Raw genomic sequence first — 43,644 nt, forward strand, 5'->3', positions numbered from 1 at the left:
GCCGGGTCCGCGCATGTAGTGAAGCTCGGGGCGGTAGGGGTCGCCGGCGATCCTCATCAGTATGTGCCATTTGCTGGCGACGAAGCTCAGGGGGTGGCGGAGCAGGGTCAAGGGAGCGAGCAGCATGGCATCACCTCAATGCGGCTTGCCGAGCATGGCGGTGAAGGGGAGATCGAAAATCTCCTCGCCGTCGTCGTCGCTGACATGGATCACCCAGTCACGCCAATCCTCGTTGCTCGGCGTCAGGATCATCGATCGCATGATCTGGGCGGCGCGGTCGCGGGCCTCGGTGAGATTGGAGACGGCGGCGCCGTAGTGATCGATCAGCGTGCCCTCGGCATTGGAGCAGTGAAAATAGACCTGGACCATATACGCCTCCTGTGAGGAGCGATTGGGATGGCAAACCGATACCACCCGAGGCATTCGCGAAACATTCGGGTCGAACCCGGTAAGGGAATTTACGGAGATTGGTCGCCTCCGAGGTCGTTACAGGTTTAATCACAGGCGGGTGATGATCAGCTGGACCGCGCTTGGGCGGCATGGAACAAGTTTCGCCGGAAATCCGGGGAAGCTGCCGTGAATCACCTCATATTCTGGCGTGAACGTCGACGCCTGTGCTTGTTTGTGGCTGTTGTTACTGGGGCGCTGCTCGGTGTTGCCCCGGGAGCGTCCTCCGACCCGGTAAGGAAGAGCGGCTATACGATCGGCACGGACGTCTGCGGCAGCGGCGATCTCGCCTTTCCCAAAATCCAGATCGACATGAAGGCAGGCTTTTGCGCCGGCCTCGTCGCCAGCGAGGACGACCGCCTGAAATTCCCGCGCTCGATCATCCAGGTGCCGGGCCGTGACCTGTTCGTGGTGGCCGATATGGGCGGCTGGGGCCACACCGACGGACGCCTGCTGCTGCTCGACCCGCGGGCGCCCCAAGGCCAGCGGTTGAGGGAATTGCTGACCGGCGTCGAGTATCCGTTCGGCCTGGTGATCGGTCCCGACAGGAAGCTCTATGCCTCAACCGCAGAGACGATCTTCCGGTTCGATCCGCTTGCGGACAATCCGCGCGGCACGGTCGAGACCATCATCCGTCGCATGCCCGGCCGGCGGATCAGTCTGCCCGACGGCACCAGGCTCGACGAAAGCGCGCATCCGCTCAAGCAGTTTGTCTTTGACAGGAACGGGCGGCTGTTCGTCAATATCGGCTCGCACAGCGACGACTGCGTCACGCCGGCACCGATCACCAAGCCTTGCGCGGCCGCCGAGGGCGCGTCCGCGATGGCATCGATCTGGCTATACACGCCGCCTGCGGGTGGCGTCTTCCCGGCGCTGAAGCCGAGCGATCCCGATCCGCCGCACACCGTCTATGCGCGGGGCTTGCGCAATTCGATGGCGCTGGCGCTGCATCCGAACTTTCCCGATGCCGGCTACGCCTTCCTGCAAGGCGAGAACGGCCGCGATCTGCCAGACATTTTCAAGCCGAACGAGGAGATCAACGCGATCGAGCAGGGCAGGCATTATGGCTGGCCCTATTGTTACGATGTGTCGACGCCGAGCCCGGAATTCAGGAGCGTGCTGCAGTCCGGGATTTATAAATCGCTCTGCACCGCCAATGCGCTCTACAAGCCGCCGCTCTCGCTGATGCCGCCGCATGGTGCGCCGCTCGCGATGCTCTATTATCACGGCACAAAATTTCCGGAGCTGGAGGGTAAGCTGCTGGTCGGTCTGCACGGCTATCGTCCGACCGGCAGCCGCGTCCTCATCCATGACGTCGACGACCACGGCTTCCCAAAGCCTGCCCCGGCGCCGGTGCACTATCACGTCAGCTGCGCGGCCGACCCGACCCGCAGCTTCCTGACCGATGCCGGCGAGGTGGCCGCCGCGCCGTTCGAGGAGCTGATTTCAGGCTGGCACCGCGTCAACGGCGCGCGACCGCAAGGCGCCCCGGTCGGCATGACGGTGGCGGAAGACGGCGCGATCTGGCTGGTCGAAGACAAGAACAAGACCGTGATCCGCATCGATCGCGCCACAGGCGATGCGCCGGCGCCGCTACCCTGTGACATCCGCAGCCAGGCGATGATCGACCAACTCGCGGCCTTCGTCGCCAGGGACGCGCAGAACAGCGCCCGGCTCACGTCGCTGCGCAAGGGCCTCGTCGAGAAGCATTGCGTCGGCTGCCATTCGGATTTCGGCTTGAAGCCGGGCCAATCGGATGCGGAAAAGGACGGAGCCGTGCTCCGCTTCATGCTGTCACAGGACGGCTGGATCTATCCGGGCGATCCCGACGCCGGCCAGCTGCGCACGCGGCTGCGCGGTCTCGGTGCGGAGAAGCTGATGCCGCCGGGCGGCGAGGGCCTGCCGAAGACCGAGCCGGGTTACACGCGACTGCTCGATATCGCGGACCTGCTCGTTGCGAAAATGGTTCCGGGCACGCGGATGCGGATCAAATCTGGCCCGCCGCAGCGCAAGTTCTTTGGCAAAACCAACAAGGAATGCGGCGAAATACCGGCCGCCAAGGTCGTGGTCGTGACACAAAAGAGCGTTGTAGACAAACCCGGCTTCAGCCGATTCTTCCGGCCGGCCGATCCCTATCTGAACGGCGAGTGCACCGACGACGATGGCTATTACATCCGGCAGGAATTTCTGGTGCCTGTGCAGTAGCATTTTGCTCGTCGCGACGCTGCCGGCCGCTGCCGAGACCAAGCTGTTCGAAAGCGCACAGGTGACGCCCACAGGCGAATACACCTTCGGCATCGAAGGGCCCGCCGCCGACCTCGACGGCAACCTCTTCGTGGTCAATTTCGGCAAGCAAGGCACCATCGGCAGGCTGCCAGCCGGCGGCGCGGCGTCGGAGCCTTTCACGGCGCTGCCCGAAGGCAGCGTCGGCAATGCCATCCGCTTCGATCGGAATGGCACCATGTTCATTGCCGACTACAAGAAGCACAACGTCTTCACGATTCCGAAGGGAGCGACGGAGCCGTCCCTCTGGTTTCACTCCGACGAGATGAACCAGCCCAACGACATCACGATCGCGCGCGACGGCACGATCTATGCGAGCGATCCGAACTGGAAGGGCCGGGAAGGCCACATCTGGCGCATCGCGAAGGCAGCGGACGGATCGGTGCAGGGCCAGATCATGGCGGCGCCGCGCGCGATGGGCACCACCAACGGCATCGATCTCAGTCCTGACGGCAAGACGCTCTATGTCGGCGAATCCAGCAGCGGCCAGATCTGGTCCTATGGCATCCGGGGCAACGACCTCGTCGACGCAAAGCTCGTCAAGTCGTTCCAGCCCGACACCATCGACGGCCTGCGCACCGATGTCACCGGTCGGCTGTATGTGGCGCGCATTCTCAAGGGCACGATCGCGTTGATGAAGCCCAACGGCGCGGTCGAGCGCGAGATCGCGCTGAGGGCCAAGGAGCCGACCAACCTCGCCTTCGGCGGTGGCGACGGCAAGACCGTCTTCGTCACGCAGCGCCAAGGCGGCTTCATCGAGGCCTTCCGCACCGACCAGCAGGGCCGCGAGCACTGTCTTCAGCGCGGGCGTTGCTGAGCTTCGCGGGCGATCTGCTTTCAGCGCAGGGCAGCGCGACAGGGGCGGCATTCTTCTTGCTTGCATCTGGCCGTCGCGGAGATCAAGACTCTGCGGCACATTAAAGAGCATGCGACCCACGGAGTGTGTGAGTGAAAGCCGTCCATACCGAGCTGCATCGCAGCCATGATCCGCAATTCTTCCTGGTTCGCGGTGTCGTCAAGCGCACCACCGAGCAGCCGGAGCGCGCCGACCGCCTGCTCAAGGGATTGAAGGACGGCAAGCATCAACTGGTCGAGCCGACGAAATTCGGGCAGGGCCCCCGCGCGCGCATCCACAGTCCGGAATATCTGTCGTTCCTGAGCGAAGCCTGGGATGCCTGGACTGCACTCGGCGATTCCGGCCCGGAGATGATCGGCAACATCCATCCGGTGCGCCACGCCGCGACCTATCCCACCCATATCGTCGGCAAGCTCGGCTGGCACACCGCCGACACCGCGGCGCCGATCGGGCCGGGCACGTGGGCGGCCGCCTGTGCCGCGACCGACGTTGCAGTCACCGCGGCGCAGATGGTGATGGACGGCGAGGATGCGACCTACGCGCTCTGCCGTCCGCCGGGCCATCACGCCTATCGCGACATGGCGGGCGGCTTCTGCTTCCTCAATAACAGCGCGATCGCAGCGGCGCATCTGCGGCAGAAGCACGAGCGTGTCGTCATTCTCGACGTCGACGTCCATCACGGCAACGGCACGCAGGGCATCTTCTACGCGCGACCGGACGTCTACACGATCTCGATCCATGCCGATCCGATTGCGTATTATCCGTTCGTGTGGGGCTATGCCCATGAGCGTGGCGAGGGTCCGGGCCTCGGCACCAATCTCAACATTCCCCTTGCCATCGGCACCGGCGATGACGGCTACATCCAGGCGCTGGACGTCGCGCGCAAGGCGATCGAGTCCTTTGCGCCCGGCGCGCTCGTCGTCGCGCTCGGTCTCGATGCCTCGGAACACGACCCGCTGAAGGGATTGGCCGTCACCACGCCGGGCTTCCGCCGCATCGGCCAGGCCATTGCGAAAATGGGCCTGCCGACCGTATTCGTGCAGGAGGGCGGCTATCTCTCGGATATTTTGGGCGCGAACCTGACCTCGGTGCTGGCAGGGTTCGAAGAGGCGCGGTGATCTCCGTCTTTTACCGCCTTTGCCCGCCGAAGCCTTGGCGAAGGCGGGGGGCAGAGGCCGGAAAACACGTCATTGCCTCGACAGACGAGAAGCCGCGGTGGCGTCATTCGGCCGCTTGCTGCAGCGGCCAGGCCCGACGGCTGATCGGCAGGCCGCCGTCCGCACGTGAGCCATCGGCGATCGCGAGGCGATGCGAGGGCGATGGCGAGCACAGCGAGAAGCGCCAGCCATGCGGATCGTCGGCGATATCGGGCTTGAAGCTGATCTCGATGGCCTCGCGTGACACCTGCATGGCGAATGCATCGAGCGGTAGATTGAGCCCAAAGCCCCTGGCCTTCAGGTAGGCCTCCTTGAGCGTCCAATAGTCGAAGAAGCGCTCGATCGCGGCGGGCTCGGGCAGTCCGCGCAAGGTTTCGACTTCCTCCGGGGCAAAGAAGCGAAGCGCGGTGGACAACGGCGCGATGCGCCGGGACACGGTTTCGACGTCGACGCCGACGGCCTCATGCCGCGAGACGACGCAGGCGACGCAGCCGTCGGCATGCGACAGGCTGAAATGCAGCGCGGTCGAGGTCTTGGGCGCTGCGACAAACGGCCGCCCATAGCGACCGGCCGCAAAGGACCAGTCGGAGGGGGCAACGTTGGAGGCGACCTGCGACAGCGCCATGCGCAGCATGGCATGCGCGAAAATATACTGCCGTCGATGCCGCTCGAACATGAAACGGTCGGCCCGGATCTGTTCGTCGACGGAGAGCAGGCGTCGACACGCATCGACGACGCCTGGCGTGTCGATGGTCTCGATCAGTCCGACAAACAGTTCAATTCCGTCGTCTGCCATCAATGAGGCCTTTGGCGTCAGGCGGGAGGGAATCCCCGGCGCGGGACGCAAGAATCAATTGAGCAGACCGCTTCTAGCGGTCCACTCTGGCGAATCCTTGTCGATTGCTGGCCGGTTTACAGACGCAAGCTTGTGCGAGACCCCAACTCGACAGGCGAGCGGTCGATTTTTAAACAATCGTGCGGCGTCCCCGGCCGACGCTTACTTTTTCTTCTTCCTGGATTTCTTCTTGGCCCCGCGCAGAGCCTTAAGGCTGTCGTCGACATCCTTCAGCGCGACCTTGAGCTTGTCTTTCTCGAAGTTGAGCAGCTCTCGCAGTGCCTTGCGGTCCTCCTCGCTGAGCGAGGTCTTCTTCGTAAATTTGATGAAACCCATAACATTTCCCCGGTTGAAAATAATCGTGCAAATCAAAGCCCGCGAACAATCTTGCGCGGTGGCGCCAAATAATCAAGATGCAACTGGATCATTCACAGCTTCGACGAGCCGGCGTTTTCCTCCGGCTTGAAATCAGGCTGCTCTGCGGTCGAGCAATTTGCCGAGAGGCGCGCTGGGCTCGGCGATCGCCGCCGCCAGCAACGCGACGAGATCCTCCATCCAGGCGCCGACCATGCGGCCGTCTAACAGCTCCCGCTTGTAATTGCATGAACCGGTGATTCCGGTCGGGCGTTCCTTGAGCATCAGTGACAGCCAGGTCTGGTCGATCGGCAGCACCGGCTGGCCCTCGCGAGCGATGTTGCCGATCGATTCTGTCGCGAGATCAGGCAGATCGAGCGGCTGGCGCAGCGGATTTTGCAATGTGAAATAGACCTGGAACAGCGAGGCCGGATCTACCCCCTCCCGCTCCAGATGGTCGGCCAGGATATTGAACGGCAGCTCCTGCCGGGCATGCGCGTCCAGTACGCTCTGGCGCACCCGCGCCAAGGCTTGCACGAACGACAGCTCCGGTGTGATTTTGGTGCGGACGATCACCGTGTTCTCGAACGGGCCGACGATTCGGTCAGTATCCGGCTGGGCGCGATTGGCCATGGCGGTGGCGACCACAATGTCGGTGCGCCCCGTTCGCGCCAGCAGCAGCGCCTTCAGGCCGGTGAGAAGGCACATGAATAGCGTACCGTTGTGCCGGCCGGCGAAAGCCGTGAGCCGGCCGATCAGCTCACGCTCGAGGCTCACCGGATGATGCCCGGTGGACGCACCCGGTCTTGATTCGTCATCGAAGAGCGGGGCCGCGCCGCGCAAATTCTCGGTCCAGTCGGCGAGCTGGCGGCGGGCCGCGCCGGTGCCGCACCACCAGCGCTGCCAGCGCGCGACGTCCGAAAAGGCTGGCGCTCGTTTCGGCAGCGGCATCGACGGATATCCGGCCAGTGCCGCATAACGGTTCGACAATTCCTCGAACAGCACGCCGATCGACCATCCGTCGACGATGGCGTGATGCAGCGTCAGCAGCAGCACGTAATCGTTGTCGTGGAGCCGCAACAACCGGGTGCGCATCAGCGGCGCGCGCGTGATGTCGATCGGGGTATAGGTTTCCTGCTCGATCAGGAGATCGATCTTCCTGAGTTCGAGCGCCCTGCGCCGCTTGTTGTTATGGGAATGACCGCCGCCGACAGTCTCGACGGTCAGGACTCGGCCGAGGGTGCCGGGTGCGCCGATGTGGCTGACGGGCTCCTCGCCGTTCCAGCTGAACGTGGTTCGAAGCGCTTCGTGCCGGCGAACGATATCGTCGATCGCCTGCGCCAGAGCGGCCCGATCGAGTGGGCCCTGGAGGCGGAAGGCAAAGGGCAGGTTGAACAGCGGCAGCCCCGGCAGGTTCTGTTCGATCCGCAGCATCTGATCCTGCGCGATCGAGAGAGTCGGAGGACCGCGGTCGGCCAGCCTCGTTTCAGTTTGCCTTATCCCGCTTGCGGCAGGCTTGCGCGGCTTCGCCGCTACGGCCGCGTCGACCTGCCGTGCCAGCTCTTCGATCGTCGGGGCCTCGAAGATGGTCTTGATCGGCAGCGACACGCCGAGCGCACGGGCGACGCGCGCCATCACCTGTCCCGCGAGCAGCGAATGGCCGCCGAGATCGAAGAAATTGTCGGTGACGCCGAGACTCTCGACCTTCAGCAGGTCGATCCAGATGTCGGAGAGCGCCTTTTCGGTGAAGCGCCGCGCCGGCACGGCCGCATCCGGTCCGGACACGTCCTGCTGCGCCGGCGCCAGCAGCGCCGACCGGTCGATCTTGCCATGGGCGTTGAGCGGCAACTGATCGAGGAACAGGAAGGCGGACGGGATGGCATGGCCTGGCAGCCTGCCTTTCAGGAATTCGCGCAGCTCGCTGGCGCTGCTCGTGCAGCCGGGCCTTGCGACGATATGAGCGACCAGCCTGACATCGCCGCTCGCCTCGCGACGCGGCTCGACGATGCCGGCGCGTACACTCGGATGCTCGGCAAGTACGTTCTCGATCTCCTTGAGCTCGATCCGGTAGCCTCGGATCTTGACCTGATGGTCGGCGCGGCCGAGGCATTCGATCGTGCCGTCAGCGCGGCGGCGGGCGAGGTCGCCGGTCCGGTAAAGCCGTGCGCCCGCCCGGCGCGAGAACGGATCGGGCAGGAAGCGCTGCCGGCTCTGAGCGGGATCGTTGATGTAGCCGCGGCCGACGCCGGCGCCGCCGATGCAGAGCTCGCCGGTCACGCCGGCTGGCAGCGTTTGGAGGTTTGCATCGAGCACATAGAGCTGGGTGTTCGGCAGCGGCGCGCCGACCGGAACGTTGCCGGTCGCGATCGCCGGCGCCTTGGTCAGGCGATGCAGGGAGACGTCGTCAGAACATTCCGACGCGCCATAGGCGTTGATCAGCGGCACTTTCGGGCAGCGAGCGAACCAGGTGCGGCAGAGATCGACCGGCAGCGGCTCTCCGGTCGAGATCAGCAGCCGCAATTTGGAGAAGGCGCGTTGGACCTGTGCCTCGTTCATCCGTTCGACGACGATCCGCAAGAGCGAGGGAACGATTTCGAGCACCGTGACGCCTTCCTGCTCGATCTCCTGCGCCAGCATGATCGGGTCCTGCACGGTCGCGTTGCCGCAGATATGCACGCGCGCGCCGACCATGGGCCCGGCGAGAAACTGCCAGACCGAGATGACGAAACTCTGCGGCGCGGTCTGCGCGATCACGTCCCTGGCCGTGAGCCCGAGCTCGGAGATGAGCGAGGCCAGATGGTTCGACAGGCCGCGCTGCTCGACCATGACACCCTTCGGCGTGCCGGAGGACCCGGAGGTATAGACGAGATAAGCGAGGCTCGCGGCGGCGCGCGGCGCGGCGTGGGCCGGCTTGGTCGTCCCTGGCGCTATCGCGTCTTCGAGTTCGGCCACATGGATGCGCTCGACCAGCGGATCGAGCAGCGTCTCGACCATCGCGGAGTGGGCCCGCCCAGTCAGCAGCACGCGGGCGCAGCTCGATCCGAGGATGGTCGCGAGCCGTACCGTTGGCTGGTCGGGATCGAGATTGAGGAAGGCCGCGCCCACGCGCTGCACCGCGATCATCGCGGCGAGCAGGTCGGGTCCGCGCTCCGCCAGCAAGGCGACCACGCTCTCGGCACCAACGCCTTCGCGGACCAGCCAGCGCGCGACCGCCTGGCTGCGGCGCGCAAGCTCGCGATAGCTCAGGGACGTGCGTCCGTCCGATACCGCAATAGCGTTCGGCGTCGTTTTGGCCTGACGATCGAAACGTTCGCTCAAATTGCCGCGCGTGGTGAAATTAGCCGGCACGCCCCGGCCTTTCGCTAGCAATTGCCGGCGTTCGGCCTCGGTCAGGAGCGGCAGGCGCGAGATGCGCTCCTCGGGATTAGCGATGGCCGCCTTGAGCAGGGTCTTGAACTGGGCCGCCATGCCGTCGATCGTCGCGGCGTCGAACAGATCGGTGGCGTATTCGAAGAAGCCGGTGAAACGGCCGTCGGCCTCGACCAGTTCGAGTGTGATGTCGAAGCGCGCCACCTTGGGATCGACTTCCAGCCGCCGCGTCGAGAGGTTCGGGAAGCGCGCCGCCTCGATCGAGGCGTTCTGGAGGATGAACATGATCCGGAACAGCGGATTGCCGTCGCTGCGGCGCGCGACCTGGAGCGCGCGCAACACCTCCTCGATTGGAAGATCCTGGTTGCGGTAGGCGTCCAACGTGACCTGCCGCACCCGCCGCAGCATCTCGCCGAAGCTCGGATCGCCGCTGAAATCGTTGCGCAGGACCAGAGTGTTGGCGAACAGCCCGATCAGGCGCTCGCTTTCGATCTGGTTGCGGTTGGCGATCAGCGATCCCGTCGCGACATCCTCATGCGAGGTTTGACGGAACAGCAGGCATTGGAACACGGCGAGCAGCGTCATGAAGGGCGTGACGCCCTGGTTCTGGCTCAGCGTCCGCAGGTCGGCCGACAGAGTTCTTGAGAATTCGAGATAGCGACGGGCGCCGTGGCCGCTCCAGATCTCCGGCCTCGGCCGGTCGGTTCGCAGTGGCAGCGTGGTGACGCCGTCGAGCTGGGTCCGCCAATAGTCGAGCTGTTCCTTTGCCGCGGGCGTCTGCGCCCAGCTCTGCTGCCACAGCGCAAAGTCGCGATATTGGAAGGCGGGTGACGGCAGCGCGGCGGCGCTCCTCGTGTGCGCGGCTGCATAATGGGCGGCAAGCTCCTGCCAGAACAGCCGTTGCGACCAGCCGTCGGTGACGAGGTGATGGACATTGACCACCAACGCGTGGCTCGTCTTGTCGAACGACAGCAGCGTCACCTTCACTGGCGGCTCGTGTGCCAGGTCGAACGGATGTTGTGCGAGCTTGAGCGCCTCGCGCCGGATCACTGCGATCCGCTTGTCCGCAAGGCAGGGCCTGAGCTTGATTCGTTCGAACCGCGGTGGCGATTGCAGCACAAGCTGCGCCGGCTCGCCCTGCCGTTCGATGAAGACCGAGCGCAGCGCCTCATGGCGCGCGTAGGTCGCCGCAAGGCCCGCCTGAAGGGCCGCGACGTCGACAGGGCCCTTGAGAAGCGCGACTTCGGCGACGTTGTAATTGTAGCGGGTCGGATCGAGCCGCGAGAGCAAATACATCCGCTGCTGCTGGAACGACAGCGCTGCGTCCGCGTCTATGGCCTTGCGCCATGCCGGCAGCGCCGCCTCGCGGTGGCTTGCGGCCGTCTCGAGCCGGGCCGCAAGAGCTGTGACCGTGGCACAGTCGAAAATGTCCTCGAAGGAGAAATCGACGTTGAAGCGTTCGCGCAGGCGCGAGCGCATCTGCGTCACCGCGAGCGAATCCGCGCCGAGCGCGAAGACGTCCTGATCGGCGCCGACCTGCGGTAGCTCCAATAGACCAGCCCAGATCGCGGCGAGCTGGGTCTCCAGCGCATTGCGCGGCAGCCCGGCCTCGTCGCCGCCGCCCACGGTTGCGATCAGCGCGGCCAGCGCATTGCGCTTGAGCTTGCCGCTGGCGCCTTTCGGCAGCGCGGCGACGCTGCGGATCAGGCTCGGCACCTTGTAGGCCGCGAGCCGCTTTCGCGCGAACTGGCGCAACTGGTCCGAGGTCGCCTCGGAATTCGGTCGCAGCACCACGACAGCCGCAACGTTCTCGCCGAGCTTCTCGTGCGGGACGGCGAACACGCCGGCTTCCAGCACCGCCGGATGGCTGAGCAGGACCTCCTCCACCTCCAGCGGCGAGATCTTCTGACCGCCGCGGTTGATGACGTCCTTGATGCGGCCGACGATGAAGAGATAGCCGTCGGCGTCGAGATAGCCGAGATCGCCGGTCCGGAACCAGTCGTTGCGGAACGCGGCCTCTGTCGCCACCTCGTCATTGTAGTAGCCGCGGCTCATGTTGGGGCCGCGCAGCATGATCTCGCCATGCGTGCCGCTCGCGACTGGGCGGCCCGTCTCGTCCATGATCGCGATTTCCGGGCCAGCGGCGCGGCCGACCGATCCGGCCTTGCGCAGCTCGAACGGGTTGGCCGCGATCTGCGAGGCCGCCTCGGTCATGCCGTAGGTCTCGAGCACGGGAACGCCGAACGTCGCTTCCAGTCCTTCGAGAATCGCCGGCGCCAGCGAGGCTGAGGCCGAGCGGATCACGCGCAGCGACGATGCCCGGACGCGGTCCGGATCAGCTTCCGCCGCCGTCAGCAGCGCGCGATGAATGGTCGGCACCGCCGTGTACCAGGTTGGCTGCAGCTCCCGCATCCAACTGAAGAAGGACGACGCGTCGAAACCCTCGGTGCAGATCACGCTGGAGCCTGCGGTCAGCGCCGTCAGCAGGCCGGAGATCAGACCATGGGCATGAAACAGCGGCAGGACGTTGAGCAGGCGATCGTGGGACGTGAGCGACAGCACGCGGCCGGCGTTGTGGGCGGACAGGCACACATTGCGATGCGTCAGCGGCACCATTTTCGGCCGCGCCGCCGTGCCCGACGTCAACAGGATGAACGCATCGCCGTCGCCGCGCGAGGTGCCGCTGGCATTTGCCGGCCTGATCGTCGGCCCGATGAACGCGCAGGCGCCGAGATCGTTGACCGGCCCCGGCACGAAATCGATGACCGCGATGTCGAGCGTCCTGGCGACGTCGCGGCTCGCCGAGTTCATGTCGGCCCGGGTCACGAGCGCCGACAGCTTCAGTTCGCTGAAGTAGCGCTGCAGCTCATCCGCGGTCAGATCGGGATTGATCGGGACGCAGGCACCGCTCGAGGCGACCGCGATCAATGCCAGCGCGCCGTCGGCGCCGCGCGGCAGTGCAACGGCGATGCGGTCTGCGGGACTGATGCCGAGCCCACGCAAGGTACGGACCAGTTGCTGAATCGATTCGCCCAGTGCGGCGTAGCTGAGGGCCGGCCGGCCCGGGGCGAGGAGGGCGGGTGCCGCCGGCATCTTCCGCGCATGGAAGTCGAGAAGGTCGCCGATATGGGCAAAGGACTTGGTTTCGGCGCCTACGGCTTCCGTTCCCTGTCCCGCTCCGGATGCAATGTCCGACAACGCCATTCCCTTTTGATCTGATTGAGCTATTCTTCCCAAGAGTTAGGGAACGCGTCCAGTCTGAGGTGAAGTTCGGGCCTCAAAATCTGTGGTTGAGGGGCCTAAAGCCCTTCGACGGAGTGATGGTCGGGCGGAAATCACCATGCTGGAGAATGAGCCGGGCACGGGAACGGAGGGCGGGCTGAAGCGCTGGCTCGAGGGCATCGGTCTCGGCCACTACACCGATCTCTTCGCGCAGCACCGTCTCGATCTCGACGTCATGGCGGACTTGACCGAATCGGATCTGGTCGAGCTCGGATTGCCGCTCGGCGATCGCAAGCGGCTTCAGCGAGCCATGTCGGCGCTGTTCCAGGCTGAAACGGCGGAGCCGTCGGCGGCAGTGGCGCCTCCGCTAGCGCGCGCGGAGGTCGGCGCGGAACGGCGTCAGCTCACCAGCATGTTCTGCGACATGGTGGATTCCACCTCGCTCTCGGTTCAGTTCGATCCGGAAGACGTGCGCGACATGATCGCGGGCTTCCGCGAAATCTGCGTCCGCGTGGTCAAGCATTACGAGGGCTTTGCCGCCCGCTTCGTCGGCGACGGTATCCTGGTCTATTTCGGCTATCCGACCGCTCATGAGGACGACGCCGAGCGCGCGGTGCGCGCCGGGCTCGAGATCGTGCAGGTGCTGTCGAGCGCGCACGCGATCGAGCCGCGCGGTGCGCTCAGCCACTCGCCCGCCGTCCGCATCGGGATCGCGACCGGTCTCGTCGTGGTCGGCGATCTCGTCGGGCAGGGCACCGAAGAGCGCGATTCTGCGGTCGGAGAAACCGTCAATCTCGCCGCGCGCCTGCAAGGTCTGGCGCCGCCCAACGGCGTCGTGATCTCCGCCTCGACCCAAGCGCTGCTGAAGGGGAAGTTCGACTACCGCAATCTCGGCGTCCATGACTTGAAGGGCATCCCCGAGAAGGCACAGGCCTGGCACGTGATGCGCGCCTCGCGGGTGGAGACCCGCTTCGCCGCCGCCATGGGCACGCGGCTGACGCCGCTCGTCAACCGCGAGGAGGAGATTGCGCTGCTGATGGGGCGCTGGCAGCAGGTCAAGGACGGCGACGGCCAGGTCGTCGTCAAGTTCGGCGAGCCCGGAATCGGCAAGTCGCGCATCATCCAGGAAATCTTCGAGCGGATATCCGGCGATCGCCATGGACAAGTCTCGCTCCAGTGCTCGCCTTACTACACCTCCACGGCGTTCCATCCGTTCGTCGAGCAGCTCAAATTCTCCCTCGGTCTCGACCGCGAGGATGCGTCCGCGCAGTCGCTGGCGAGTCTGGAAACCGCGATCGCCGCCGCGCATGGCGACATCGAGCAGGTCGCGCCGCTGTTTGCCGCGCTGCTGTCGATACCGACCGGCGACCGCTATCCGCGGCTCGACCTTTCGCCGCAGCAGCAGAAGGATGCGACCGTCGCGGCGCTGGTCAATCACTTCCTGGGCCTTGCGCGCGAGATGCCGCTGGTGATCGTGTTCGAGGACCTGCATTGGATCGACCCGACCTCGCGCGAGGTGATCGACCTCCTGGTCGACCGGGTGCAGAACCGGCCGATACTGGTCATCATCACCGCGCGATCCGAATTCCAGCCGAGCTGGAACGCGCATTCGCATGTCACGACCCTGGTGCTGAACCGTCTGAGCCGGCAGCTGCGCACGACGCTGGTCGAACGCGTCGCCGGGCGAGAGCTGCCCAAGGAAGTCGTCGAGGAGATCATCGTCAAGACCGACGGCGTGCCGCTGTTCCTGGAAGAGCTGACCAAGACGGTTCTGGAATCCAACCTCCTGACCGAGCGGCACGGGCGCTACGTGCTGTCGGGCCCGTGGCGGCAACTCGCGATCCCGGCGACCCTGACGGACTCGCTGATGGCGCGGCTGGACCGGATGGGACCGTTCAAGCGGATCGCACAGATCGGCGCCACGATCGGCCGCGAGTTTTCCTATGAGACGCTGCACGCGGTCGCCAACACGCCCGCCGAGCAGATCGAAGCCGCGCTCAATCATCTGGAGGAGGCGGGCCTGATCATGCGCCGCGGCCATCCGCCGGACGCGCTCTACTCCTTCAAGCACGTGATGATCCAGAACGCCGCGCATGCGAGCCTGCTGCACAGCGAGCGCCGCAAGCTGCATTCCCGGATCGCCCAGGTGCTCGCCGAGATGTATCCGGAGAAGACCGAGCGCGAGCCGGAGCTGCTCGCCCATCACCTGACCGAATCCGGGCAGAGCGAGGGCGCCGCCAGCTTCTGGCTCAAGGCCGGCAAGCGGGCGGCCAAGAGCGGCGCCAATCTGGAAGCGATCGGTCATTTGCGGCGCGGCTTGAGCGTCGTGCAGGCCAATGCGCGCATGCAGGGCGCCGACGAGATGGAGCTCGAGCTGCGGATCGCACTTGGCAACGCGCTGATCGCCGCCAAAGGCTATGCCGTGCAGGAGGTCGAGGAGAATTACATCCGCGCGCTCGAGCTCGGCCAGCAGCTCGACGACGACGAAAAGACCTTCGCCGCCACGCGCGGGCTGTGGGTGTGCCATTTCATCCGGGCCGATCTCACGCGCGCGCACGATCTCAGCGTCGAGTTGTTGAGATTCGCCAAGCGCGAGCGGCTGAACCAGCGGGCGCAGCCGTCGCAGCAGACCGGTTATCTGATCGAGGCGCACCGCGCGATCGCGATGACCATGCTCTATCGCGGCCGCTTTGCTGCTGCCCAGCATCACCTGCACCGCTGCATCAACCTCTACAGCCCCGATCTGCACTCCGATCTGATGGAGCGCCACGGCATCGATCCCGGCGTCGTCTCGCTCTCCTACCTCGGTTATCTGCTCTGGTTCCTCGGCCGTCCGGACGCGGCGCGCCAGCACAGCGAGCAGGCGATCGCGAACGCCGAGAAGATCCGCCATCCCTTCACGCTGGCCTTCGCGCTCGTGTTCGGCGCCTATCTCTGCCAGCATCTGCGCGACGTCGAGGGCACGCGTGACCACGCCAACCGCGCCATGATCATCGCCACCGAGCACAATTTCCTGCACTGGAAGCAGCAGGCGGCGATCCTTCGTGGCTGGGCGCTGGCTCAGCTCGGCGAAGCCGATGAAGGCCTCAGCCAGATGCGCTTCGGCCTCGACGAGTACGAGGCGATGGATTCCTGGCTCGCCGGCTGCTGGTTCCGCTGCCTGCTCGCGGAGGCCTATGCCAAGGTCGGGATGCGCGATGCCGCCTTGCGCGCGCTGGATGGCGCGCTCGCGACCGCAAGACGAACCGGCGATCACTCCTACCTCGCCGAAGTCTATCGCCTGCAAGGCGAGATCACGCTGTCGGACGGCGACCCGGCATCAGTGCGGGAGGCCGAGGATATGTTCGCCCTGTCGCTGGAGACCGCGCGCAAGCAGGGCGCATTGTCCTGGGAGCTTCGTACCGCCGTCAGCCTCGCGCGGTTGTCGCACCAGGCCGGCAGGCGCGAGCACGCAAGTCTCCTGCTCGTGCCCATCGTCGGCAAGTTCAGCGAAGGTTTCTACACGCCGGACCTGAAGCAGGCGATGCAGCTGGTCAACGAGCTCGGTGCGGACGCGCTCGTCCGCGAACAGGTCGACCCATGACATGAGCGATCTTGCCGCAGCGCGTGCGCGTTACGTGGAGACAATAGCAAAGCGCGAGCGGATTGTCTCAAAGCGACTGCTCGAAGCGCTCGCTACCGTCCCGCGCGAGGATTTTCTGCCAAGGGGACCCTGGCGCATCAAGAGCGCGGCGGCGCGCAGCTATCGGCTGACGGCGGACGCCGACCCCGTGCATATCTACGACAATGTGCTGGTCGCGATCGACGCGCGCCGCAAGCTCGATACTGGGCTGCCGAGCCTGTGGGCGCATTTCATCGACGTGATCGAGGTCGGGGAGAAGGACCGGGTGGTCCAGATCGGCTGTGGGCTCGGCTATTTTTCCGCGGTGCTGTCGAGGATCGTCGGCCCAAAGGGCAGGGTGCTTGCAATCGAATGCGACGAGCGGCTTGCAAAGCGCGCTACGGGTTACCTCCGCGCTTATCGCAATGTCGAGGTGGTCCATGGCGATGGATGTGAGAAGATCAGCGAGCCCGCCGACGTCATCATCGTCCACGCCGGCTTCTCGCACCCGCACCCACTCTGGCTCGAGCAGCTCCGTCCGCGCGGCCGCCTCCTGGTGCCGCTGACGCAGCGGGACCGCGAAGGTGCCGCCCTCAAGATCACGCGCACGGGCAGGGGTTTTGAGGCCGAGGCGGTGCAGCAGATCCGGATCTTTCCCGGCCAGGGCCGAGGTGTGTCCGCGCTCGACGACCGCGTCGCCGACTGGTGGCAGCGCGCCTCCGCACTGGCGCCGCTGCGCTTTCGCAAGCTCGAACAGGGACTGCCGGCGGATGGCTAACGCTTCGTTTCATTTTACCTTGATTGCGAATGGAAGTATCCAACGCGTCTTGACGCGGCTATGACTGCGGCTTGACTGCCATTCGAGCGCGCCCATGCATTCCGTTGCCCTGCTGACCGCCAGCTACGCCAAGGATATCGAGCGCTTTTCGCTGCTCAGCGAGAGCATCGACACCTGGCTCTCGGGATACACGCGGCATTATGTTCTCGTTAACGATGAGGACGTGCCGCTGTTCGAGCGGTTCGGTTCCGACAAGCGCGTCATCGTCCCGGCCTCGCGTTACCTGCCGAAATGGCTCTTCGCGCTGCCGCCGGCCCTCCAGTTCATCAGCAGCCGGCGCGTCTGGCTCTCGCTGCTCTCGTCACCGGTGCACGGCTGGCACATCCAGCAGATCCTGAAGATCGCCGGCGTCCTCAATGCGCCGGAGCAGCGCGTCTGCATCCTGGACTCGGACAATCTGTTCATCCGCGAATTCGACGTCGGCCAATACGCCGGCGGTGAGAAGACGCCGCTCTTCGTCACGCCGAACGCCATCGCTGCCGATGCGCCGCTGCACGGCCTCTGGCTGCGCACGGTCGATCAGCTCCTCGGCGTGAAGGACCGGTCCTTCCCCGCGGACGACTATGTCGGCAACGCGCTGGTGTGGGACCGGGACACCGCACGCGCGATGACCGGTGCCATCAAGGCGGCGACGGGGCTGAACTGGGTCCTGGCGCTGTGCCGCAAGAAGAAGTTTTCCGAGTACCTGCTCTATGGCCATTTCGTCGCGAGCTCGCCCGCGCATTTGGCCACTCACCAGGTCACGGAAGACAGCATCGCGGTCTCGCACTGGGACGACACGCGTCTCGACCGTCCGGCCATCGAAGCGATGATGCGCGCCGCCTCGCCCGAACAGGTCGCGCTCTGCATCCAGTCCTATTCGTCGACCTCGATCGACGACATCCGCGACGTGTTCCGCCTCAGCTCGCGCGACCGGCGCAGTCCGAGCCTGTCGCCCGACCACATGGGAGAGGTGGCCACATTCGAGGTACCGAAGGCGCGCTAGAGCATGATCCGGACCCGAAGGGCCGCGTTCGCGCAAAGTGTGCAGCGGTTTTCCGGAAAGATCATGCTCAACCAATAGCGCGCTCAAGCATCCTTCGTGAACTTGCTGATCACGTCCATGAACGGCTTCGGCTTGAACTCGCCGTCGAGCGGCAGGGGACGGTTCGGCTGCTTGTCCTTACGGGCGAAGGTGCCATTGATCCAGCTGTAGCGATCCGAGATGCCCCAAGTCAGGATCGAGCGCACCGGTCCGCTGGTTGAAATCGCCGTCAGCAGATCATCGACGCGCTTGGCGACGATGGCGTCGCGCTCCGCCGGGCTCCCCATCAGCTTCTGATCGTCGACGTCGAGCTCGGTGACGAGCACCTCGAGCCCCCAGGAGCGCAGCTCGGTGACGAATTCGGCGAGCCCGTGTGTGTCGATCTCGAGCTCGGCATGCAGATGCGATTGCAGTCCGACGGCGTGAAGCGGAACGCCCTGGTCGAGCAGGTCCATGATCAGGTTGCGGTACGCCGCGCGCTTGGCGATGAAGGAATCCTTGGCCGACTCGATGTCGTATTCGTTGATCGCGAGCTTGACGAAGGGGTCGGCCGCGGCGGCGGTACGGAAGGCCAGCGGAATCCAGCGCTCGCCGAGATGCTGTGTCCAGAAAGTGTTGCGCCGGTCTTTCGGACTGCGGGGATTGTCCGGGATCGGCTCATTGACGACGTCCCACGACGTCAGCTTGTCCTTGTAATAGGAAACGACGGTGCCGATGTGATCGACGAAGGCGCGCTCGACGCCCTTGCCGTCCTTGATCTGCTTGGTCCAGTCCGGGATGTCGTGATACCAGGCGAGCGCGTGGCCGCGCATCGTCAGATCGTTCGCCTGCGCGAAATCAAGGATCGCGTCGGCGCGCTCGAAGGCGAAGGTGTGCGCATCCGGCCGCAGCATCGGCCATTTCAGCTCGAGCACCGGCACCACCTGCGTGCAATAGGTGCTGATGGCGTCCCCGAGCCGCGGATCGGCTTGCAGGTCCCAGAGTGTCGCCGCGGCACCATAGCCCGGGCGGCGCTGGGCACGTTTCGAGACCGGCACGGCAGACGCAGATGTGCCCGTCGCGAGTGTCGCGGCGCTACCGAGCAGGAATTCGCGTCTGTCGAGCCTGGTCACGCGTGGTTCTGCATCGCAGCTTCGGCGATCTCGTAATAGTGGAGCGCGCCTTTCTCGAGCGTCAGATTGTCCAGCACATAGTCGCGCGGCGCGAAGTCGCCGGTGCTGACCTGCGACCAGAAGCCGTTCCAGCCGGAGGTGAAGCCGTCCGCATCGGTGAAGGTCATGCCACAGCGCGCGTCGAAATAGGGCACCGAGGATACGCCGCCCTCGAACCTCACTTTGTTCGGGTAATATTTCGGATCCTGCCACGGCCCGCCGCGATCCCAGGCAAAGACAGGGACGCCGCTCGACAGCGCCTGCTGGCAGGCGATGCCCTGGCTCTCGTGCTCGCAGAGGAAGACCATGCTGCGGCAACGCGCCAGCGCCGCCTTGTAATCGTCTTCCTTGTAATGGCCGTAACGGATCACTTCGACAGTGCGGCCGCTTGCTTCGAGATGCCTGCGGATCGGCTCGATCAGCTCCGCCTCGTACCGCCCGTAATCCCAGCGGACCTTGTCGTAGAGCAGCACGTCGACGCTCTTCTGCTCGGTTGGCGCTGGAGTCCACAAATCGGTCTCGATGCCGACGGGCCAGGCGCCGACATGGGGCCAGTGCGGACGGAACATGTCGGCGTACCAGGCGCATGGCACCAGCACGCGCTTTACGTCGAGGTCCTTCAGACTCTCCGGCGCATCGATCGGGTGGTCGTACATGGCGACGCCGAGCAGCAGCGGGTTCTCCCACTTGAACCAGTCGAGCACGAACGGCCGGCCGATGATGCAGGCCAGTTCTTCGGGATGCTTCTGGATGTAGCGATAGTCGTTGACGCGATAGCGGATGCCAAGCCGATCGAGGCCCGCGCACAGATTGAGGAGCACGCGCCGCTGGCCGCTGACGTAGGACTTGCCGAGCAGCAAGCGCCGCAGCAGCGGCCGGAGGTGGCGGTCACCGGGAAACCAGCGATCGTCCCGTTCCTCGAAGAAGAGGTTGAGGACCATCCTGTCGCCTCCAGTCATGCCTGGGGTTGCCGGAACCAGCGGCGCGTCAGCGCCGCGATGCGGCCGAGAGGTCGGCTTCGCCCGTGTTCGTTCGGCAACGTCCATGTCAGTCACATCAGCGCATCGGAGGAGTCGGGCGACGTTTCGCTATCATTGCTTCTTTTCTGTGATCCCGCCGGCCCCTTCAAGGACAGGGCAAATTTAACGCTAACGCGCGATAACCGCGCGAACGCTTCATTCGCGGTCCGATTTGCAGGCTTATGCGGCTATCTTGCCGATGCCCAGCGGCGCAGTCGATTGCTCCAGCAAAGTCCAAGTGTTTTAACGCTTCGTTAATCCTCACGGCCGCAACCGGTCCCGAGTCCGCATGCTGAATCGCCATTTCTCCATTTATCTCGTCGCCTACATCCTGCCGGCGGCGGTGGGGTTCTTCGCGGTGACGGCCTACACGCGGCTGCTGACGCCGGCGGAGTACGGCGTCTATGTCGTCGGCATCAGCCTTGCCGGAATCTTGGGCGCGATCTTCTTCGCCTGGATCAAGCTGTCGGTGTCGCGCTATCAGGCGATGTCGGCGGAGGTCGATTTTCGCGGCACGGCCATGGTTGCCTTTGCGCTCACGGCCGCGGTTCTCTGCGCCACCACTCCGCTAGTCTTCCTGTTCCGCCGCGACGTCAGCGTCGAGCTGCTGCTCGCCAGCATGTTCGTCGCGATCATGGCCAATGCGGTCGATGTCGGCCAGGAGTTCGAGCGTGCCAAGCTGCGCCCCTACCGCTTCGCGGCGATCTCGATCGTGCGCAGCGTGTCGAGCGTCGGCTTCGGCCTCGCCGGCATCTGGCTCGGCTGGGGTGGATTGGGGCTGCTCGCGGCATTCGGCCTGGGCTCGCTCACCGGCATCATCCTGAATCTGGTCGGTGACCGCAGCAAGATCGCGCGCTTCCAGCGCAGCCAGTTCATGCAGCTCGCACGCTACGGCCTTCCATTGACGCTGGCCGGGCTTTCCGTTGCGGTCTACTCAGCCTGCGACCGTCTCATCGTCGCTTATTTGCTAGGCACGGACGCCGCCGGCATTTTTGGCGTCGCCGCCGATCTGCCGCGCCAGTTCATGGTCATGATCGCTTCCAGCGTCGCGGCGGCCACGGTGCCGCTGGTGTTCCGGTCGTTGTCCGAGAAGAACGATGCGGTGACGCGGGAGCGACTTTCCGAGAGCTTCGAGCTGCTGCTCGTCGTCGTCGCGCCGGTCGCGGTCTGGCTTGCGCTCGCCGCAGACCAGGTCGCCGGCACGCTGGTCGGTGTCGACTTCAGCGCCGGCGTGTCGGCGCTGCTGCCGACCCTGGTGCTCGCGCGCTTCTTCGGCATTGCCAATCAGTTCTATGTCCAGATCAGCTTCCAGCTCGCCGAACGGCCCTTCATGCTGGCGGCACAGTCCTTCCTCACGCTGGTCGTCAGCGTCGTCCTGATGTTCGCGCTGGTCGCCGGCTATGGCCTCTACGGTGCGGCGCTGGCAACCTTCGCGACCGAGGCGATCGGCTTCCTCGTTGCCATCGTCCTGATGCATCGCGCTCACCCGGTCCCGTTCGACCTCAACCGCCTCGCCGCTGTTGCCGCTTCCGCTGCGGCGATGGCGGCCGCGATCCTGATGGCGCGATCGCAAGCGGAAGGCACCGGTCTCGGGTCGCTCATCGTCGTGAGCCTCGCCGGTGGCCTCGCTTACGCCACCGCGGCGTGGCTGATGAACGTCGCGAACGTGCGAACATTGTCACTGCGCCTCCTGCGAACGTTCAACCGGAAGGCGCTGGGCGTCTAATTGCGCGGTGGGCGTAGTCGCCGCCAGACGCCGGCCGCGGGCGGCCGATCCGGACATTCTGCCGCAGCGATCGAGGCCAGCTTCAGGCCAGCTTCGGCCGGAAGCCGCCTTCCGCCTGTGCGAACCGTCATATATGAGAGATTGTCGCCGGAACGTGCCGAATCTCGCCACAGAGGGAACGTAAGGCGGCTGCGAATTCTTAAGTCAAAGATCGCAATTTGACATTTGAGCGACACCGGCAGACTGGCAGTTCGACCGAGGATGGCATGAAAAACCGATCGACGACGGCGCAATCCACCAGGGCGATGCGGCGTCGGGGGGCTGCCGGGATCATTGCGCTTGCGGCAGTGGCCATGTTTGCAGCGGTGGCCCCGGCGACCGCGGCCAAGCAGGCCCGCCAGGCGGCCGAGGCGGTGGCGCCGCGCGTGGCCGGCGAGCCGATCATGGCGATCGTGTCGATCAAGAGCCAGCAGGTCACCTTCTACGACTCCGACGGCTGGATCCTGCGCGCGCCGGTGTCGACCGGCACCACGGGACGCGAGACGCCGGCCGGCGTCTTCGCCGTCATCGAGAAGGACAAGGATCACCGCTCGACCATGTATGACGATGCCTGGATGCCGAACATGCAGCGCATCACCTGGAACGGCATCGCGCTGCATGGCGGGCCGCTGCCCGGCTATGCCGCCTCGCATGGCTGCGTGCGGATGCCGTTCGGCTTTGCCGAGAATTTGTTCGACAAGACGTATATCGGGATGCGCGTGATCATCTCGCCGGACGATGCGGTCCCGACCGAGTTCTCTCACCCCTCGCTGTTCATGCCGAAGCGGGAGGCCATGGCGGCGGCACCGAGCCGTGCCGACAAGTTCTCCGTCGAGGCCGAAGAGGCCACGCGGGCCGCCGACGAGGCCAAGAAGGCCGCATCGGCAGCCGCAAAAGAAGCTGCTTCGCTCCCGGCGTCGCTGCGCAAGCTGGAACAGCAGAAGGCCCGCGCTGACGCCGAGCTCGTCTTCGCCGACAAGTCGCTCGCGAACGCAAAGACCGATCAGGCCCGCGCCAAGGCCGAGGAGCTGAAGCAGAAGGTCGCCACCAAGGCTGCGGATGCCGCGACGCAGCTCGATGCCGCCAAGGCCGCCGCGCAGCCGAAGCGCGACGCCGCCGCCGCCACCAAGGAGGCCGCCAAGGCGGCGGCGACCAGGAAGGCCGATGCGGTGAAGGCTGCGACCGATGCAAAGCTCGCGCTCGAGCCGGTCTCGGTCTACGTCAGCCGCGCGACGCAGAAGCTCTACGTGCGGCGAAACACCCATAAGCCGGCGCCCGACGGCGGCGGCGAGGTGTTCGACACCAGCATCGAGGTCCCCGTCACGATCCGCAATCCCGACCTGCCGCTCGGCACGCACATCTTCACGGCGATGGCGAAGACCGATACGGGCCTGCGTTGGAGCGTGGTCACGATCGAAAACGGCGACGAGGCGAGGAACGCGCTCGACCGGATCACCATCCCGCAGGAGGTGCTCGACCGCATCGCGCCGACAGCGTTGCCGCGCTCCTCGATCATCATCTCGGACGAACCGCTGAGCAGTGAGACCAACTACCGCACCGAATTCGTCGCGGTGCTGAGCAACCAGCCGCAGGGCGGCTTCATCACGCGCAAGCCGACCGCGCCGGCCATCATCGCGAGCGATGACGGCTGGGACAATGGCGGCAACGGCTTCTTCTTCTTCCAGCAGCGCGATCCGTATGTGCAACCGGTCAATCCGCGCCGGCAGCGTGGCCAGTACCAGTACTATCAATCGACGCAGCCGATGCAGCGGAATTGGTGGTAAGCGGGCGCGCCACCGCGCCGGGGCCGTACATGACGGACGCCGTCTTCAGATGCCGCGCGCCGTGATCACCAACGCTTGGATCTTGGCTTCGACCGGTCCTGACCCGTGGCGAATTCGGATCGCCTCGGCAACGACGTCGGTCGCAGCCTGAAGCTTGCTCGCATCCCGGGCCTCGATCTCGCCACGTAGGGGCGTTCCCTGGCAGTACGCGATCGCCACGTATTCTGCCGTCGGCGCGCGGCTGATGGCGGCTCGCGTTTCGATCGAGACGTTGCCAAAACCTGCGCGTTCGAGATCCGCTTGGATGATCGTCTGGTCGAAATAGCCGTGCGGTGTCCGGGCCATGAAACGAGGCGGATCATCGGGAAACAACTTGCCGAGGGCCATCGTAGCATCGTGGGCGAACACGTTCTCCTCGATGCGGTCCCAGACATTGAAGAGGAACGTGCCGCTCGGTTTCAAAACGCGCCTTGCTTCTGAATAGCCCTTGACGCGATCCGGAAAGAACATGGCGCCGAACTGGCAGCAGACCACGTCGAATTCGGCGTCGTCGAACGGAAGAGCCGACGCATCCGCCTGGCGCCAGGTAATGCGAGCATCGTCGGCCTGATGCTGCGCCGCGACCGCGAGCATCGGCTCGTTGAGGTCGGTCGCAACGTAGCGGACGTCGCGCGGCAGCGCCGCCGCCACGGCGCGCGTCACCGCGCCGGTGCCCGCCGCGATTTCGAGCAATACGGAAGGAGAGAGCGCGGCGACACGTCTTGCGATGTCGTCGGCATACTCGGCGAAGATCATCGGGACGAGATATTCGTCGTAGAGTTTTGGGACCGAGCCGGCGAAAACCTTGTCAGTGTCGGACATGCTTGCCTCGCTGAAGGTCTGGACACGGGATCCAAGCTAGCACAGATCGCCACGTCACCGCGCCAGCAAAGATGTGAACCAGGCCGGCTCCAGCATCGCCTATGCCGTGCTGTTCTTCCCGTCGGACGAAAGCGTCTACGTCACCGCGCAGACGCGCGGTCGACAGCGCCTGAGCGGAATGTGAGGCCAGCAGCGTCCTATCGCGCGTGCGATCGCGCGCGACAGATGAGATGGTCGAGCGAGATGTGCCCGGGTCCGTAAGCCATCAGGGCGAGTGCCATGGCCGCCCAGGTGAGGTGAATCGGCCAGCCGTTGGGCACGGTGAGCTCGACGATGACAGTCATGAACAATAATCCGAGCGCGGCGAACCGTGTGCCGAGACCCAGCACCAGCAGGATCGGAAACATGATCTCGCCACATCCCGACAGAAAGGCCATCACCGCCGGCGCAGGAAAGTGATAGGGCCCGCCGGGCAGATGCAGCATGAACTCGTCGCTGAACAGCGTCACCGCGGTGTCGTTGAGTCTGAGGAAGCCGTCCCACTTGAGGATGCCCGAGCGCCAGAACGGAACGGCGAGCGCCGCGCGCAGCACGAGCTGAACGAGCGAGGGCGCGGCAATCGTCCGTATCAGATCATTGGCCTTGTCGAGCAGGAGCCCAAGCGATGGCGGGCCGTGTCCAGCGGTCATGCGTTGATTGGTGATCATCGTGCGTCTCCGAGAGCAAGCGAAGTGAATGCGCCAGCCTCGATCAGGCCGGTGACGTTGGAAGCGAGATCGAAATCGGGGCATGCATCCAACGCCGACGCAGCGGCCCCGCCGAGTGGATCGCCCGACGCCAGACGTTCGGCAAACACTGCGCCGCCGGGCGGGAGGCGCCGCACCATGACGTCGAATTCGGGCCGGGTGATCAGCGCGTCTTCCGGCGTGGACGCGTCGATGCGTCCAACCGGCGCGTCGTCGCGGTTGGCGGCAAAGACCGTCACCGCCGAGAATGACGAGCGTACGATCCGCAGCGCCGGATGCGGGATGAAGACAAGATCGGCCAGCCGCTCCGGGACGATGGCTGCCAGCCCGGCGGGCGACAGCGGCGCGGCGTCTCGCGCATGGTAGGCATCGAGCCAAGCCCGCTCGATGCGGGCGACATCCGCAAGCCAGGGCATTGTCTGCGCGTACTCATATCGTGCGATGAAGTCGGCAAACTCGCGGCCATATTCGAACAGCAGCGGAGAAGTCGGCGGGCTGCTGCGGATGTGGAAGCGCGCCATGGCACGGAAGAAATCAGGACCGGTGATGCGCTGTACCGCCGGATAGATCGCAGCGAGCGCGTCGATCAGGCTCACCGTGACATTGTTGCGGTAGACGGCGTAGCGCTTGCCGGCGGCCTTGCCGTTCGGACCCGCCACGATCGCAGGCGCCGCCCGCGCGGGGTCCAGCAGTCCCAGCGCAAAGGCGGCGGCAAAGGATAGATCCTGCTCAGGCGGCATGACGGTCTCCCACCAGCGCGGCCGGGCCGTAATGATCCAGAATCGCTTGTGCTGCGGTGGCTTCCGCCTGCAGGACCGGCCAGTCCGGAATCATGCTGTCCCATTCGATCAGCGTCGGCACGCCGCCGCGGCGCCGGATGACGATCTCGTAGAGCTTCCATACGGCATCCGCGACCGGGCCGTCATGGCTGTCGATCAGCAGCAAGTCGCCTTCGTCGTCCGCCTGCGCGGCGTGGCCGGCGAGGTGGATCTCTCCGACGCGCGACAGCGGAAACTCCGCGAGGTACTCAAGCGCGGAGAATCCATGATTGGTCGCGGATACGAAGACGTTGTTGATGTCGAGCAGCAGTCCGCAGCCGGTACGTTCGGCGACGGCGCGGATGAAATCGGTCTCGCTCATCGACGATTCGCGAAAGGCGACATAGGTCGACGGGTTTTCCAATAACAACGGACGGCGGATCGCGTCTTGCACCTGGTCGATGTGGTCGCAGACGCAAGCCAGCGTCGCTTCGGTGTAGGGCAGCGGCAGAAGATCGTTGAAGAAGCTGGTCGCATGCGTTGACCAGGCAAGATGCTCGGAGACCAGCGCTGGCTGGTAGCGAGCTACCAAGCCTCGAAAGCGGGCCAGATGCGCCTTGTCGAGCGGCTGGGGTGCACCGATCGACATGCATACGCCGTGTAGCGACAGCGGATGGGCGCGGCGGATCGCTTCCAGCGCGCGATGCGGCGGGCCGCCCGCGCCCATGTAGTTTTCGGCGTGCACCTCGAAGAAGCCGCGTTGCCGGTCCGCGCTCAGGATGGCCTGGAGGTGCTCGGGCTTGAAGCTCGTCCCGGCAACGCCGCCGATGGGAGCGGAGTAGCGGAGTGGCACCGCAGACGCGTCGGGCACGATTGCCGTCGTCATGGTTTCCTCCGCTTTTCCTGTTGTCGTGGGCGCGACGCGGCGCGTTAGACCGGTTTGAGCGAACCGTTCTTGCCGTTCGGCAGCTCGATGCTGGTGCAGGTGCCGCCCTGCACGAACTTCCATGCGTTGCCCTGGAAATCGACGGTGGAGGTGCCCTGGCAGGTCGTGCCCGGCCCCGCCGCGCAATCGTTCTGGCCCTTCAGCGCGACGCCGAAGCATTTTTCCTTCTTGGCGGCGATGGCCGCATCGCCCTCCGCCTTGGTCAACGGGCCGGCGGCGGCAAGGGTGGCGAGGGCGGTTGACACCGCGCCGGCGAGAACGATCGACGTGACGGCATGTTTGGCAGACATCGGAATTTCTCCTGTTCGTGATGGCATCGCCTGGCAGGCGAAAGCGCATGGTCTCCTTCGCTCCGCGCGCAGCCCGCGTTACCGCGAAGCTGCTCACGAAGCCGTGAGACCGCATGGATCCGGCGCACCGCAGGCGCGCTTGGGTCAGGATTAGCGGGCAAGCGGCCGTTCAAATCCAATGCCTTGGCGCTATCGAGACATTAGCGGGAGGGCATTGGCTGCGATCGATTGGGCCTGCCAGAGGTAACGAACGGCGGAAGTCTGCGTAGAGCGATGACAGGAGCCGTGCCCGGCCGAAGGCGGAAACAACCATGAACGTCGATCCCGGACGGCAGCTTCGCGCGATCGCCAGGCTGACGGTCAGCATTCGCCTGGCCGTCTCGGCCCTTGTCCTGGCCGCGATCCTGCTGACCGCGGCGCTGTCGAGCCTGTTGTGGTGGCGAACGGCGGAGGCGACCAGCCGGCAGCTTGCTTCGACTATCAACGAGCAGATCGTCGCGGCGGTCCGCAAGGAGGTCTCGGCCATCGTCGACGAGGCGCGCGCCGCGCACACGGCAATCCGCACCCTGTTCCTCCAGAACGTGCTTGACACCCGCGAGGCCGACAAGCGCGAGTTCGTCTTCCTCTCGCAATTGCAGTCGCAGGCGACGATCTCCTGGGTCGCCTTCGGCTGGCCGGACGGTTCCTTCTTCGCCGCGCACAAGCTCGGCGATCGCCGCCTGGAGATGATGGAGATTTCGCTGACCGACCATGCGGGCCAGCGGCGCGTCGACGAGTATGACGTGGTGCCCGGCGATATCGAGTTCGCCAATCGCCGTTTCGAGCCGACCGAGTTTCGCGTCGCCGACCGCGCCTGGTTCAAGGCCGGGCTCGCCGCCGAGGAGCCGCAATGGTTCAGAGTGATGGACCATCCGACCGGCGAGCGGCCGTCGATTGCCTTCGCAGGTCCGATTGACGTCTATCAGGAGCGGCAGGGCGTGCTCGCGATCATGATTGAATATACGAGGCTCGCGCGCTTCCTGTCGCAGCTCGAGGTCGGGCGGACGGGAACGGCCTTCATCATCGATGATAGTGGTGAGCTGGTCGCCGCACCGGACAAGGACGCCGACGAGCTGCATCCCGCCAGAGGCGATACCAAGCTGTTGCCGCTGGCGCGGCTGGCGCTGGCGACGGCAGGTGACGAGGGCCGCAAGCGGGCCTCGCGCAGCCGGCTGACGTCCGTTGGCGCCGCCTATGAGGTCGCGCTCACGCCGTTGCCGTTTCCCGGCTGGTCGCTCGCAACAGTGATGCCCGAGGCCGAGTTTCTCGGGCCGGTCGAGGCGACGCTGCGGCGCTTGATCCTCGGCCTCGCCGTCGGCGCCGTGCTCGCGGCGCTGGCATCGGCAATGTTGGCGCGCTCCGTCATTGCCGCGCCGCTGTCGCGTGTCGTGGGCGAGCTCCGCCACGTCGAGGCTTTCGCGCTTGAGCAGGTCCGCCGCCATCCGTCGCGTCTCAAGGAAATCGCGAGCCTCTCTGGCGCGATCGCCGAAATGGCAGCGGGCCTCTCCGCGTTCCGCAAGTTCATCCCGGCCGATCTCGTCCGTTCGCTGCTGCGTCAGGGCGTCGAGGCCAAACCCGGCGGCAGCATTCAGGTGCTCAGCGTGATGTTCATCGATATCGCCGGTTTCACCAGATTGTCGGAGCGGCTCGGCGACCGCGTGGTGCCGCTGTTGTCGCGCTACCTCGACCTCGCCTCCGAGGTCATCGTCGCCAATGGCGGCACCATCGACAAGTTCATCGGCGATGCCGTGATGGCATTCTGGGGCGCGCCGCAGCCGCAGTCCGACCACGTGCTGCGATGCTGCCGCGCGGCACTCGGCTGCCGGAGAGCGATCGACGCTTCTGGCCTTGTCGACGATCTCGGCCAGCCGCTCCAGATCCGGATCGGCATCAATTCCGGCCGTATGCTGGTCGGCAATATCGGTTCGGAGCTGCGCCTGAACTACACCGTGATTGGCGACGCCGTGAATGTCGCCAGCCGTCTCGAGGGTGCCAACAAATCCTACGGCACGCAAATCCTGATCGGCGAGGCAACCGAACGTCTGGCTCGCGGCGCCATAATCACGCGCGAGATCGACAGCATTGCCGTGTACGGACGCGAGGAGGGATTTTCGGTCTACGAGCTGATCGGGCTCATCGGGGAGGATGGCGTCGGCAACGAACCTCCCGCCTGGGTCGGTCGCTACGCGCAGGGACTTGCCCACTACCGCGCACGCCGGTTTACTGCCGCGCTCGCCGATTTCGAAGCCGTGCTGTCTGAGCGCGGCCGCGATGGTCCTGCCGAGCTGATGCGCGAGCGCTGTCGGAAATTGTCCGCCGCTGCACCCGATGACTCCTGGCGTCCGGTCGCAGCGTTGACGACGAAGTAGCAAAAGCGCTGGTCAACGAGCTGATCGGCGGACTCCGACTCGAAGGGTCTGGTGGCAGGCGCTCGGAATCGGCGCGCGTCATTTGCCAAACCAGTTGGCAAAGTCGACCCATCACGGGCATGATGCGGACATGAAAATCACGCTGCTCAAACCCGAACACTACACCCGCTCGCCCTGGAAGAACGGCGGCGGCATTTTCACCGATATCGCGGATGCCCATCGCGCTAGCGCGCCCGTGAAGGATTGGGACAGCCTGCTCTGGCGCTTCGCGAGCACGCCCATCGTGGCGCCGGGTCCGTTCTCCCATATGCCCGGCATCGACCGGCTTCAGATGGTCGTAGGCGGGCGCGGGCTGGTGCTGAAAGCGCCGGAGCAGGAATTCGACGAGCGCGAGCCGTTCACCACCGTGCGTTTTGCCGGCGAGCTCGCGATCGTCACCGAGCTCGAGGCCGGTCCGGTCGAGGTGGTGAACTTGATGGCGCGGCGGGGTGCGGCGGAGATCGAGCTCGAAGCGCATAGGGAACCTGGCGATCGATCGTTATTTGCCGGCACGCATCTGGTTTACGCGGTTCGGGACGATTGCAGCATCCGTCTTGGCGATGAGCATTTTGCCATTCCTGGCGGCGGCACGCTGAAGATCGAACTCACCGAGCCATCGAGCCTTGCGCTCGCATCGGGTCTCGCGGTGCTGGGATCGATCCGGATCGTCGGCTAGACGGCGACTGCCCCGCCAAGCCGCTGCGCACAAACCGGGCAATTGGCCAGGTTGACGCCGCCGCGCCGGAGCACGATATCTGCCCTGATGCAGATCGCCGCTCAAAGGGGCAGGATATGAACGCGCCGCCAGACAACCACGCCCCCATCACGCAAGCCGACAGCGTCGTCGACTGGCTGACCAACGGCACGCGCGACGAGCGCTTCGTCGACAACATCTTCGCGCAGATGTGCATCCGCCTCCAGCAGGCGGGTATCCCGCTCAAGCGGTCGACGCTTCACATCCTGATCCATCACCCGCAATGGCTGGGGGCCCGGATGATGTGGTCCGACGGGATGCGGGAGGCGGAGATTGCACTGGTCGACTACGACGTTCGCGAGCGGTCCGAATACATCGGCAGCGCCGCGAACGAAATCCATGACGGCGCTGCCGAGGTGCGCGAGCGGCTCGAGCAGGATTCCTCGCTCGGCCGCAAGCACGCCCTCTATGATGAGATGCGGGCGCGAGGCCTGACCGACTATGTGGCCTGGCCGCTCTACCACACGCTCGGCAAGCGTCACCTTGTCACCTTCGCCACCGACCGGCCCGGCGGATTCGACGATGCGCACATCGCGGGCCTGAAGAAGCTGTTGCCGGTGCTGGCGCTGGTCAGCGAGATCCGCGTCAAGAACCGGCTGGCGCGCACGCTGCTCGAGACCTATGTCGGCCACCATGCCGGCGAACTGATCCTCGCCGGTGCCACCAGGCGCGGCACCGGCACGACGGTGCGCGCCGCGATCATGATCTGCGACCTCAGGGATTTCACAAAAATCTCCGACAACTGGCCGCGCGACGACGTCATTGATCTGCTCAACGACTATTTCGACGCGATGTCCGCGCCGATCGCGCGGCATGGCGGCGAGATCCTCAAATTCATCGGCGACGGCCTGCTCGCCATCTTCCCGCTCAGCCAGCCGGATGCCTGCGCCAACCTGCTGCACGCCGTGACCGAAGCTCGCAAGGCCATGGCCGCGCTGAACGAGCGGAACAACGGGACCGGCCGCGCGCCGCTCAATTACGGCATCGGCGTCCATGTCGGCGACGTCATGTACGGCAATATCGGCTCGACCAGCCGGCTCGACTTCACGGTCATCGGCCCCGCCGTCAACATGGCCTCCCGCCTCGAGGCCCTGACCAAGCAGCTGGGACGAACGGTGCTGCTGTCGCGCGCCTTCGCCGAGCTGGTGGAGCGGGAGTTCGAGCTGGAGCACGTCGGCCAACACGAGGTGCGCGGCTTCAGCGACCCCATCGAACTGTTTGCGTATCAGGGGTAACGGCGCGCGGAAGACCGGCGACGTCGTCGTCATAGATTTCCATGTCGTTTCGGGGGCGGGCTGGCTTGAATGGTCGCGCCCGCAACGGCCGTGGTCGTGATCGCGCCTGCCTGGTCGTTGCGTTTCCGAGATCAAACGAGAATTCGGGCCCCGCGATCTGGCGCGTTCTGGCCTGGCCCATCAGTTGCGCAAACGGGGCGCTTGCCTGCCCTCATGCTCCGGGCCGCTCGTCGTGCGGATGGACAATCGAGCGCGCCTGGTTGAAAGAGATTCCCGCGCAAGACCCGTAGGATGGTTTCGTTGGCGGCCCAGACCACGAATGCCGCCCGCTTCATCGGAACCGCGCGAGGGCGCTATGACGCTTCAGATGTCACGACGAGGCAAGCAATATATCGAAACGGCGCAGAGCCTGCTGCGCGCGGCGCGGAGCATGACGGACGAGGTGGTTGCGGCGCGGTTGAAGATGCTGGCTGAGGACTATCAGCGGCGCGCCGAAAAGGCTTCGAGCGTCGATGCGGCGAGATCGTTGGCGCGCTCGGCCGCGAGAGCCGAATACGACTGGTCGAAGGAGCTGGCGTGAAATGATCAGGATCATTGCCGTGCTCTGTCGTCTCTCCTCTCCGACGGACTGTCATGAACAGGTCGTCACGACCTCGGACTTCGCCGACGTGACGATGCAGTCCTGCCTGATGGGCGCGCCGCAGCTCGCCGAATGGATGGCGCAGCATCCGGCCGAACGTCTCGCCGCATGGCGCTGCACGATCGGCAGGCAGGGCGGCGGCAGAGGAGCCTAGGATGCGGGCCTAGGAGGGCGGAGGGGCGGGTTGGAAGTCCTGTTGCTAACGCCGGATTGTACGACTACGTTTTGCCGAAGGTCCGCCCAAACGGTCTTTGGCCCGCCCGTTCATGCCGAAATTCCTTCGCATCGGAGTCCATCAGTCGAACGTTTCCGGATACACGTCGAAGGCGTGGTGTGTCAGGCGCGTCGGCTCGGCGGTCTTCCTGAAGTGGGGCGCCGTCGAGGTAGAGGGCGCCGGCGACGGGCGCAAGGTCTACTGGTCGCGATCGCCGCAGCAGAAGACCGTTCGTTGTGGCACGGCGCAACGTGCCATTGATTACGCTACGGCGGCGATCGCGCGGCGGCGCAACCATCGCTACGAGCCGCTGACCGGACCCATCGCGCTCCGGCGCAGATCCACGATGCGCAGCACCGAGCTCAAGCAGGCGCTCGCCACCATCCTGATCGTCGACATCGTCGGCTCCACCGCGAAGGCTGCGAAGCTCGGTGATGTGCGCTGGACCAAGGTGATGGGCCACTATTACGCCGCGGTCCGCAAGGAGCTGAAGAGCTCGCGCGGCAAGGAGGTCGTGACCACCGGCGACGGCGTGCTGGCAACGTTCAAGAAGCCCGCCGCCGGCATCAATTGCGCGACCGCGATCCAGAAGGCCGTGCGCACGCTCGGGCTCGAGATCAGGGTAGGCTTGCACGCCGGCGAATACACGATCAGCGGCGGCGAAATGGTCGGTCTCGCCTTCCATATCGGCACCCGCGTCGCCGCGAAAGCGCGTGCGGGGGAGGTTTTGGTGTCGAGTGCGGTCAAGGAGCTGGTTTCGCAGCCCGAGATCCGGTTCAGGGATCACGGCGTGCATCAGCTGAAGGGCGTGCCGGAGCGGTGGAGGCTATGGCGGGTGGAGGGGTGAGGGATGTCGAGGCCGTTCACGTAAATCTCCTCTCCCCGGCGAGACTTGGCAGAACGGCACATGGGGCGAGACGTTCCGCAAGGGCACGCGAGCGCACACGACGGTCCTCGTTGTCACCGTCCCTCGTAAACAGGTGGACGCTTTTGGCCTCGGGATCGCGGCCTTCCTGGAAAAACGGCGACAGTGCACTTGATTCACCGGCTCGCTGCCGATGCGACGCACAACACCGCTGGCCGGGTGTCGAGGACTCATTCTCAAACGCGTTCGGCAAGCCCCGTCGGCTAAGAGGGTCGCAGAGGCAGCGAGGTCATCGCTTCCAGTTGCGCTGTTCGCGTTGCTAACCCAGCGAGCAAGCTCTTGTGCAGCCGATCCTCGGGTTCGAAATTTCGCGCGAGCCTTCGGACGGTCTCGACAAATCGCAAGCGATAAGTCGTCGCCCTGTCGACGTCTCCGTACCTCGCGAAGATCTCGGCGGCCGTGCCGTACACCCGCCACGAAGCAATCGGGAAATCGGCGTCGTCAACGATCTCCAGCGCGCGGGAGAGGTGCGGTAGAGCGTCCCCCGAATCACCCAGGCCAAATGCGATGCGCGCGAGCAGCTCGTGGGCCTTGGCCAGGTGATTGAGATCGGGCGCCGATGCGACATAGTCGTGCAGCTGGCGTGCCCATCTCCGGGCCTGGGTAAAGTCGCCAATCAGCAGGCAATATTCGCCGAGACAATGATACAGCTGCGTTGCGGCGGTAAACTCGATGTCGATGCCTTCTTCACGCCTGCGGCGCTCAATATCATCGAATTGCTTGCGAGCTCCCAACGGATCATTCAGGCCGACAAACGCCTTCGCGAGGACGGCCCGCTTGTGGAAGTATGTGGACTGATCGCCCACCAGAAGACTGTCGTCGACGCTTTCGCAGAGCTCCCGGGCTCCCTCGAAATCCATCGCTTCGACATGCAGCCACGCAAGCGTCAGCCGGCACAATGCGCTGCTGGGATCGTTCGCGTTCCTGACCGCCAGCTCGAGGCCGGCCGTGATTTCGCGTTGTAATTCGCGCCACTCGCCGAGATGAATGAGCGCGATCGACTCAAGGACATTGAACAGGACGAACGTGTAAACGTCGCCGACCATGCGCGCCAGCCGCTTTCCCTCCGTGCCGGCGCGGCGGCACTGCTGGTACCGCGATCTCCAGCAATCAACGATCCCCGATATTCCATGACGCCGGATGAGGATGCCATAATTGGTCGCGCCGGCACTCAACTCGATCGCCCTGTCGCAGAGCGTGGCGTCCTGATCCCGCCAGCCGTTGAGGAACAGGTTGATGCTGGCGCTGCTGCCCTGGGCCAGGGCCTTGAATGTGTCGTCCGCAAGCGCCTGGCTTCGCGCCAATACATCGTCGGCTGCCTCGAGGCAGGCGTGGCGATCGACCCGCAGCCATAAAGAGCTCACGGCCATGAGACCGTTGAGCTGCTGCTTGATTTCACCCACCTGTTCGGCGCACGCAATCACATCCTGGAGATCACGGATCGAGCCGACGAGGTCGCCACCCGAACGGAGAGCCAGGCTTCGTTGCCGCAGAAGGGCGATGCGGGTTGAGAGTTTGTCGGCAGCATCGAAGCGGTCGAGTATGCCGAGCGCCCGGGTGAGATAGCTCGCGGCCTCGGCATGGCCGAGACGCTTCATCGAGCTCTGTGCCGCTTCTCCGAGATAGCGCAACGCGCTCGGGAAGTCGCGACCCTGCTCGAAATGAAGTGCAAGCTCTGGCGCTATTTCGCCGGTGCGGCCCGCATAGGCCTCCTCCAGCCTTTTGCCCAGGCGCTTGTGTGTCTGCGCGCGATGCCCGGGCGGGAGATCCTGATAAATGACGTTCTGATAGAGAATGTGACGGAAGGCGTAAGCGCCCGAATAAGTTCCATCGGGCCATTCGGAAACACCTGAACGAACAAGGATATGATCCTTCCGGATCAACGCTTCGATGTCCCGTTCAACGTCGATGGCATCATCGGATAGGCCGGCTGCAACGAGAGCTGCGGAAAATTCTTCGCCGGCAACGCTGGCGACATCGAGCAGGCGGCGTTCGTTGTCGGTAAGGCGTTCGAGTTCATGGCCGATCATCTTCAAGAGGCTGTCTGGAATGCCGTCTCGAGCAAATGCGTCTTGTGAAGACAGGCGCCATCTGCCGTCCACCTCGACGATCCATTCCTGGTCGATCAGATGCTTGAGCAGTGACGCAACGAACAGCGGGTGCCCCAACGTTCGCTCGAATACCGGCTTTGATAGGGTCGAGGCCAATTCGGCGTCATGGAAGCGCAATGCGAGATAGTGCCCGACCTCCTGGGGCGACAATCGATCGAGGTGCAATTCGCTGCAGCACCCATGAATCTGGAGATCCTGGTGCAGGCGGCGGATCGGATGCCCACCGATGGCGCTGTCGGCCGGCCGATAAGAGCAGAGGGCCAGCACGCGTGCCCTGCCGTTCCCGCGCGCGAAACGAGACAGCACGTCGAGTGTCGCGAAGTCGCTCCAATGCAAGTCTTCGAGAACAATGACCCAGGGGCGGCCGGCGCTCAGCGCTTCGAGGAGATCGCAAAACTCGCGCAGCATCCGCTCACGCGTCGCGCCGAACACTTCGTTCTGGAAAGCCGCGCGTTCCGATGCGTCGATGGCGCCTGGCAGTTGCAGCATCCAGGTGGGCGCGTGGGTGCGAACAGCCGAAATCAGCTCGGGACCGTTCGTTCGATACCTGTTCACCAAGGCATCGATGAGCGGCAGAAACACCTCATCTGTTCCGAACCGTTCGGTGCAGCGCCCATAAAGCAGATCGAAGCCCTGTTCCGTCAGCCGCTCGATGGCTTTGGCGATGAACGCCGTCTTGCCAATTCCGGCTTCTCCCGTGACGAAAGCCATCTGCCGTTTGCCGGACAATACGTGCCGGGTCATCTGGTCGATCATCCCGAGGGGGGCTGTCCGGCCGACCACCAGGGTGGAGGTTTCGATCTTCAGAGGTGCGACTGCGCTCTCGACCTCCCTGGGGGCTTCCCGCACCGCGCCGATAAAGCGGACGCCTTTGCGCGGTAAAGTCTTGATCAGCCGTTGCGCCTCGCCGGAATCGCCTATTCCCGTACGAGCTGCGTTGATGCGGGTGGTGAGCGCTGACTCCGAGATGATGCGCCCGCCCCAAATTGCACTGATCAGATCGTCCTTGGTCACCACACGGGCGCGGTGGCGGATCAGATATTCGAGGAGGTCGAAAACCTGAGGCTGCAACGGAATCGCACGTCCGTCACGGCGCAATTCCCGCTGGTCTGTGTCGAGAACAAATTCGTCAAATAGATACAGCAAAACAATGCCTTCGGAGGTGCGCGCGAGGCGGATATTCAACCGGTACACCGGCCCGAAATCAAGCATACCCTTCAAAATCAAGGAAACGATAAGAACAAATTAAGCTCGCCTCAAAGCGCGGCGCGGCGTCCCGTTCGATACTTCCAGCCGTATCCGGTCACTCACACAAGGTGTTCGTGTCATGCGCTTGGAAGAAAGGGCGCCGCGTCTCACTTGCGTGTTCTATGGGTCGTTGCTTCACAAGATGTTTCAGTCGATCTCGGCACCATCCCTACCATCATTTGACAGCAGAGCTTCAACCAGAAGCGATGCGTTATTCTCAGCGAATTCGTTTGTCGCGTCCACGGGTTCTTCTCGAAAAGAAGACTGGTTTGGGCGCCTCCTTCAAACGCTCCATCACTCGCGACGGCTGCAGGCCGAGCGCACCTTTCGACAGTATCATCGTCTGATCGACAATACGTGGCACCAGTTTGCCTCTCGGTCAGATGTTGGAGGAGGTGACAATGTCGGTCAGTGACGAGTCGTTCGAACGCAAGCTTCTGATTTCGGCACCGAGCGAGAATACGCTGCTGGCAACGATCGCCATCTGCTTTGTCATTTTGCACATCCTTGCAGCCACGATGTTGACTTCGACCCGCCAGAGCGATGCCGGAGCAGCGCCCGAGCCGCCCGGGCTGTCGTCGGAAGACTAGTCGCCAGGTCGCCATTCCAGGATGAAAGGTTAGCTCATGGGCGACATCGCGTCGTTTTGTCTGCTCAGTATCGCAGTGTTTTGCGGCGCGTTCGTCTCGGGCCTGGCGGGCTTTGCCTTTTCGGCGGTGGCCGGCGCGATTCTCCTTCACGTTCTCCCGCCACTGGAGGCGGTCCCACTGATGATGGCTTGCAGCATCACCGTGCAGGCCACGGGTCTTTGGGCCTTGAGAAAAAGCATCCGCTGGAAACAGAGTTCGGTACTCGTCGTTGGCGGATTGCTTGGCGTTCCGATCGCCGTGTGGTTGCTGCAAGCTGCAGACGCGCGGATATTCAGGGAGAGCTTTGGTCTCGCGGTCGCCTGCTATGCGGCCTACACGTTATTCCGGCCGGTGCTTTCTCATCGCTTGCAGATGAATGCGGGACGTAATGCATTAATCGGCTTCGGCGGAGGCTTTGTCGGCGGGTTGACGGCAATGCCGGGTGCAATACCGACCATTTGGTGCGACATCCACGGGGTGCCAAAAAACGAGCAGCGCGGAATGGTTCAACCCTTCATCGCCGCCATGCAGATATTCGCACTTGGTCTTATGCTGATCCGAAGAGATCTGTCGACAAAGGTCCTGGTTGACTTCGCAGTCAGCATCCCGGCGCTCCTCGCAGGAACGGCGCTCGGGATTTATGTCTTCCGCTGCGTCAATGACGCGCTGTTCCGGCGGATTATTCTCAGCATCTTGCTGGTTTCGGGACTGTTGCTGGTATTTTAGTTCCGAACGTCGCGCCTCCGGTTGCAACGGCAGCCATTGGAACACGCGCACGCGCTGATCCTGAAAGGAAGCCGGCGCCGTCGATTTCTTCAACGCGATCTATGGAACCATGGATTCGACCCGTGGCTTGGCCGAGGAGAATATTCCCGGAATGGGCTCGCGTCTCGTACCCTGGGTCAAGCCGGTCGGGGCGCTTCGCCGTGAAGTGGGGGTGCGAAAACGCTTGACAGTCGACGTAATACTTAACATGTTAAGTATATCCAACTGTACCCGGGATTGATGCGTCGGAAAGGCGATGCCATTCGTCTCTGGAATCGCGAAAACAGGTGGAGGGTCGCTGCCCGCGTGCGGCGCTGCAAAAAGGGAGTGAACCGTCATGTCCAAGCTGCAGGAAAATATCGCCAAGGCCGAGCGCCACCTTGCCCGCCTTAGAGAGACGGGCGTGCTCAACCGCATCGGCGGTGAAGACATCCCGGCTGCGGACAATGCAACTTTTGAAACGATCTCTCCGGTCGACCTGAAGCCGCTCGCCAAGGTATCGCATGGCAAGGCCGCGGACATCGATCGCGCCGCGAGGGCGGCGCAGGCGGCCTTTCGGCAATGGGCCGAAACATCCGGCGGTGTGCGAAAGGAGCTGTTGCACAAGGTGGCCGACGCTATCGTCGCACGCGCTGAAGAGATTGCGTTCGTCGAATGCATGGATACGGGACAGTCGCTGAAGTTCATGGCCAAGGCCGCGCTGCGGGGAGCGGAGAATTTCCGCTTCTTCGCCGACCGCGCGCCCGAGGCGCGCGACGGCAAGTCACTTCGCACCGCCGGTCAGGTGAACATGACCACCCGCGTGCCGATCGGTCCGGTGGGCATCATCACGCCCTGGAATACGCCCTTTATGCTGTCGACGTGGAAGATCGCGCCGGCGCTCGCGGCCGGCTGCACCATCGTTCACAAGCCCGCCGAATTCTCGCCGTTGACTGCACGTCTGCTGATCGAGATCGCGGAGGAGGCCGGGCTGCCCAAGGGCGTCTGGAATCTCGTCAACGGTCTTGGCGAGGATGCTGGCAAGGCGCTGACCGAGCACCCGCTCATCAAGGCGATCGGCTTCGTCGGCGAAAGCCGCACCGGATCGATGATCATGAAACAGGGCGCCGATACGCTGAAGCGTGTTCATTTCGAACTGGGCGGCAAGAATCCGGTGATCGTATTCGCGGATGCCGACCTCGAGCGCGCTGCGGATGCAGCGGTGTTCATGATCTACTCTCTCAACGGCGAACGCTGCACCTCGTCCTCGCGTCTTCTCGTCGAGGCGAGCATCTATGACAAGTTCACGGCGATCGTTGCGGAGAAGGCCAGCCGGATCAAGGTGGGGCATCCGCTCGATCCCGAGACCGTCATCGGTCCGTTGATCCATCCGGTTCACGAGAAGAAGGTGCTCGAATACATCGAGATTGGTAGAACGGAGGGCGCCAAGATTGCGACCGGCGGCCGCAAGGTCGACGGTCCCGGCGGCGGTTGCTACGTTGCGCCGACGCTCTTTACCGGCGCCAACAACCAAATGCGCATCGCGCAGGAAGAGATCTTCGGGCCGGTGCTGACGGCGATCCCGTTCAGGGATGAGGCCAATGCCCTCGCACTCGCCAACGACGTCCAGTATGGCCTCACCGGTTATCTCTGGACTGCCGACGTCACGCGTGCCTTCCGCTTCACCGACCGGCTGCAAGCCGGCATGATCTGGGTCAATTCGGAGAATGTTCGTCACCTGCCGACGCCCTTTGGCGGTGTGAAGAGCTCGGGCATCGGACGCGACGGAGGAGATTGGTCGTTCGATTTCTATATGGAGACAAAGAACGTCGCCTTCGCCACCACCGCGCACAACATCCAAAAATTGGGCGGCTAAGCGGTCCGCAGCAGACCAACGGAGGAAATCATGGCATTGCCCAAGCCCAACCTTTATCCACCATTCAACATCGTGCGTCTCAGTCATGTCGAACTCGGTGTGAGCGATCTTGCGAGGTCACGGGCCTTCTATGTCGACACGCTTGGTTTGCAGGTGACGGACGAGAGCTCCAATGCGATCTATCTTCGCGCGATGGAAGAGCGCGGCCATCACTGCATCGTGCTGCGGAAGTCAGAGAAGATCGAAGCCCGTGACCTCGGCTTCAAGGTGTTCAGCGAGGAAGATCTCGACAAGGCCGCCAGCTTCTTCAGCAGCAGGGATCTGCCGGTTGAATGGGTCGAGCGTCCCTATCAGTCCGGCACGTTCCGCACCCGCGATCCTCATGGCATTCCCCTCGAGTTCTATTCCAAGATGGACCGGCTGCCGCCGATCCATCAGAAATACGCGCTCTACAAGGGCGTGAAGCCGCTCCGGATCGATCATTTCAATTGCTTCTCGCCGAACGTCGATGAATCCGTCGCCTTCTACAACGAGATCGGCTTTCGCGTGACGGAGTACACGGCGGATGAGGAGACGGGACGGTTATGGGCGGCCTGGACCCACCGCAAGGGCGGCGTTCACGATCTGGCTTTCACCAATGGCCGCGGCCCGCGCCTGCACCACACCGCATTCTGGGTGCCGACCCCGCTCAACATCATCGATCTGCTCGACCTCATGGCCACCACCGGATGGGTGTCCAACATCGAACGCGGTCCCGGCCGCCATGGCATCTCGAATGCCTTCTTCCTCTATATCCTTGATCCGGACGGTCATCGGATCGAGATCTACTGCTCGGATTACCAGACGGTCGATCCCGATCTCGAGCCGATCAAATGGGACCTGAAGGATCCGCAACGTCAGACGCTTTGGGGGGCGCCTGCGCCGAAGTCCTGGTTCGAGCACGGCAGCCTCTTTGCCGGAGCTGAACCGCGCGACGCCGATCTGGCTGCCCAGCCGATCATCGCCCCGTGACCGGGCATTCGCATATCGCCTGAAACGTGAGGAAAGGCGCCACATGTCTCGTCCGAGGTTCGTCAGCTTCACCCGCAACGGCACACCCGGCTACGGTCTCCTGGGCGATCAGGGCGTCGTCGACCTGTCCGGCCGCCATGGCAAGCGTTGGCGTACGTTGCGTGAGGTGATCGAAGTCGGCGCGCTGGTGTCCCTTGCCGAGGAGAGCGCCGGGTTGCCGGCGGATTTTCCGGTCACTGATATCCGTTACGAGATTCCGATTCCGGCACCGGAAAAAATCATCTGCGTCGGCGTGAACTTCCCCGACCGGAACGAGGAATACAAGGACGGGCAGGCGGCCCCCTCAAATCCCTCGCTCTTCATCCGCTTTCCGCGCTCGTTCACGGGCCATGAACAGGCTCTGCTGCGTCCCCCGGAGAGCCCGCAGCTCGACTATGAAGGCGAAATCGTCATCGTGATCGGCAAGGGCGGTCGCCGGATTCCACAGAGCGAAGCGCTCGACCATATCGCCGCAATATCGCTGTGCAACGAAGGCACGATCCGCGATTGGGTGCGGCACGCCAAATTCAATGTGACTCAGGGGAAAAACTTCGATCGCACCGGTTCGATGGGACCGTGGCTCATCCCCTATACCGATGAGAGCCAGCTTGCCGACATCAAGCTGGAAACCCGGATCAACGGCGAGGTCCGCCAGCAGGACCGCACGAGCCGGATGATCTTCTCCTTCCGCAAGATCATCAACTATATCTCGACGTTCACGATGCTGGTTCCTGGCGATGTCATCGTGACCGGTACCCCGACGGGTGCCGGCGCGCGCTTCGAGCCGCCCATCTGGCTGAAGCCCGGCGACGTCGTCGAGGTGGAAGCAGAGGGCATCGGTACCCTCCGCAACACGATTGCAGATGAGGCGTGATCCTTGTCGACTGCCAAGGTCGGGCAGAGGACTTTTATTTTCTCGGGCGAGGTGGCGCTCGGGTGACAGACACTTCGGTTAACAATGATAGGTTGCATGCCGGGGGCGTTACTCTGGATTTGAAAAATGAAGAAAATGTTGGTGGGCACCGTTGCCCTCATCACGCTCGCCGCTCCTGCCTCCGCCGCTGATTTGGCGGCTCGCCCATACACCAAAGCGCCGCAGCCGATGGTCGCCCCGATCTACGACTGGAGCGGCTTCTACGTCGGCCTCAATGGCGGCGGCGGCTCAGCCCATAAATGCTTGGATGTGGTCAATGCCGGCGGCGTGGTCGTCGCTCCGCCTCTTGCCATGGGGTGTCACGATGCGACTGGAGGCACGGCCGGCGGTCAGATCGGCTACCGCTGGCAGACGGCGAACTGGGTGTTCGGTGTGGAGGCGCAGGGCAACTGGGCCGATTTCAAGGGCTCGAACATCAATCTCGTCTTCGCCGGCGTCCAGGATGAGACCAAGATTGATGCCTTCGGTCTGTTCACGGGCCAGGTGGGTTACGCCTGGAACAACGTGCTGCTCTACGTGAAGGGTGGCGCTGCGGTCGTCCGCGACAAATACCGAATTGCCGATGTTGCGACTGGGCTCACCATCAACGACGGCGATGAAACCCGCTGGGGCGGCGCTGTGGGGGCGGGCCTTGAATTCGGCTTCGCGCCGAACTGGTCGGTTGGCGTCGAATACGACCACTTGTTCATGGGGCACCGGGATGTGGACTTCTTCTCGACGGGAATTGTGGGTGCTCCGGCGGGCGCTTTTGCGGGAACCGCCCGCATTGGTCAGGACGTCGACATCGGTTTGGTCCGTGTGAACTACCGCTGGGGCGGCCCGGTCGTCGCGAAATACTGACTTGCGTTATAAACACAAGCGGTCGGTCACCGTGCCGACGCTAAGCCGAAGACATGCGGCCCGGTTCTCGCTGAAAACGATGACCGGCCGCTATCGGCCCGGCAATGTGGACGGAGTTCGAAGGGAGATCGGCTTACCAAGTCCACGCCGATCCCGGGACCGCATTTGGTTTACGGCTTCCTGACCACCGAGCCGAACGCAATCGTCGAGCTTGTCCACCCCACTGCGGGGCTGATCGAGGTGGCCGCGTCTGCTGACCTGATCGGCCAAGCCAGCATCATCGATGGCGACGCGATAGAACTCTACGGCACCCGCATCCGCCTTTGGGGCATCGACGCGCCAGAGAGCAGCCAGCGTAGCCGGGGGTCATGATTGCCGCACGCAAGCGCCGCGCCCTTGCGCCGCCTACCAAACCCCGAAAGCCATCAAAAAGACAATGGTGAGGGACGAGCCGCAAGCGACCATCACAGTATAACATTCGGGCGTGTTCATTGTTGCCTCCCGAGCCATCGCCGCTTGATACTTATTGCGGCATCGAGGAGAGCCATCGCGGCCGCTTCAATTCGACGCCCCGTAACTGATTTCGTGCTGCGTGTCTGTCCTGCCAAGACTGCCCTGATCAGCACGATCATAATCGGCTTCTAGGCTTTCAGGATTTTGTCCCGCAATCAGAAGCTGTTTCCGCATTTCA

General features: G+C 64.2%; 33 protein-coding genes. 21 read left to right on the forward strand and 12 right to left on the reverse strand.

Annotated features, from left to right (window positions below; genetic code table 11):
- Positions 1-135: 135 nt before the first annotated feature.
- Positions 136-369, reverse strand: coding sequence for a DUF6894 family protein (locus CWO91_RS24585; RefSeq protein ID WP_130217055.1), 234 nt, complete (start codon positions 367-369; stop codon positions 136-138).
- A 207-nt stretch (positions 370-576) separates the two neighbouring features.
- Between CWO91_RS24585 and CWO91_RS24590 the strand changes: the two genes are divergently transcribed.
- The 3 genes from CWO91_RS24590 (at position 577) to CWO91_RS24600 (ending at position 4,704) form a co-directional block, all read left to right on the forward strand.
- Positions 577-2,652, forward strand: a complete 2,076-nt coding sequence (locus CWO91_RS24590) for a PQQ-dependent sugar dehydrogenase (RefSeq protein ID WP_130217057.1) — start codon at positions 577-579, stop codon at positions 2,650-2,652.
- A complete protein-coding gene (locus CWO91_RS24595) occupies positions 2,609-3,547 on the forward strand; it encodes an SMP-30/gluconolactonase/LRE family protein (protein ID WP_130217059.1) in 939 nt (312 codons plus the stop codon). The genes CWO91_RS24590 and CWO91_RS24595 overlap by 44 nt, the downstream gene beginning before the upstream one ends.
- A 131-nt stretch (positions 3,548-3,678) precedes the next feature.
- Positions 3,679-4,704, forward strand: coding sequence for a histone deacetylase family protein (locus CWO91_RS24600; protein ID WP_130217061.1), 1,026 nt, complete (start codon positions 3,679-3,681; stop codon positions 4,702-4,704).
- Between the two features lie 103 nt (positions 4,705-4,807).
- Here CWO91_RS24600 and CWO91_RS24605 read toward each other — a convergent pair whose 3' ends face one another.
- The 3 genes from CWO91_RS24605 to CWO91_RS24610 form a co-directional block, all read right to left on the reverse strand.
- On the reverse strand, positions 4,808-5,539 hold the full coding sequence (locus tag CWO91_RS24605) for a 4'-phosphopantetheinyl transferase family protein (RefSeq protein ID WP_130217063.1): 732 nt from the start codon (positions 5,537-5,539) through the stop codon (positions 4,808-4,810).
- Between the two features lie 201 nt (positions 5,540-5,740).
- Positions 5,741-5,914, reverse strand: coding sequence for a hypothetical protein (locus CWO91_RS43205; protein WP_164934413.1), 174 nt, complete (start codon positions 5,912-5,914; stop codon positions 5,741-5,743).
- Positions 5,915-6,046: 132 nt separating this feature from the next.
- Entirely contained in the window at positions 6,047-12,505 is a 6,459-nt protein-coding gene (locus CWO91_RS24610; RefSeq protein WP_130217065.1) for a non-ribosomal peptide synthetase, read from the reverse strand.
- Between the two features lie 136 nt (positions 12,506-12,641).
- Between CWO91_RS24610 and CWO91_RS24615 the strand changes: the two genes are divergently transcribed.
- From CWO91_RS24615 to CWO91_RS24625, 3 genes are all read left to right on the forward strand, one after another.
- Positions 12,642-16,106, forward strand: a complete 3,465-nt coding sequence (locus CWO91_RS24615; RefSeq protein ID WP_130217067.1) for an ATP-binding protein — start codon at positions 12,642-12,644, stop codon at positions 16,104-16,106.
- A 1-nt stretch (position 16,107) separates the two neighbouring features.
- On the forward strand, positions 16,108-16,902 hold the full coding sequence (locus CWO91_RS24620) for a protein-L-isoaspartate O-methyltransferase family protein (RefSeq protein WP_130217069.1): 795 nt from the start codon (positions 16,108-16,110) through the stop codon (positions 16,900-16,902).
- Positions 16,903-16,996: 94 nt separating this feature from the next.
- Positions 16,997-17,947, forward strand: a complete 951-nt coding sequence (locus CWO91_RS24625) for a DUF6492 family protein (protein WP_130217071.1) — start codon at positions 16,997-16,999, stop codon at positions 17,945-17,947.
- 83 nt (positions 17,948-18,030) lie between these two features.
- On the opposite strand, the gene CWO91_RS24630 is transcribed toward CWO91_RS24625, so the two are convergent.
- Positions 18,031-19,098: an endo-1,4-beta-xylanase gene (locus tag CWO91_RS24630; RefSeq protein WP_130217073.1), complete on the reverse strand. Its 1,068-nt coding sequence runs from the start codon at positions 19,096-19,098 to the stop codon at positions 18,031-18,033.
- Positions 19,095-20,183, reverse strand: a complete 1,089-nt coding sequence (locus CWO91_RS24635; RefSeq protein ID WP_130217075.1) for a glycosyltransferase — start codon at positions 20,181-20,183, stop codon at positions 19,095-19,097. Before CWO91_RS24635 ends, CWO91_RS24630 begins: the two co-directional genes overlap by 4 nt.
- Positions 20,184-20,445: 262 nt before the next feature.
- Between CWO91_RS24635 and CWO91_RS24640 the strand changes: the two genes are divergently transcribed.
- Both CWO91_RS24640 and CWO91_RS24645 read left to right on the forward strand, forming a co-directional pair.
- A complete protein-coding gene (locus tag CWO91_RS24640; RefSeq protein WP_130217077.1) occupies positions 20,446-21,882 on the forward strand; it encodes an oligosaccharide flippase family protein in 1,437 nt (478 codons plus the stop codon).
- 266 nt (positions 21,883-22,148) lie between these two features.
- Positions 22,149-23,705: a L,D-transpeptidase gene (locus CWO91_RS24645; protein WP_130217079.1), complete on the forward strand. Its 1,557-nt coding sequence runs from the start codon at positions 22,149-22,151 to the stop codon at positions 23,703-23,705.
- 45 nt (positions 23,706-23,750) lie between these two features.
- On the opposite strand, the gene CWO91_RS24650 is transcribed toward CWO91_RS24645, so the two are convergent.
- The 5 genes from CWO91_RS24650 to CWO91_RS24670 all read right to left on the reverse strand — a co-directional run bounded on the left by CWO91_RS24650 (position 23,751) and on the right by CWO91_RS24670 (position 27,306).
- Positions 23,751-24,566, reverse strand: coding sequence for a class I SAM-dependent methyltransferase (locus CWO91_RS24650; protein ID WP_130217081.1), 816 nt, complete (start codon positions 24,564-24,566; stop codon positions 23,751-23,753).
- 197 nt (positions 24,567-24,763) lie between these two features.
- Positions 24,764-25,273, reverse strand: a complete 510-nt coding sequence (locus CWO91_RS24655) for a DoxX family protein (protein WP_130217083.1) — start codon at positions 25,271-25,273, stop codon at positions 24,764-24,766.
- A complete protein-coding gene (locus CWO91_RS24660) occupies positions 25,270-26,052 on the reverse strand; it encodes an HvfC/BufC N-terminal domain-containing protein (protein WP_130217085.1) in 783 nt (260 codons plus the stop codon). Before CWO91_RS24660 ends, CWO91_RS24655 begins: the two co-directional genes overlap by 4 nt.
- A complete protein-coding gene (gene bufB, locus CWO91_RS24665) occupies positions 26,042-26,956 on the reverse strand; it encodes an MNIO family bufferin maturase (RefSeq protein WP_130217087.1) in 915 nt (304 codons plus the stop codon). The genes CWO91_RS24660 and bufB overlap by 11 nt, the downstream gene beginning before the upstream one ends.
- Before the next feature lie 44 nt (positions 26,957-27,000).
- A complete protein-coding gene (locus CWO91_RS24670) occupies positions 27,001-27,306 on the reverse strand; it encodes a BufA1 family periplasmic bufferin-type metallophore (protein WP_130217089.1) in 306 nt (101 codons plus the stop codon).
- Positions 27,307-27,617: 311 nt separating this feature from the next.
- On the opposite strand from CWO91_RS24670, the gene CWO91_RS24675 reads away from it, so the two are divergent.
- From CWO91_RS24675 to CWO91_RS24700, 6 genes are all read left to right on the forward strand, one after another.
- Positions 27,618-29,714 (forward strand): adenylate/guanylate cyclase domain-containing protein, encoded by a 2,097-nt coding sequence (locus CWO91_RS24675; RefSeq protein WP_130217091.1) that lies wholly within the window; start codon positions 27,618-27,620, stop codon positions 29,712-29,714.
- A gap of 130 nt (positions 29,715-29,844) precedes the next feature.
- Positions 29,845-30,429, forward strand: coding sequence for a HutD/Ves family protein (locus CWO91_RS24680; protein ID WP_130217093.1), 585 nt, complete (start codon positions 29,845-29,847; stop codon positions 30,427-30,429).
- Between the two features lie 116 nt (positions 30,430-30,545).
- Positions 30,546-31,742, forward strand: coding sequence for an adenylate/guanylate cyclase domain-containing protein (locus tag CWO91_RS24685; protein ID WP_130217095.1), 1,197 nt, complete (start codon positions 30,546-30,548; stop codon positions 31,740-31,742).
- 355 nt (positions 31,743-32,097) lie between these two features.
- Positions 32,098-32,322: a hypothetical protein gene (locus CWO91_RS24690; RefSeq protein WP_128956623.1), complete on the forward strand. Its 225-nt coding sequence runs from the start codon at positions 32,098-32,100 to the stop codon at positions 32,320-32,322.
- A gap of 1 nt (position 32,323) precedes the next feature.
- Positions 32,324-32,536 (forward strand): hypothetical protein, encoded by a 213-nt coding sequence (locus CWO91_RS24695; RefSeq protein WP_130217097.1) that lies wholly within the window; start codon positions 32,324-32,326, stop codon positions 32,534-32,536.
- A gap of 112 nt (positions 32,537-32,648) precedes the next feature.
- Positions 32,649-33,443: an adenylate/guanylate cyclase domain-containing protein gene (locus CWO91_RS24700; RefSeq protein ID WP_130217099.1), complete on the forward strand. Its 795-nt coding sequence runs from the start codon at positions 32,649-32,651 to the stop codon at positions 33,441-33,443.
- Positions 33,444-33,724: 281 nt separating this feature from the next.
- Here the strand turns inward: CWO91_RS24700 and CWO91_RS24705 are convergent, their stop codons facing one another.
- Positions 33,725-36,844, reverse strand: a complete 3,120-nt coding sequence (locus tag CWO91_RS24705) for an ATP-binding protein (protein ID WP_130217101.1) — start codon at positions 36,842-36,844, stop codon at positions 33,725-33,727.
- A 437-nt stretch (positions 36,845-37,281) separates the two neighbouring features.
- On the opposite strand from CWO91_RS24705, the gene CWO91_RS24710 reads away from it, so the two are divergent.
- The 7 genes from CWO91_RS24710 to CWO91_RS45480 all read left to right on the forward strand — a co-directional run bounded on the left by CWO91_RS24710 (position 37,282) and on the right by CWO91_RS45480 (position 43,325).
- Positions 37,282-37,470 (forward strand): hypothetical protein, encoded by a 189-nt coding sequence (locus tag CWO91_RS24710; RefSeq protein WP_130217103.1) that lies wholly within the window; start codon positions 37,282-37,284, stop codon positions 37,468-37,470.
- A 36-nt stretch (positions 37,471-37,506) separates the two neighbouring features.
- The gene (locus tag CWO91_RS24715) at positions 37,507-38,235 is read left to right on the forward strand and encodes a sulfite exporter TauE/SafE family protein (protein ID WP_130217105.1); all 729 of its coding nucleotides are present in this window, start codon (positions 37,507-37,509) and stop codon (positions 38,233-38,235) included.
- Between the two features lie 376 nt (positions 38,236-38,611).
- Positions 38,612-40,129, forward strand: coding sequence for a 5-carboxymethyl-2-hydroxymuconate semialdehyde dehydrogenase (hpaE, locus tag CWO91_RS24720; RefSeq protein WP_130217107.1), 1,518 nt, complete (start codon positions 38,612-38,614; stop codon positions 40,127-40,129).
- 30 nt (positions 40,130-40,159) lie between these two features.
- Complete coding sequence (gene hpaD / locus CWO91_RS24725; protein ID WP_130217109.1) at positions 40,160-41,140, forward strand: 3,4-dihydroxyphenylacetate 2,3-dioxygenase; 981 nt, start codon at positions 40,160-40,162, stop codon at positions 41,138-41,140.
- A gap of 43 nt (positions 41,141-41,183) precedes the next feature.
- Positions 41,184-42,053 carry a fumarylacetoacetate hydrolase family protein gene (locus tag CWO91_RS24730; protein WP_130217111.1) on the forward strand — a complete coding sequence of 290 codons (870 nt, stop codon included), beginning with the start codon at positions 41,184-41,186 and terminating at the stop codon, positions 42,051-42,053.
- 126 nt (positions 42,054-42,179) lie between these two features.
- Entirely contained in the window at positions 42,180-42,953 is a 774-nt protein-coding gene (locus tag CWO91_RS24735) for an outer membrane protein (RefSeq protein WP_165405681.1), read from the forward strand.
- Positions 42,954-43,118: 165 nt separating this feature from the next.
- On the forward strand, positions 43,119-43,325 hold the full coding sequence (locus tag CWO91_RS45480) for a hypothetical protein (RefSeq protein WP_433995576.1): 207 nt from the start codon (positions 43,119-43,121) through the stop codon (positions 43,323-43,325).
- The last annotated feature ends 319 nt before the right edge of the window (positions 43,326-43,644 follow it).

The organism is Bradyrhizobium genosp. SA-3 (genome assembly GCF_004212635.1).
Classification (GTDB): Bacteria; Pseudomonadota; Alphaproteobacteria; order Rhizobiales; family Xanthobacteraceae; genus Bradyrhizobium.

Coding starts and splice junctions, on each gene's coding strand:
- CWO91_RS24585 (WP_130217055.1), bottom strand. CDS start 369: ATGGTCCAGGTCTATTTTCACTGCTCCAATGCCGAGGGCACGCTGATC.
- CWO91_RS24595 (WP_130217059.1), top strand. CDS start 2,609: ATGGCTATTACATCCGGCAGGAATTTCTGGTGCCTGTGCAGTAGCATT.
- CWO91_RS24605 (WP_130217063.1), bottom strand. CDS start 5,539: ATGGCAGACGACGGAATTGAACTGTTTGTCGGACTGATCGAGACCATC.
- CWO91_RS43205 (WP_164934413.1), bottom strand. CDS start 5,914: ATGGGTTTCATCAAATTTACGAAGAAGACCTCGCTCAGCGAGGAGGAC.
- CWO91_RS24610 (WP_130217065.1), bottom strand. CDS start 12,505: ATGGCGTTGTCGGACATTGCATCCGGAGCGGGACAGGGAACGGAAGCC.
- CWO91_RS24615 (WP_130217067.1), top strand. CDS start 12,642: ATGCTGGAGAATGAGCCGGGCACGGGAACGGAGGGCGGGCTGAAGCGC.
- CWO91_RS24620 (WP_130217069.1), top strand. CDS start 16,108: ATGAGCGATCTTGCCGCAGCGCGTGCGCGTTACGTGGAGACAATAGCA.
- CWO91_RS24625 (WP_130217071.1), top strand. CDS start 16,997: ATGCATTCCGTTGCCCTGCTGACCGCCAGCTACGCCAAGGATATCGAG.
- CWO91_RS24635 (WP_130217075.1), bottom strand. CDS start 20,183: ATGGACGTTGCCGAACGAACACGGGCGAAGCCGACCTCTCGGCCGCAT.
- CWO91_RS24640 (WP_130217077.1), top strand. CDS start 20,446: ATGCTGAATCGCCATTTCTCCATTTATCTCGTCGCCTACATCCTGCCG.
- CWO91_RS24645 (WP_130217079.1), top strand. CDS start 22,149: ATGAAAAACCGATCGACGACGGCGCAATCCACCAGGGCGATGCGGCGT.
- CWO91_RS24650 (WP_130217081.1), bottom strand. CDS start 24,566: ATGTCCGACACTGACAAGGTTTTCGCCGGCTCGGTCCCAAAACTCTAC.
- CWO91_RS24655 (WP_130217083.1), bottom strand. CDS start 25,273: ATGATCACCAATCAACGCATGACCGCTGGACACGGCCCGCCATCGCTT.
- CWO91_RS24660 (WP_130217085.1), bottom strand. CDS start 26,052: ATGCCGCCTGAGCAGGATCTATCCTTTGCCGCCGCCTTTGCGCTGGGA.
- bufB (WP_130217087.1), bottom strand. CDS start 26,956: ATGACGACGGCAATCGTGCCCGACGCGTCTGCGGTGCCACTCCGCTAC.
- CWO91_RS24670 (WP_130217089.1), bottom strand. CDS start 27,306: ATGTCTGCCAAACATGCCGTCACGTCGATCGTTCTCGCCGGCGCGGTG.
- CWO91_RS24675 (WP_130217091.1), top strand. CDS start 27,618: ATGAACGTCGATCCCGGACGGCAGCTTCGCGCGATCGCCAGGCTGACG.
- CWO91_RS24680 (WP_130217093.1), top strand. CDS start 29,845: ATGAAAATCACGCTGCTCAAACCCGAACACTACACCCGCTCGCCCTGG.
- CWO91_RS24685 (WP_130217095.1), top strand. CDS start 30,546: ATGAACGCGCCGCCAGACAACCACGCCCCCATCACGCAAGCCGACAGC.
- CWO91_RS24690 (WP_128956623.1), top strand. CDS start 32,098: ATGACGCTTCAGATGTCACGACGAGGCAAGCAATATATCGAAACGGCG.
- CWO91_RS24695 (WP_130217097.1), top strand. CDS start 32,324: ATGATCAGGATCATTGCCGTGCTCTGTCGTCTCTCCTCTCCGACGGAC.
- CWO91_RS24700 (WP_130217099.1), top strand. CDS start 32,649: ATGCCGAAATTCCTTCGCATCGGAGTCCATCAGTCGAACGTTTCCGGA.
- CWO91_RS24705 (WP_130217101.1), bottom strand. CDS start 36,844: ATGCTTGATTTCGGGCCGGTGTACCGGTTGAATATCCGCCTCGCGCGC.
- CWO91_RS24710 (WP_130217103.1), top strand. CDS start 37,282: ATGTCGGTCAGTGACGAGTCGTTCGAACGCAAGCTTCTGATTTCGGCA.
- CWO91_RS24715 (WP_130217105.1), top strand. CDS start 37,507: ATGGGCGACATCGCGTCGTTTTGTCTGCTCAGTATCGCAGTGTTTTGC.
- hpaE (WP_130217107.1), top strand. CDS start 38,612: ATGTCCAAGCTGCAGGAAAATATCGCCAAGGCCGAGCGCCACCTTGCC.
- hpaD (WP_130217109.1), top strand. CDS start 40,160: ATGGCATTGCCCAAGCCCAACCTTTATCCACCATTCAACATCGTGCGT.
- CWO91_RS24730 (WP_130217111.1), top strand. CDS start 41,184: ATGTCTCGTCCGAGGTTCGTCAGCTTCACCCGCAACGGCACACCCGGC.
- CWO91_RS24735 (WP_165405681.1), top strand. CDS start 42,180: ATGAAGAAAATGTTGGTGGGCACCGTTGCCCTCATCACGCTCGCCGCT.